The organism is Microbacterium testaceum (genome assembly GCF_001476285.1).
Classification (GTDB): domain Bacteria; phylum Actinomycetota; class Actinomycetes; order Actinomycetales; family Microbacteriaceae; genus Microbacterium; species Microbacterium testaceum_B.
The window spans coordinates 1-55462 of sequence record NZ_LDRU01000058.1; the positions used below are offsets into that span (position 1 = coordinate 1).

42 protein-coding genes and 1 pseudogene are annotated in these 55462 nt (G+C 70.5%); 19 read left to right on the forward strand and 24 right to left on the reverse strand.

Features of this window, described 5'->3' with window-relative positions:
* The 11 genes and pseudogenes from NS283_RS19240 to NS283_RS10435 form a co-directional block, all read right to left on the reverse strand.
* Positions 1–124, reverse strand: a pseudogene (locus NS283_RS19240) (ABC transporter ATP-binding protein); the annotation flags it as partial.
* Entirely contained in the window at positions 121–1134 is a 1014-nt protein-coding gene (locus NS283_RS10390; protein ID WP_058596794.1) for a metal ABC transporter solute-binding protein, Zn/Mn family, read from the reverse strand. The gene NS283_RS10390 and the pseudogene NS283_RS19240, both read right to left, overlap by 4 nt.
* Before the next feature lie 223 nt (positions 1135–1357).
* Positions 1358–2017: a methionine ABC transporter permease gene (locus tag NS283_RS10395; RefSeq protein ID WP_058596795.1), complete on the reverse strand. Its 660-nt coding sequence runs from the start codon at positions 2015–2017 to the stop codon at positions 1358–1360.
* Positions 2014–3042 carry a methionine ABC transporter ATP-binding protein gene (locus NS283_RS10400; RefSeq protein WP_058596796.1) on the reverse strand — a complete coding sequence of 343 codons (1029 nt, stop codon included), beginning with the start codon at positions 3040–3042 and terminating at the stop codon, positions 2014–2016. The genes NS283_RS10395 and NS283_RS10400 overlap by 4 nt, the downstream gene beginning before the upstream one ends.
* Entirely contained in the window at positions 3039–3941 is a 903-nt protein-coding gene (locus tag NS283_RS10405; protein WP_058596797.1) for a MetQ/NlpA family ABC transporter substrate-binding protein, read from the reverse strand. Before NS283_RS10405 ends, NS283_RS10400 begins: the two co-directional genes overlap by 4 nt.
* Positions 3942–4118: 177 nt before the next feature.
* Positions 4119–6470, reverse strand: a complete 2352-nt coding sequence (locus NS283_RS10410; RefSeq protein ID WP_058596798.1) for a GH39 family glycosyl hydrolase — start codon at positions 6468–6470, stop codon at positions 4119–4121.
* A 200-nt stretch (positions 6471–6670) separates the two neighbouring features.
* On the reverse strand, positions 6671–8095 hold the full coding sequence (locus NS283_RS10415) for a family 43 glycosylhydrolase (RefSeq protein ID WP_058596799.1): 1425 nt from the start codon (positions 8093–8095) through the stop codon (positions 6671–6673).
* 98 nt (positions 8096–8193) lie between these two features.
* Complete coding sequence (locus tag NS283_RS10420) at positions 8194–10470, reverse strand: alpha-L-rhamnosidase (protein ID WP_058596800.1); 2277 nt, start codon at positions 10468–10470, stop codon at positions 8194–8196.
* Positions 10467–11303 (reverse strand): carbohydrate ABC transporter permease, encoded by an 837-nt coding sequence (locus NS283_RS10425; protein ID WP_058596801.1) that lies wholly within the window; start codon positions 11301–11303, stop codon positions 10467–10469. The genes NS283_RS10420 and NS283_RS10425 overlap by 4 nt, the downstream gene beginning before the upstream one ends.
* Positions 11300–12241 carry a carbohydrate ABC transporter permease gene (locus tag NS283_RS10430; protein WP_058596802.1) on the reverse strand — a complete coding sequence of 314 codons (942 nt, stop codon included), beginning with the start codon at positions 12239–12241 and terminating at the stop codon, positions 11300–11302. The genes NS283_RS10425 and NS283_RS10430 overlap by 4 nt, the downstream gene beginning before the upstream one ends.
* Positions 12242–12337: 96 nt before the next feature.
* A complete protein-coding gene (locus NS283_RS10435) occupies positions 12338–13657 on the reverse strand; it encodes an ABC transporter substrate-binding protein (protein ID WP_058596803.1) in 1320 nt (439 codons plus the stop codon).
* Positions 13658–13810: 153 nt separating this feature from the next.
* Between NS283_RS10435 and NS283_RS10440 the strand changes: the two genes are divergently transcribed.
* Both NS283_RS10440 and NS283_RS10445 read left to right on the forward strand, forming a co-directional pair.
* Positions 13811–14899 carry a LacI family DNA-binding transcriptional regulator gene (locus tag NS283_RS10440; RefSeq protein WP_241490510.1) on the forward strand — a complete coding sequence of 363 codons (1089 nt, stop codon included), beginning with the start codon at positions 13811–13813 and terminating at the stop codon, positions 14897–14899.
* Between the two features lie 118 nt (positions 14900–15017).
* The gene (locus tag NS283_RS10445; protein ID WP_058596804.1) at positions 15018–16421 is read left to right on the forward strand and encodes an MFS transporter; all 1404 of its coding nucleotides are present in this window, start codon (positions 15018–15020) and stop codon (positions 16419–16421) included.
* Between the two features lie 92 nt (positions 16422–16513).
* Here the strand turns inward: NS283_RS10445 and NS283_RS10450 are convergent, their stop codons facing one another.
* The 4 genes from NS283_RS10450 to NS283_RS10465 form a co-directional block, all read right to left on the reverse strand.
* Complete coding sequence (locus NS283_RS10450; RefSeq protein WP_058596805.1) at positions 16514–17827, reverse strand: dihydrolipoamide acetyltransferase family protein; 1314 nt, start codon at positions 17825–17827, stop codon at positions 16514–16516.
* Between the two features lie 95 nt (positions 17828–17922).
* Positions 17923–18900: an alpha-ketoacid dehydrogenase subunit beta gene (locus NS283_RS10455; RefSeq protein WP_058596806.1), complete on the reverse strand. Its 978-nt coding sequence runs from the start codon at positions 18898–18900 to the stop codon at positions 17923–17925.
* The gene (locus NS283_RS10460; RefSeq protein WP_058596807.1) at positions 18897–20027 is read right to left on the reverse strand and encodes a thiamine pyrophosphate-dependent enzyme; all 1131 of its coding nucleotides are present in this window, start codon (positions 20025–20027) and stop codon (positions 18897–18899) included. The genes NS283_RS10455 and NS283_RS10460 overlap by 4 nt, the downstream gene beginning before the upstream one ends.
* Before the next feature lie 183 nt (positions 20028–20210).
* A complete protein-coding gene (locus NS283_RS10465; RefSeq protein WP_058596808.1) occupies positions 20211–21287 on the reverse strand; it encodes a histidinol-phosphate transaminase in 1077 nt (358 codons plus the stop codon).
* A gap of 101 nt (positions 21288–21388) precedes the next feature.
* Here NS283_RS10465 and NS283_RS10470 point away from each other — a divergent pair, with 101 nt between their 5' ends.
* From NS283_RS10470 to purB, 3 genes are all read left to right on the forward strand, one after another.
* Positions 21389–21793: a phage holin family protein gene (locus tag NS283_RS10470; RefSeq protein WP_058596809.1), complete on the forward strand. Its 405-nt coding sequence runs from the start codon at positions 21389–21391 to the stop codon at positions 21791–21793.
* Between the two features lie 111 nt (positions 21794–21904).
* Positions 21905–22411 carry a low molecular weight protein-tyrosine-phosphatase gene (locus NS283_RS10475; RefSeq protein ID WP_058596810.1) on the forward strand — a complete coding sequence of 169 codons (507 nt, stop codon included), beginning with the start codon at positions 21905–21907 and terminating at the stop codon, positions 22409–22411.
* A gap of 27 nt (positions 22412–22438) precedes the next feature.
* The gene (gene purB / locus NS283_RS10480) at positions 22439–23818 is read left to right on the forward strand and encodes an adenylosuccinate lyase (RefSeq protein ID WP_058596811.1); all 1380 of its coding nucleotides are present in this window, start codon (positions 22439–22441) and stop codon (positions 23816–23818) included.
* A 158-nt stretch (positions 23819–23976) separates the two neighbouring features.
* Here the strand turns inward: purB and NS283_RS10485 are convergent, their stop codons facing one another.
* The 3 genes from NS283_RS10485 to NS283_RS10495 form a co-directional block, all read right to left on the reverse strand.
* Positions 23977–25047, reverse strand: coding sequence for a WxL protein peptidoglycan domain-containing protein (locus tag NS283_RS10485; protein WP_058596812.1), 1071 nt, complete (start codon positions 25045–25047; stop codon positions 23977–23979).
* A gap of 59 nt (positions 25048–25106) precedes the next feature.
* A complete protein-coding gene (locus NS283_RS10490) occupies positions 25107–27098 on the reverse strand; it encodes a purple acid phosphatase family protein (RefSeq protein ID WP_058596813.1) in 1992 nt (663 codons plus the stop codon).
* A gap of 119 nt (positions 27099–27217) precedes the next feature.
* Positions 27218–28411 carry a HupE/UreJ family protein gene (locus NS283_RS10495; RefSeq protein ID WP_241492232.1) on the reverse strand — a complete coding sequence of 398 codons (1194 nt, stop codon included), beginning with the start codon at positions 28409–28411 and terminating at the stop codon, positions 27218–27220.
* Positions 28412–28575: 164 nt separating this feature from the next.
* On the opposite strand from NS283_RS10495, the gene NS283_RS10500 reads away from it, so the two are divergent.
* Both NS283_RS10500 and NS283_RS10505 read left to right on the forward strand, forming a co-directional pair.
* Positions 28576–29220: a hypothetical protein gene (locus NS283_RS10500; protein WP_058596815.1), complete on the forward strand. Its 645-nt coding sequence runs from the start codon at positions 28576–28578 to the stop codon at positions 29218–29220.
* A gap of 279 nt (positions 29221–29499) precedes the next feature.
* Entirely contained in the window at positions 29500–30540 is a 1041-nt protein-coding gene (locus tag NS283_RS10505) for an alcohol dehydrogenase catalytic domain-containing protein (protein ID WP_058596833.1), read from the forward strand.
* A gap of 59 nt (positions 30541–30599) precedes the next feature.
* Here NS283_RS10505 and NS283_RS10510 read toward each other — a convergent pair whose 3' ends face one another.
* Both NS283_RS10510 and NS283_RS10515 read right to left on the reverse strand, forming a co-directional pair.
* Complete coding sequence (locus tag NS283_RS10510; protein WP_241492233.1) at positions 30600–30974, reverse strand: amino acid transporter; 375 nt, start codon at positions 30972–30974, stop codon at positions 30600–30602.
* Positions 30971–31606 (reverse strand): hypothetical protein, encoded by a 636-nt coding sequence (locus NS283_RS10515; protein WP_058596816.1) that lies wholly within the window; start codon positions 31604–31606, stop codon positions 30971–30973. The genes NS283_RS10510 and NS283_RS10515 overlap by 4 nt, the downstream gene beginning before the upstream one ends.
* Before the next feature lie 252 nt (positions 31607–31858).
* Between NS283_RS10515 and NS283_RS10520 the strand changes: the two genes are divergently transcribed.
* The 6 genes from NS283_RS10520 (at position 31859) to ppsA (ending at position 42083) form a co-directional block, all read left to right on the forward strand.
* A complete protein-coding gene (locus NS283_RS10520; protein ID WP_058596817.1) occupies positions 31859–37309 on the forward strand; it encodes a DUF6531 domain-containing protein in 5451 nt (1816 codons plus the stop codon).
* On the forward strand, positions 37306–37698 hold the full coding sequence (locus NS283_RS10525) for a hypothetical protein (protein WP_153003337.1): 393 nt from the start codon (positions 37306–37308) through the stop codon (positions 37696–37698). Before NS283_RS10520 ends, NS283_RS10525 begins: the two co-directional genes overlap by 4 nt.
* A gap of 3 nt (positions 37699–37701) precedes the next feature.
* On the forward strand, positions 37702–38289 hold the full coding sequence (locus NS283_RS10530) for a hypothetical protein (RefSeq protein ID WP_058596819.1): 588 nt from the start codon (positions 37702–37704) through the stop codon (positions 38287–38289).
* A 13-nt stretch (positions 38290–38302) separates the two neighbouring features.
* Positions 38303–38701: a hypothetical protein gene (locus NS283_RS10535; protein ID WP_058596820.1), complete on the forward strand. Its 399-nt coding sequence runs from the start codon at positions 38303–38305 to the stop codon at positions 38699–38701.
* A 116-nt stretch (positions 38702–38817) separates the two neighbouring features.
* Positions 38818–39660 carry a pyruvate, water dikinase regulatory protein gene (locus tag NS283_RS10540; protein WP_058596821.1) on the forward strand — a complete coding sequence of 281 codons (843 nt, stop codon included), beginning with the start codon at positions 38818–38820 and terminating at the stop codon, positions 39658–39660.
* On the forward strand, positions 39657–42083 hold the full coding sequence (ppsA, locus tag NS283_RS10545) for a phosphoenolpyruvate synthase (protein ID WP_058596822.1): 2427 nt from the start codon (positions 39657–39659) through the stop codon (positions 42081–42083). The genes NS283_RS10540 and ppsA overlap by 4 nt, the downstream gene beginning before the upstream one ends.
* Before the next feature lie 9 nt (positions 42084–42092).
* Here ppsA and NS283_RS10550 read toward each other — a convergent pair whose 3' ends face one another.
* The 4 genes from NS283_RS10550 to NS283_RS10565 form a co-directional block, all read right to left on the reverse strand.
* Entirely contained in the window at positions 42093–43289 is a 1197-nt protein-coding gene (locus NS283_RS10550) for a YcaO-like family protein (protein ID WP_058596823.1), read from the reverse strand.
* A complete protein-coding gene (locus tag NS283_RS10555; protein ID WP_058596824.1) occupies positions 43282–45492 on the reverse strand; it encodes a YcaO-like family protein in 2211 nt (736 codons plus the stop codon). The genes NS283_RS10550 and NS283_RS10555 overlap by 8 nt, the downstream gene beginning before the upstream one ends.
* Positions 45493–45684: 192 nt before the next feature.
* Positions 45685–47442 (reverse strand): ATP-binding cassette domain-containing protein, encoded by a 1758-nt coding sequence (locus NS283_RS10560; protein WP_058596825.1) that lies wholly within the window; start codon positions 47440–47442, stop codon positions 45685–45687.
* Entirely contained in the window at positions 47439–49136 is a 1698-nt protein-coding gene (locus NS283_RS10565; RefSeq protein ID WP_058596826.1) for an ATP-binding cassette domain-containing protein, read from the reverse strand. Before NS283_RS10565 ends, NS283_RS10560 begins: the two co-directional genes overlap by 4 nt.
* 37 nt (positions 49137–49173) lie before the next feature.
* On the opposite strand from NS283_RS10565, the gene NS283_RS10570 reads away from it, so the two are divergent.
* The 6 genes from NS283_RS10570 to NS283_RS10595 all read left to right on the forward strand — a co-directional run bounded on the left by NS283_RS10570 (position 49174) and on the right by NS283_RS10595 (position 54819).
* Entirely contained in the window at positions 49174–50253 is a 1080-nt protein-coding gene (locus NS283_RS10570) for a FecCD family ABC transporter permease (RefSeq protein ID WP_058596827.1), read from the forward strand.
* A 23-nt stretch (positions 50254–50276) separates the two neighbouring features.
* On the forward strand, positions 50277–51248 hold the full coding sequence (locus tag NS283_RS10575) for an ABC transporter substrate-binding protein (protein ID WP_058596828.1): 972 nt from the start codon (positions 50277–50279) through the stop codon (positions 51246–51248).
* On the forward strand, positions 51241–52038 hold the full coding sequence (locus NS283_RS10580; protein ID WP_193752668.1) for an ABC transporter ATP-binding protein: 798 nt from the start codon (positions 51241–51243) through the stop codon (positions 52036–52038). The genes NS283_RS10575 and NS283_RS10580 overlap by 8 nt, the downstream gene beginning before the upstream one ends.
* A gap of 78 nt (positions 52039–52116) precedes the next feature.
* Entirely contained in the window at positions 52117–52821 is a 705-nt protein-coding gene (locus NS283_RS10585; RefSeq protein ID WP_058596829.1) for an ABC transporter ATP-binding protein, read from the forward strand.
* Positions 52818–54152 (forward strand): FtsX-like permease family protein, encoded by a 1335-nt coding sequence (locus NS283_RS10590; RefSeq protein ID WP_058596830.1) that lies wholly within the window; start codon positions 52818–52820, stop codon positions 54150–54152. Before NS283_RS10585 ends, NS283_RS10590 begins: the two co-directional genes overlap by 4 nt.
* A gap of 259 nt (positions 54153–54411) precedes the next feature.
* Positions 54412–54819, forward strand: a complete 408-nt coding sequence (locus NS283_RS10595) for an NUDIX hydrolase (RefSeq protein WP_058596831.1) — start codon at positions 54412–54414, stop codon at positions 54817–54819.
* Positions 54820–55462: the final 643 nt, after the last annotated feature.

Genomic DNA, 55462 nt, shown 5'->3' on the forward strand with positions numbered 1-55462 from the left:
CGCTCGGTCCGAGGACGGCGACGAGCTCGCCGGGCTCGACCTCGAGGTCGAGCCCGGCCCACAGCTCACGGCCCCCTCGTTCGAGGGCGGCGCCGCGGATGCGCAGCGGTGCCGCTGCGCTCACGCGGCGAGCGCGTCGCTCAGGGCCTTGATGTTGCTCTGCATCCACGAGATGTAAGTCTGACCCTCGGGGAGCGTTTCCGTGAACTCGATCACGGGGATGTTCTTGGTCTTGGCTTCGTCCTGCACCTTCGTGACCTCGGCACCGCCGGTCTGCGGGTTCACGATCATGACCTTGATCTGACCCGAGTCGAGGAGCTGCAGCGACTCGAGCAGGGTCGCGGGCGGCACGTCCTGTCCCTCCTCGACCGACTCGCTGAACTCGTTCGGGGTGGCGTTGTCGAGACCGGCCGCGGTGGTCAGGTACACGGGCACCGGCTCGGTCACGAAGATCTTCTGCCCGGCATCCTTCGCCTTGATCTGGTCGAGCGAGTCTTCGAGACCGGCGATCTGCTGGGTGAACGCCTCGGCGTTGGCGTTGAAGTCGGCGACGTGGTCGGGCGCGAGCTCGCCGAGCTTCGACGCAATCGCCGCGGTGAGGTCTTCGACCGTGTGCGGGTCGTACCAGACGTGCTCGTTGAAGCCCTCGATGTGGTCGTGGCCGTCGCCCTCGTCGTGCGCGTGGTCGTCAGCGCTCTCGCTCGGGGCGGGGCTCGCGTCGCTGCCGTGGGCGTCGTCGTGCGACTCGGCACCCGGGTAGTCGTGGTTGTATTCGACGGCCGTGAGCACGGGCGCCGCAGTGCCGCTCGCCTGGATGAGGCCCTCCATGAAGGAGTCGTAGCCCGCGCCGTTCTCGATCACGAGGCCGGCGTTCTTGAGCGTGAGCTGGTCTTGCGCGCTCGCCTCGTACTCGTGCGGGTCCTGCGTCGGCGAGGTGATGATCGAGGTCACGTCGACGAAGTCGCCGCCGACCGCCTCGGCGATCGAGCCGTAGACGTCGGTGGATGCCACGACGGTCACCTTGCCGTCGGCGCTCGCGGCCGAACCGGCCGAGGGAGACGCGCCAGCGCAGCCGGCGAGGGCGAGCACGGAGGCCGCACCGAGGGCGAGGGGGGCGAGGAGGCGTCGGGTCATGCGAGCCACTGTAACGGTAGTGATAACCGTTCTCAAACTCACGGCGAGAGCCATAGCGCCTTCCCAGGATGCCTGTTGGCGCGGTCGCCGGGGCGGCCTGCGGCGGCTCGCGCACGCGGCATAAACGCGATCCGCTCACATAAACGCGATGTCCCCGCGTTTATGTGCGTGGATCGCGTTTATGCCGGCGTCGGCCCCGGAACGACGATCTCGAGAGCGGGCCTCAGCGCCGCAGGATGCGGTGCGCGAGCGCGTTTCCCACGAGCTGACCGGCCTGCACGATCACCACGATGATCGCCACCGTGATCCACGTCGCCTGGGCGTTGAACTGCTGGTAGCCGTAGATGATCGCGAAGTTGCCGAGCCCGCCGCCGCCGATGTACCCCGCCATCGCCGACATGTCGACGACCGCGATGAACATGAACGTGTAGCCGAGGATGAGCGGCGCGAGCGCTTCGGGGATGACCACCCCGAACAGCACGCCGATGCGCCGCGCGCCCACCGCGCGAGCCGCCTCGACGGTTCCCGGATCCACGGCGACGAGGTTTTGTTCGACCACGCGGGCGATCACGACCGTGGCCATGATCGTGATGGGCACGATCGCGGCATCCGTCCCCAGCGTCGTCCCCGTCACCGCACGGGTGACCGGGGCCACCGCGGTGAGGAAGATGATGAACGGGATCGGGCGGATGAGGTTGATCACGAGGTTCGCGACGAAGAAGACGACGCGGTTCTCGAACAGATTGCCGGGGCGGGTGGCGTAGAGCAGGGCGCCGATGGCGAGTCCCGCGATGCCCGAGATGAGCAGCGACACCGCGACCATGTAGACGGTCTCGCCGATCGACTGCAGCAGCACCGGCGTCAGGGTGTGCCATTTGTTCATGCGCGGGCCTCCTCGACGTTCGGCACCACGACGTCGGTGTGGGAGCGGAGCTCGGCCACGACGGCATCCAGGTCGTCGGTGTGCACCCGATACGTGAGGGTGCCGAGCTGCTTGCCGAGCACGTCGGTCACTCCGCCGTAGACGACCGAGTGCCGTGCGCCGTGGCGGTGGAACACCTCGGACACGTCTTCGCTCGTGAACTCGTTGACCTCGACGCTCACCAGCGCGCCGCCGCCCGCGGCGAGCGCCGCCAGCGCCTCACCCGACGGCACGCCCTGCGTCACCGCGGCGACGAACCGCTTGGTCAGCTCCGCCCGCGGGTGCGCGAACACGCGATATGTGTCGCCGCTGTCGACGACGCGTCCGCCGTCCATCACGATGACCTGATCGCAGAGCTCGTGCACGATCGAGATCTGGTGCGTGATGACCACGATCGTGATGCCCAGGCGCCGATTGATCTCGCGGAGCAGGTCGAGAACCTCGGCGGTGGTCTGCGGGTCGAGGGCGCTCGTCGCCTCGTCGGCGAGGAGGATCCGCGGGTTCGTCGCGATCGCGCGCGCGATGCCGACGCGCTGCTTCTGTCCGCCCGACAGGCGCCGCGGGTACTGCTTCGCCTTGTCGCCGATGCCGACGAAATCGAGTAGCTCCGCCACCCGCTTGTCGCGATCGGACTTTTTCCACCCCGCGACCTTGAGCGGGTACGCGACGTTGGCCGCGACCGTGCGCGAGGAGAACAGGTTGAACTGCTGGAAGATCATGCCGACGCGGCGGCGCAGGTCGCGTAGCGTCGCCTCGCTGGCATCCCCCACGTCCACTCCCAGCACCTCGACGGTGCCCGAGGTGGGCTTCTCGAGGCCGTTCAGCAGCCGCACGAGCGTCGACTTGCCCGCGCCGGAGTACCCGATCACCCCGACGATCGACCCCTCCTCCACGCTCACCGTGACGTCGTCGACGGCCGTGGTGGTGGAACGGCGGTCGGTGCGGAAGCCCTTCGTGACGCCCCGCAGCTCGATGACCGCGGTCATCCCTTCTGGGCCTTGAGGGCGTCCTCGAGGCTGGTGAGCTCGTCCTGCAACTGCGCACCGGTCCACTCGGTCTTGAACTGCAGGTTGCCCTGGTTGAGCTCGGTGACCGCGGCCTCCACCTCGGGCGAGTGGTACGCGGCGACGAGCTTCTCCCAGCGCGGGTCGTCCTTCTTGTCGTCGCGGACGACGAAGGCATTGATGTACGGCGCGAGCTGCGGGTTGTTCAGGTCTTCCTTGAAGATGATGAGCTCGTCGCCGAGCCCGCCCTTCTGCGCCTGCGTGTTGTTGACGATCGCGGCCTGGGCGCTGCCGTCCTTGAGCGCGGTGACCGTCTGGTTGGTGTCGACCGGCAGCAGCTCGACCTTGGAGGTCACGATGTCGGCGGGCGTCGAGAGGGCGGTGCCGCCGTCCTTGAGGGTGAGCAGGCCGGCGGTCTGCAGGTTGAGCAGGCCACGCGCGAGGTTGGTGGGGTTGTTGGGGATCGCGACCTTCGCGCCCTCGGGCAGGTCTTTCACGTCCTGGTACTCCTCGGAGTACAGCGCGAGCGGGTACACCGCGGTCGCACCGACCGGCACGAGCGAGCCGTTGTTCTCGACATTGAACTGCGACAGGTAGATGAGGTGCTGGAAGAGGTTCACGTCGAGCTCGCCGTCTTGCACGCCCTGGTTGAGCTGCACGCCGTCGTTGATCGTGCGCACCTCGAGGTCGATGCCTTCGCCTGCGAGCTTCTGCTTCAGCACCGTCCAGTGCGCCTCGTTGCCGTCGTCGGCACCGAGGACGATGCGGGACGAGTCGTCTTCGGATGCCGCCCCTCCCGCGCACCCGGTGAGGGCGAGGAGGAGGGCTGCGGTGGAGGCGCCGAGGATCGTGGCCAGGCGTGCGGTGGTGCGTGAAGTCATGACTCCACGTGAACATGCGCACCGCGCGAGGCTCAACCGGACCGTCACGCGCGGTAACCGGTCGTCGCGCGGCGTCATCGATTCGACGGACCGCGTGCTCGATGGCATCCGGAATCGACGTGGACGCTCGTCAGCCCCTCCCCCGAACGTCCGTGGCGGAGGGGCTGACGTCGTCGATCACGGGGTCGTGAGGACCGCCCCGTCGACCCAGGCTTGGGCGGTGCCGCTGTTCTTGTAGAAGTACAGCAGCGCCGACGTCGCCGTGGATCCGGTGGTGAAGGTGACCGAGGCCTGCTTCCAGTGGCTGGCGGTCACCGGCGTCGAGACCTCGTAGCCTCCGAAGTTCTTGGCGCCGATGTACACGGGCTCACCGGCCGCCGACTTGGCGAATCCGCTGAACGTGTACGTCGTGTTCGGGGTCAGCCCCGACACCACCTGGTACACGCCCTTGCCCGCGCCCGTGAAGGTCGCGGCGTTGCGTCCGTCGTAGACGTTCGTCGACACGACGGATGCCGCGCCCTCGACCGACCAGGAGCTCAGGTCACCGCTCTCGAACCCGGGGTTGAGAACACCGGCGTTGGTGAGCTCCAGCTCCGCGAGCTGCAGACGGTAGACCTGCGACGACCCCTCGGTGACCGGCTGACCCTGCTTCGTCGCCGTGAGGCGGACGTACCGGTACGACGCCTTCCCGGTCGAGAACACCTGCGGTCCCGCGACCTTCTGGCCCGCTTTGTACCCCGTCTTCGTGACGAGCGATGTCCAGGTCGAGCCGTCGTTCGAGCCCGCGAGCGTGAAGTCGACCGGGAAGCTCGAGCCGTCGGCATCCTGATCATCCCGCGGCCAGAGAGTCGCGGTGTCGAAGGACTTTGCGCTGCCGAGGTCGAGCTGCACCCACTGGGTGGCCTGGGCCGTCGACGTGGAATCCGAGGTGAACCCCTGCGAGATCCCGCCGGTGTCGGAGGCGTCGTAGGTGTGGCGACGACCGTCGACGAGCTTTGCTCCACCCCAGCCGCCGCCGGTGTAGCTGCTCGAGCTCGTCACGATGCTCGCCCGCGCCACGTTCGTCGACGAGGTGGGCGTGCTCAGCGGAACGGCACCCGCGGCCTGCGTCGACGGGCTCAGCACGAACAGCGAGACCGATTTGGCGGGCATGGTCACCTGCGACGACCACGTGGATGCCGGCGCGGAGACGTTCACGCTGGACGGGCGCAGCAGTTCGTTGGGGCCCGTCGTGCGGTTGCGGGTTCCGGCGGACCAGTCGGCGTAATAGTTGCCCGACGTGGCGTTGACGTCGTACCGGGTGACCGAGAAGTTCGACGATGCGAACGGGAGCGCACTCGCCGACAGCGAGACGGTGGAGGCGTCGCTGCCGTCGTTCCAGGCGAGGAACGCGGTCGTCTTGCTGCCGGTGTCGCCGGTGGCGATGGCGCCGACCGACCGGTCGGTGGGCGCTCCGGAGGTGGTGGACGTCAGCACGGTGGACGGCATGAGGTCGACCATCTCGAACACGTTGCCGATGGCCTTGCGGTGTCCTTCCACGGTCAGCAGACCGAGGTCGGTGGAGAAGTCCGCGGTGGGGTTCCACCCCTCGACCGGGCTGAAGAAGAACACCCCGTTGAGGGTGGGCTGCAGCAACGCTGAGGTCAGGCGACGGGCCGTGTAGGAGGCGAGCACGTTCGTGTCCGCGTCCCCGCCGGGGGTGGAACCGAACGCCGCCGTGGTGTGCCACTCGGTGATGTACTGCTTCTTCGCCGGGATCTTGCGCGACGACAGCATCCCCGCCACGGTCGCCGACTCCGAGAAGTCGTTGCCGCCGTAGTCGTGCCAGCTGATGAAGTCGAACGGCACGCTCGGGTTGGCTGCGATGTAATCCAGGAACGACCCCATGATCGACGCGTTGATGTCGTAGACCGCGGGACCACCGATCTGCGCGGTGGAGTCGGTGTCCTTCACCGCCTTCGCCGAGGCCGCGTACAGATCGTTGAACGCGGATGCGCCCGACTTCCAGAACGAGAAGTCGGGCTCGTTCCAGACCTCCCAGTTGAGTCCGGTGTGCCCCAGATCGGAGTAGTGCTTCACGGTGGTCGAGACCACCGTCGACCAGTCCGCGTAACTGGAGGGGGCCGTGAACTTGTCCTTCGCCAGCGCCCCCGGCATGTAGCTGAGCGTGAACCACGGGACCATCCCCTGGTCGAACAGCGGCAGCACCACCGAGTCGAGCTTCGTGAAGTCGAACGTCAGTGCGCCGGCGGAGTTGCGGGCGACGAGCCCGTAGAAGTCGTCGTCGAAGATGTGGTCGATGCGCACGGAGCGCACGCCCGTGGAGTTGACCTGGCCGAGCGTCTCGGGCAGCAGGTGGAGGTTCTTGGTGACGGCGTAGCCGCCCTGTGAACCGTTGAGCAGTCGGGCGTCATCGAGTTGCTGGCCCGCATCGGTGCCGTACGTGGCGCTGAACGTGACGGTGCTCGCCGCCACCGCGGGCGGCGCGGATGCACCCGCCAGCACGAGGGCCCCGATCACGACCCCCACGGTCGCATTCCTTCTGATGGACACGTTCGTCCTCTCCTCTTCATCGAGAACCCGGCGGCGTCATCGCCGTCGGGGGTGGCAGGCCGGCCGCCGTCACGGTCGGCCTGCCACGGCCTCCACGGCAGAGCATCGCGCGGGCGCGGTCCTGCCGTCTCCGTGTGTGGGCGGCAGGGGCGGGATGCGCCCCTGCCGCCGTCTGCTCAGCCCTCGAGCCAGCGCTGGTTGTCGCCGCCGTTGCACCACCACAGGTTCGCGGCCGTGCCATTGCCGGTGTTGTTGCCGTACACCTCGAGGCAGAGTCCGCTCGCCGCGTTGGAGATCGCGTTGTATCCACCGGTGGCCGAGGCGATGTTCCACTTCTGCACGGCGACGTCGGCGCAGGTCACCTGCACCATGACCGCTCCCGCGGAGGTACTCGCATCCTTCGGAGCGAGGCATTTGCCGCTGTTGACGTTGATGATCTTGTACGACGAGCCCGTTGCCTGCAGCGTCCATCTCTGGTTCGCGCCCCCGTTGCACGAACCCTGGTTGACCGGCGCTGCCTCACTTGTGCTCAGACCCCATACGTCGAGGCACTGCGAGCTATGGGCGACCTGGAGCGCCAACTCGGTCTTTCCGAGAGGTGCGCCGAGGACGGGCCAGCCGTTGGCGTAGGAGAGGGGGCGGATGTCCAGGCTTTCTCGACCGTTGTTGGTGGCGGCGTAGTAGTGGTAGCCGAAGAAGGCTGACGAACCGTTGGTGAAGACGTCGCCGCCGCCCGCGGCGACACGCGGATAGGTGCCCTTCAGGACGACGGTGCCTCCGCCGTCGACCATGCTCTTCCCGCTCATGTCCGTGTACGGGCCGGTCACCGAGGTCGATCGCGCCACCGTGGTGTAGTACGTGCTGCTCGTCCCTGAACAGCACAGCCCCTTGGATCCGTACAGGTAGAAGTAGTCGCCGTCGCGGTGGATGGATACGCCCTCGACGCCCGTCGCGATCTTCCAGAGGTTGTTGTCGCTCGTCGAGAGCTTGCCGGTGGTCTCGTCCACGACGTGCATGTAGACGGCACCGCCGGTCCACGAGCCCCACGATACGTACAGACGGTTGTCACCGCCCCGGACGACATCGGGGTCGATCGGGTAGTTGACGTCCGTCACGATGCCCTCATCGGTCCACGGCCCGGCCGGGTCGGTCGCGGTGAGCAGGCCCATCACGGCGGAGGAGGTGCCCCAGACGGAAGCCCCGTAATAGAGGTAGTACTTCCCGTTGAAGAAGTTGATGTCGGGCGCCCAGATGTTCGGCGGGGTCTTGCCGAGCTTCTGGGTGATCCAGGCGGGCGTGCTCGCCCACGTGTTGCCGACCTTGACCCAGTTCGTCGTCGCGGGCGTATCGCAGGTGCGATAGACCATGACCGCTCCGGCGGCATTGTTCGGGTCGTTCTCGAAGCCGGTCGAGAAGGCGTAGGTGCACGAGCCGACCGTGATCAAGGACGGGTCGTGCAACCGTGTCTCGCCGCTGAGGGCATTCGCGGGTGGTGCGGCGATGAGCCCCGCGAGCACGAGCGCGAACGCTCCGAGAGCGACGACCGTGCGCAAGAGACGCACCGCCTCCCGGCCTTTCGTGATGGACGACGACGATGTCATTTCGACTCCTTTATCGATGTGCATGTTGTGTCTTGCGGGGCTCTCCGCCCGGCATCCACCGGACGGAGAACGCGCTGTCGTGTCTCCGGTTCGTCCGCCTATCGGAGAAGAGCAGAGGCCGTCGCGGGATAGGTCGCGTGGAAGAGATGAGTGCCCGCCCCGACCCTGATGTCGAGGTCTAACAGGTCCACTTGCGCCCTCGTGCCCTGCGGGACGACGACTTCGAGCCGGATGCCGTCCGCCTCGCGGTTCCACCTCACAGCGGCGCCTCCGTACGGCGTCATGACCTCGGTCTCGGCCCAGTCCACGCCGTCCACCGGACGAGGGGCGACGAGGATCTCGCCGTAGCCCGGCTCCGCAGGAGCGAGCCCTCCGAGGACACGATGCATCCAGTCCGCGACAGCACCCAAGGCGTAGTGGTTGAAGGAGGTCATCTCCCCCGGGTTCACGGTCCCGTCCGGGAGCATCGAGTCCCACCGCTCCCAGATCGTCGTCGCCCCCATCCGAACGGGATAGAGCCACGACGGACACTCCCTCTGCAGGAGCAGGCGTCCGGCCGTCGGCACTTGGCCCGTCGAGCTGAGAGCATCGAGAATGAACGGCGTGCCGGCGAAACCGGTGGAGATCCGGTAGTCGCTCTTGGCGACGAGCTCGGCCAGACGGGCACCCGCCCACTGCCGTTCCTCCTCATTCAGCAGACCGAAGACGATGCTCAAGGCGTACGCGGTCGTGCAGTCGTTCCGCAGACGCTTGAGCGCTGCATCGACGTAGGCGACGCGGTACGCCGCGCGGACGCGCCCGGCGAGTGCGTCGAGCACGTCCCGATCATCGAAGCGCTCGAGGACCTCAGCGCTTCGCGCCGTGAGAACGACCGTGCGGTAGAAACTGGCCGTGGCGACGAGACCGGTGTCGGCCTTCGCCTTCTCCGGCGACTCCGGTGGGGCATCCGGATCGAGCCAGTCTCCGAACTGGAACCCCTCGTCCCAGAGGCCCGAGGGCGATAGCAGGGACTCGACCCGCCGCACGTGGGCGAGCATCGAGTCGAAGGACTCCTCGAGGACCCGGAGATCGCCGTTCGCCTGCCACACCGCCCACGGCACCCAGACGGCCGCGTCGCTCCAGATGGCTGTCGAGTCCATGGGCGTGAACTCCGGCGGCATCCCGGCGTGCTTGAGCACATCGGGGACGACGTAGGGCACGAGACCGCCCTGCGCCTGCTGCTCCGCTCGGAGGTCGCGCAGCCAATCACGCAGGAAGTCTCCGACGTCGAAGAGGAACGCTGCGGTCGGTGCGAAGACGGCGATGTCACCGGTCCACCCCAGACGCTCATCGCGCTGGGGGCAGTCGGAGGGAATGTCGAGGAAGTTGCCGCGGGTGCTCCATACGACATTGCGGTGCAGCGTGTTGAGCGCTTCGTTGGAGCTGCGGAACGTCCCGATCCGCGGCATCTCCGAACTCACCACCACCGCGGTGAGCGCGGACGGGTCGAAGGCCTCGACCCCTCCGGGCCAGCCGTCGATCTGCACGTAGCGGAAGCCGTGGAAAGTAAAGGTGGGTTCGAAAACATCGCGACCGCCCGACAGCACGAATCGATCGGTCGCCGTCGCAGACCGTAGCGGGCGGAGTGCGAGTTCGCCGTCTTCCAGCACCTCGGCGTGGCGGAGAACGATCTCCGAACCGCGTTCGCCCGTCACCTCGCATCGCACCCAACCGACCAGATTCTGGCCGAAATCCACGATGAGAGCGCCGGATGGAGACGTCCATGTGGCCTTGGGCGACACCTCTCCCTGACGGCGAACGGGCGGACCGACGTATGGCTCGAAGCGAGACAAGTCATCCTCGAGGAGGCGCACGGGAACCGACGCCCCCGGGGTCTCGCGGAGCCGGGCGTCGATCGTCTGACCACGGTAGAGGTCGTCGCTGATCGTGGCGCTTCCGCGAGCGGCCCACGTGGCGTCCGTCCCGAAGAGGCGCACGCTGCCGTCCTCGTAGCGCACCTCGAGCTCGGCGATGCCGGCGAGGTCGTCACCGTAGACCGCCGAAGCCCCCATCCATGTGAGGTTGCCGCGGTACCACCCGTTGCCGAGCTCGAGTTCGATCTCCACGTCGGAACGGTCGCGCACCAGCTCGATCACGTCGGCTTCGGCGACGCGGATGCGCCACTCGTAACTCGACCACCCCGGCGTGAGGACGTCTTCGGACACCGCGGCTCCGTCGATACGAGCCTCCACGATGCCGAGTGCGGAATACCGAAGCACCGCCGATACGACGGGACTTGCCGAGGCGATGTCCACGCGCGCATGCAGGACGGGCGCGGAGTCGAGCGCTGCACCGGGTGTGATCAGAGAAGCGACGGAGAACGGCGACCCGGTCATCCCTTCACCGCCCCACTGGTCATTCCGGCGACGATCTGGCGGTTGAAGAAGATGTACATGATGAGGGGAGGGATCGTGATGAGGAGGATGTCGGCGAAGAGGAGGTTGTACTGGTTCGCCGCCATGCCGCCGGCGTAGTTGTAGAGGGTGAGCTGGACGGTCGCGTTCTGATCGCCGGGGAGGAAGTAGAGCGGGTTGGCGAAGTCGTTGAAGACAGCGACCGACTGCACGACGATCGACGTCACGATCACCGGCTTCAGCAACGGCAGCACGACACGGAAGAACAGACGGATGGGACCCGCGCCGTCGATCACCGCGGCCTCGTCCAACTCCCGCGGGATCGTGGCCACGAAGGCGCGGAACAGCAGGATGCAGAAGGACAGACCGAACGTCGCCTCGATGAGGACGAGTCCGGGCAGCGTCTTGAACAATCCCAGGCGCTGCAGCACCCAGATGGTGGGGACGACCGCCGGCGGGACGATGAGTCCGGCGAGCACGAAGAAGGTGATGACGCCGTTCCATCTCGACTGACGACGCGACAGGATGTAGCCGACCATCGCGGACAGCACGACCATGATCGTCACGCTCGCCACCGTCAAGACGATGCTGTTGACGAAGGCGCGCACGAGGAGGCCGTTGCGGTCCGACAGGACGGTGACGATGTTGTCCCAGAGCACCCACTTGTCCGGGAGCGAGAAACCGAGGAGCGAAGCGCCCTGCGTTGTCTTCGATGCCGTGATGAGAATGAAGGCGAACGGCACAAGGAAGACCAGTACCGAGACGGCGATGGCCACGGCGCCGACGATCCATCGGCGCAGCTGTGTCCGCCTCATGACTCCACCCCCCGACGGCCGATGTAGGAGGCGAGAGGGATCATGATCGCCGCCACGATGACGAAGAGGACGACGTTGCCCGCGGTCGAGAGTCCGTAGAAGCCCGCTTGGTACTGCTTGTAGATGACGGATGCCACCACATCGGAGCTGAAGCCCGGGCCTCCCTTGGTCATCGCCCAGATGAGGTCGAACGAGCGCAGACCGCCGATGAGGGAGAGGATGATGACGGTTCCGGTGGCGGGCCACGACAGCGGGAAGATGATGCTCCGGAAAACGGTCCACGCACCCGCCCCATCGACGCGGGCCGCCTCGAAGTACTCCTGCGGAATCGCCACGATGCCCGCGATGTAGATGAGCGTCGCGATACCGAGACCTTTCCAGACGTCGACCAGGGCGACCGACAGCAGAGCGAGGTTCGGGTCGGTCAGCCACCCGGGACCCGCGATACCCAAGGCCGCGAGTGCTTGGTTGACCACGCCGTCGAACGGGTCGAGGAGGACCTTGAAGGTTAGCCCGACGCCGATGGTGGAGACCAGGACGGGGAAGAAGGTGACGGCCCGGAGATATCCGCGGCCGATGAGGTTGCTGGTCAGCAACAGGGCCAGGGCGAACCCGAGCACCACTTTCGCGCCGCTGGTGACGACCGCGTAGATCAGGGTGTGGACGAGCGACTGCGAGAGCTGGGGGTCCTGGAAGAACTGGACGAAGTTGTCGAGACCGATGAACGTGACATCGAACAGCGTCCACCGCGTGAGACTGAAGTACAGCGACGCGAACGTCGGCACAGCGAACAGCACGACGTAGAGCAGGGATGCCGGCAGGTGGAACCAGAGCGGGTAGGTCCGTCGGGCGAAGGGATCGGTGCCGGTTCTCCGCTTGCGGCGGCGGCCGCGGCGGCGGTCGAGGTCGGGAAGGACCTGAGCCATCGTGCTTGCCATGGGTTTCTCCTAGGTGGGTGGGGAGCCGGCTGCGAGAGTTCAGGGGGAGAGCCGGCTCCCCGGTCGATCACGAGTGGATTGTGCGCGTGAGGCGCGTCACCACCCCTCGATGCCCAGCTGCTGCGCCTGCTTCTTCACGTCCTCGTCGTACGCGGCGGCGCCGTCGGCGGCCGATCGGATGCCCGATCCGACCTCGACGGAGATGTTCTCGAGGTTCGGTCCCTTGATCGGCGAGAGGAATTCGAGCGCGGAGGCGGACTTGCCCCCGTCGACGTACGACGCGATGTCGGAGACGAGCGGAGCGGCATCCGTCGGAACCTTGCAGGTGTCGATGACGTACGGGCCCGCGGCGTTGCCATTGGCGTTCTGGATGTCACAGCCCGCGGAGGAGTTCGCGAACGCGATGAACTTCTTCGCGGCGTCGAGCTGCGCACCCTCGGTGGTCTTGGGGATGTACAGGGCGGACGGCTGCCAGACCGTCAGCGTGGTGTCTGCGGCGGCGTCCGCTGGGAACGGGAAGACTCCGAGATCCGCGATCTGGTCGGGCGCGTCCTGCGCGAGCTGGCCGAGCACGACCTGAGTCAGCATCGGGTACATGGCCGCCTTGCCGCTGCCCAGCGCAGCGATTCCGTCTGCCGCTGTCGCGGAGGCGAAGTCTTGATTGAACATCCCGGCGTCGAACGCGTCCTGCAGGTGCTGGAAGCTGGTGAGCGCCGGCTGGTCGGCGTACTTCGCCTTGTTGGCGGTGTACTCCTCAGCCCACTGCGGGTCCTGCGCGAGGATGTTGCCGAAGTCGCCGAGCACGAAGAGCTGCGAGGTCCACGAGTCACCGTAGGTCTGCTCGACCGGAGTGATGCCGGCGGCCTTGATCTTCGCGGCGGCGGCCGTGAACGAGGCCCAGTCCTTGGGCACCTCGATGCCCAGGTCGGCGAAGACCTTCTTGTTGTAGACCACGGCCCCCGCGTACGACGTGCCGAGCGGAGCGCCGTAGAACCCGGCATCCGTGGAGACGACGGCCTTGAAGCCATCCGAGACGTCGGCGGCCCATGACTCGCCGGAGAGATCCGTCAGGGTCTGGTCGGGGTTCAGCGCCTGGAAGAGGGAGCCGCTGTTGTACAACAGAACGCTGTCCATCTCCCCGGTCGACAGTTGCGTCTTGACGAGGTTGTCGCCTTCGGTTCCCGTGGGACGCGGGTCCACCGTGACCGTGATGCCCGGGTTCTCCTTCTGAAAGGCTTCGGCGAGGGCCGTCACGGTCTTGACCACGGCGGCCTCGTTGTAGACGGAGACGGTCACCTCGGCATTGGCCCCGTCGCCGCCGTTTCCGGCGGAGGAGCAGGCGGCGAGGGATACCGCGACCAGGGCGGATGCGGTGAGGGCGGCGCTCGTACGAAGCGCGCTGCTGCGGGACAACATGGCTTACCTCTCTGTAAGGGTCAGGACGGCGGGCTGTGTAGATTGATCTACACACGGGTCGGAGTTACCCGCCGCGCTCAAGTTAGACGCACTTCCGTGAAAATGTCAACCGGTCTACACTGGACACGCCCAGTCATCGACGACGGAGACGCTTTGACCCCTGCCGCCCTTCCCACCCCCTCGCCCGACGCGACACCACCCGGAGGGATCGCCCCGACCCGGGCCACCATCGAAGACGTCGCGCGAGCCGCGGGCGTGTCGCGCGCCGCCGTGTCGAAGGTCATCCGGGACGCCTACGGGGTGAGTGATTCGATGCGCGAGCGCGTCAGCGCCGCGATCGCCGATCTCGGCTATCGCCCTCGCGTCGCGGCGCGTGCCATGCGCGGATCGAGCCGGACGGTGGGCGTGCAGCTACCGCGCGTCGACAACTCGTTCTTCGCGAGGATTCTCGTCGGCGTCTTCGATCATCTGGAGGGGACGGGGTACCAGACGATCCTGGCCCCCATGACGCACGCGGCCAACGGGAAGGCAGCCCTCGAGAGCCTGGTCGACCGGCAGGTGGATGCCATCATCGCGGTCGCCCCCGCGGTGAGTCAGACATGGCTGGAACAACTCGGCCTGCGCGTCCCGCTGGTGCAGATCGGCCAGCATGACGATCCGGAGCACTACGACGTCGTCACGGGTGACGACGAAGAGGGCAGCCGTCTGGTCATGGCCCACCTGTTCGAACTGGGCCACCGCCGGATCGCTCATTTCACCGTCGATCAGAGAGCGCTCTCGGACCCACCGGCCGACCCCCACCTCGCCCGCACCCGAATCTACGACGAGCTCATGACCGAGCGCGGGCTGCCCACCGATACTCGCGCCATCCCCCTGACGGAAGAGGCGGCCTACGCGGAGACGATCTCGCTCCTGTCCCTCGCCGACCCGCCCACGGCCCTGTTCGCCGGACACGATGAACTCGCGCTCGGCGCCCTGCGTGCAAGTGCCGAGCGGGGCCTCGGACCCGAGGAGTTCTCCGTCGTCGGTTACGACGACGTCCCCATCGCGTCGCATCCGCTGATCGGACTCACCACCATCGACCAGTTCGGCGAGGAGATGGGCTTCCTCGCGGCCTCGCTGGTGCTCGAGAGGATCTCGGGCCGCACGGGATCCGTCCTCCGGCAGACGGATCCCGTGCTGCGCGCGCGGCGGTCCAGCGCTCGGATCTCGTCGGCGACGCAGGCGGCAGGCGCCGACTGATCCGTTCTCACCGTGGGCGATGACCTCGTCAGCCACCGGCGCAGCCTTCGCCGTCCCCGAGCCGGATAGCCTGGAACCGATGCCACGGGATGAGAACGCGCGAAGAAGACTCACCCGGATGCCACCCCAGGGGGCGGTCGTTGCCGTCCTGGCCCTCGCGGGGTTGTGCTCGTCGTTCATGTTCACCCTCGTGGTGCCCATCCAGTCGCAGCTCCCGACGCTGCTGAACGCCTCGCGCGACGACACCGCCTGGGTCGTGACCTCGACGCTGCTGGCGGCCGCCGTGTTCACGCCGATCGCCGGGCGCCTGGGCGACATGTACGGCAAGCGCCGCATGGTGCTCGTGCTCCTCGCGGTGATGATCGCCGGGTCGGTGATCGCTGCTGTCTCGGGCGGCATCGTCGGTCTGATCGTCGGCCGCGCTCTGCAGGGCGCGGTGGTGGGCGTCGTGCCGCTCGGCATCTCGATCATGCGTGACGTGCTGCACGAGAACCGCGTCGACAGCGCGATCGCGCTGATGAGCGCGACTCTCGGCGTCGGGGGTGCGCTCGGACTCCCTATCAGCGCACTGGTCGCCGAGAACACCGACTGGCACTGGCTGTTCTGGATCGCGGGCGGACTCGGCGCCGTCGTCTTCGCGCTCGTCCTGTGGGTCGTCCCGGTGAGCGTGCTCCGCACGGCCGGACGCTTCGACTACCTCGGGGCCGTGGGCCTCGCGATCGGCCTGATCGGCGTGCTGCTCGCCGTCTCGCGCGGTAACGCCTGGGGCTGGACCTCGCCTCTCACTCTGGGGCTGGCGGCCGGAGGCATCCTGATCCTCCTTGTCTGGGGCTGGTACGAACTGCGCGTCGAGAACCCGCTCCTCGACCTGCGCGTCGCCGCGCGCCGTCCGGTCCTGCTCACCAACCTCGCCTCGATCGCGATGGGCTTCGCCCTGTTCACCTCGAACGTGGCGTACCCGCAGATGCTCGAGCTGCCACTCGCGACCGGCGTAGGCCTCGGCCTGTCGCTGCTCGCCGCGAGCCTGGTCGTGATGCCCTCGGGGCTCGTGATGATGGTGCTCTCCCCCATCTCGGGAACCCTCGCCCGCACGATCGGACCGCGGGTGCTGCTCGTCGCCGGATCGATCTCGCTGATCCTCGCGTACGGCTTCAGCCTCTTCTTCTCGACCGAGGTGTGGCACTTCGTCGTCGCCAACATCCTCATCGGCTTCGGGATCGGTTTCGGCTACGCGGCCATGCCGATGCTGATCATGCGCGCCGTCCCGCCGAGCGAGACCGGGGCTTCGAACGGGCTGAACGCCCTCGCGCGCTCGCTCGGGACGAGCACGGCCGCGGCGATCGTCGGCGTCGTCCTCGCGACCCTGTCGACGGGGAACGGCGACACCCGCGTCCCCACGGCTCAGGCGTTCCAGGTGTCGTTCCTCCTCGGGATCGGCGCGGCGGCCGTCGCCCTCGTCCTGGCCTTGTTCATCCCGACGCGCGAGAACCCGGCCGGCGAGCGGGCATCCCTGCCCGAGTGAGCGTCAAGCCCCGCGCCGGCCTTCGCCGAGAGGGACGAACGGGTCTAGCGACTGAGCGTCTCGGCATCCACGTGGCCGACCCGACTCGGATGTCAGTCCAGCAGCAGCGCCGGCTCCTCCAGAACGGATGCCACGTCCGCGATGAACCGCGAGATCCCGTCACCGTCGACCACGCGGTGATCGAACGAACCCGAGACCGTGGTCACCCAGCGGGGGCGCACCTCGCCGTCGACGACCCACGGCTTCTGGCGGATCGCTCCGAGCGCGATGATCCCGGCCTCGCCGGGGTTGATGATCGGGGTGCCCGCATCCACTCCGAAGACGCCGATGTTCGTGATCGTGAACGTGCCGCCGGTCTGGTCGGCCGGGCTCGTCTTCCCCTCGCGCGCGGTGAGCGTGAGGCTCTCGAGCGCCTTCGCGAGCTCGCGCGTGTTCATCGCCTGCGCGTCCTTGATGTTCGGCACGAGGAGGCCGCGGGGGGTGGCGGCGGCGATGCCGAGGTTGACGTAGTGGCGCACTGAGATCTGCGCACCGTCCTCGGTGTCGACCCAGGCGGCGTTGATCATCGGCGTGCGGCGCAGGGCCCAGATGACGGCGCGCGCCATGATCAGCAGCGGCGAGATCTTCACGTCGGCGAAGTCGGGCGAGGCCTTCAGGCGCTTGACGAGCTCCATCGTGCGCGACGCGTCGACGTCGACCCACACCGAGACGTGGGGGGCCGAGTAGGCGCTCGAGGTCATGGCGTTCGCGGTGGCCTTGCGGACGCCTCGGACGGGGATCGACTCCTCGCGGGCGTCGGCGACCGGCGCCGGGGCGGCCGGGGCGGGAACGGGGATCGTCTCTTCGCGCACCTCGCCCCATGCGGGCGTCTCGATGTTGCGGAAGACGCTCGCCTGTTCCGCGTGCTTCACGACGTCGTCGCGGGTGACCTCGCCGGCCGGGCCGCTGGGGGTGACCGCCGACAGGTCGACGCCGAGATCGCGAGCGAGCTTGCGGATCGGGGGCTTCGCGACCACACCGACGGATGCCTTTACGGGACGCTCCGCGGGCTTGCGGCGACGCGAAGACACCGCACCGCCCGTGCCGTAGCCGACGAGCACCGCTCCGCCCGGGTCGGTGGGCTCGGGAACCGTGACGGGTTCCGCGGGCGCCGGGGCAGCGGCATCCGAAGATCCGATCGTGATGATCGGCGCACCGACCTCGACGGTGGACCCCTCGGATGCCAGGAGCTCGCCGACCGTGCCCGAGTAGGGCGAGGGCAGCTCGACGAGCGACTTCGCCGTCTCGATCTCGACGATCACGTCGTTGACCGCGACGCTGTCGCCGGGGGCGACGCGCCACTGCACGATCTCGGCCTCGGTGAGGCCCTCTCCGACGTCGGGGAGAACGAAGGTCTGCTCGGTCACGGGGTGTCCTTTGCTCGCGAGACTGCATCGGGCTGACGAGACAGCGGCAGAATGTCGCGGTTTCGTCAGCGAAATGAAGTCTCGCGGATCATGGGTCAGTAGGCCAGCGAGCGGTCGACGGCCTCGAGGATGCGGTCGGCGTCAGGCAGGTAGGTGCCCTCGAGCTTCGCGGGCGGGAACGGCACGTCGAAGCCCGACACGCGCAGCACGGGCGCCTCGAGCGCGAAGAACGCCTTCTCCATCACGGTCGCGGCGATCTCGGAGCCGAGGGAGGTGAAGCCCGGCGCCTCCTGCGCGTAGACCATGCGGCCGGTGCGGCGGATCGAGTCGAGCAGCGGGCCGTAGTCGACGGGAGACAGCGAACGCAGGTCGATGACCTCGCAGCTCGTCCCCTCGCTCTCGGCGAGCGCGGCCGCCTGCAGCAGGGTCGTGACCATCGCGCCGTGACCCACGAGCGTCACATCGGTACCGCGGCGGACGATGCGGCTGGCGTGCAGCGGCAGGGCGGGGGCGTCGAGGTCGACCTCGCCCTTCTGCCAGTACTTCGCCTTGGGCTCGAGGAAGATGACGGGGTCGGGCGAGGCGATGGCCTGCTGCATCATCCAGTACGCGTCGTTGGCGTTCGAGGGGCTGACCACGCGCAGACCCGCGGTGTGCGTGAAGTACGCCTCGGGGCTCTCCTGGTGGTGCTCGACCGCGCCGATGTGCCCGCCGTACGGGATGCGGATCACGACGGGCATGCGCACGCCCCCCTCGTGGCGGTTCGTGATCTTCGCGAGCTGCGAGGTGATCTGGTCGAACGCGGGGAAGACGAAGCCGTCGAACTGGATCTCGAGAACGGGCTTGAAGCCGCCCATCGCGAGACCGATCGCGGTACCGACGATGCCGGATTCGGCGAGGGGCGAGTCGATGACGCGGCGCGGACCGAAGTCTTTCTGCAGGCCCTCGGTCACGCGGAAGACGCCGCCGAGCGGGCCGATGTCCTCGCCCATGAGCAGGACGCGGTCGTCGGTCTCGAGCGCGCGGCGGAGCCCGGCGTTCAGCGCGCGGCTGATCGGCATGTTCTCGGTCATTGCGCGCCCCCTTCCATCGACGCCTCGTAGTCGTCGAGCCAGCGCTGCTCCTCCTGGATCAGCGCGTGCGCCTCGGAGTAGACGCTCTCGAACATGTGCGCGCGCGGGATCGTGCCGAGCTCGTTCGTGCGCACGCGCACGTCGTCGGCGAGAGCGGCACCCTCGGCATCCGCGTCGTCGAAGAACTGCTGCGAGGCGCCGCGGGCCTCGAGGAACGCGCGCATGCGGGCGATCGGATCGCGACGGCCCCACGACTGCTCCTCGTCCGAGGTGCGGTACTTGGTGGGGTCGTCGCTCGTGGTGTGCGCACCCATCCGGTAGGTCATCGCTTCGATCGCGCGGGGTCCGCCGCCGGCACGCGCCTCGTCGAGGGCGGTCTTCGACACGGCGTAGCTGGCGAGCACGTCGTTTCCGTCGACCTGGACACTCGGGATGCCGTATCCCTCACCGCGCTTGTACAGCGGCGAGCGCGATTGCGTGGCGACGGGGACCGAGATGGCCCACTGGTTGTTCTGGAGGAAGAAGACCTCGGGGGTCTGGAAGCTCGCGGCGAAGACCATCGCCTCGTGCACGTCGCCCTGGCTGGACGCGCCGTCGCCGTAGTAGACGATGACCGCTTCGTCGCGCTCAGGGTCTCCGGTGCCGCACTTGCCGTCGAACACGAGCCCCATCCCGAGACCCGTGGCGTGCAGCGTCTGCGCGCCGAGCACGAGCGTGTAGATGTGCGTGTTGCCGTTCTTCGGGTCGCTCGGATCCCACCCGCCGTGGGTGAGCCCTCGCATGAGCCGGATGATGTCGAGCGGGTCGACGCCGCGGATGCGGGTGACCACGTGCTCGCGGTACGAGGGGAAGATGTGGTCCTGCGCGCGAGCGGCCCGGGCGGATCCGACCTGGGCGGCCTCCTGCCCGAAGGACGGCGGCCACAGGGCGAGCTGCCCCTGGCGCTGCAGGTTGGTGGCCTGCACGTCGAACGCGCGGATCGAGACCATGTCACGGTAGAACGTCTCGAGCTCGGCGTCGGTGAGGGCGTCGATGAGCGGCAGGTAGCGCTCGGCGGCGGGCGTGGGGGCCAGCGTGCCGTCGGCTGCCAGAACGCGCACGAGAGCGGGGTCGTCGAGCGGGGTCATGCTCCCACGCTAATGCTCGCCCCATGCCGAGGACTGCATGAGGTGAACAACGGATGCCGGGATTCGGCATACGTGATCGACAATCGACACCGTGGTCCAACTGCAGGACCGACGCGGTGGAACGCGCCCGGGCGAGGGCTTCGAGGCCTCATGCGCCCCACGGGTCATGCAGATGGACCGCGCTCAGCGCGGCGCCGTCGCGGCCGCGACCTCGACGATGCGGTCGAGCGACTCCTCCTCGCCGATCGAGATCCGCACGCCGTCGCCGGCGAAGGGGCGCACCACGAGGCCCGCTTCTTCGAAGGCCGCGGCGACCTCGAGCGCCCGGCCTCCCGCGGGGAGCCAGACGAAGTTCCCCTGGGCATCGGGGACGGGCCACCCGGCATCGCGGAGGCGGGCGACGAGACGGTCGCGGCGCTCGGCGATGACGCGGACGCGCTCCAGCAGCTCGGACTCGGCGGCGAGGCTCGCGAGCGCCGCCTCTTCGGCCGCGGCCGTGACCGACAGCGGGATCGCGGTACTGCGCGCGGCATCCAGGACCCGCGTGTGGCCGATCGCGTAGCCGACGCGTAGGCCCGCGAGACCGTAAGCCTTGCTGAAGGTGCGGAGCACGACGATGTTCGGGCGGGCGATGATCGCGCGCACGCGGTCGCCCTCGACCGAGGAGGGGTCGGTCACGAATTCGGCATACGCCTCGTCGAGCACGATCAGCAGGTCGGCGGGCACGGCCTCGACGAACGCTGCGAAGTCGTCGTGCGTGACGGTGGGGCCCGTCGGGTTGTTCGGGCTGCACACGATGACCAGGCTCGTGCGCTCGGTGATCGCGGCGGCCATCGCGGGGAGGTCGTGGCGGAAGTCGTCGGTCAGGGGCACCTGCACGCTGGTGGCTCCGGCGACGGCGACGAGCGAGGGGTAGGCCTCGAAGGAACGCCAGGCGTAGACGACCTCGTCGCCCGGCCCCGAAGTCGCGAGAAGCAGCTGCGCGAGCAGAGACACGCTGCCGGCACCGATGTGCACGTCGTCGGACGAGACGCCGTGTCGCGCGGCGAGTCGTTCGCGGAGGCGGGCGGCCGTGGCATCCGGGTACCGATTGATCCCGGACGCGCCCTGGATGGCCTCGAGAACACCGGGGAGCGGGTCGAAGGGGTTCTCGTTGCTCGACAGCTTGAACGCGTCGGCGCTGGCCTGTCGGCCCTGGCGGTACGCCGGCAGGGCGGCGATCTCGGGGCGGATTCGGGGGAGGACCGGCTCTTCACTCACCCCGCGAGCCTAACCGCGGGCGGCCGTCGCGCGTCAGTCCCTCCGTGGCATCCGTCGCAAGCCCCTGCCGGACCGTGGCACCGGCGTGCCAGGGTGGGGGCATGCGCTTCGTCGTCCGCGTCGCCGTCAACGCCTTCGCCATCTGGATCGTCACGCTGCTGCCCGCCCTGCAGGTGCGGCTGATCCCCTTCGAGCCCGGGGAGTGGCTGCAGGTCGCCCTCACCCTGCTGCTCGTGGGGCTCATCTTCGCCCTGGTGAACACGATCGTCGGGACCGTGGTCAAGATCGTGGCGATCCCGCTGTACATCCTCACGCTCGGGCTCATCTCGCTCGTGATCAACGGATTCCTGCTGTGGCTGACCGCCGTCATCACCGCGAACTGGGACTGGGGCCTGCGCACCGGCGAGTTCTGGTTGACGGTCGTGGCGGCGCTGCTGATCGGCATCATCAACGCCGTGCTCGGTGGCATCCTGCGTCCGCGTCGAGACGAGCGTTCACGGCGCTGACGCGCCGGTTCGCGTCGCCCGGGTCCCCGAGCCCGTCGAAGGGATACGAACCCACGGCGTCCGGAGGAATCGGCGCGTGCGGTCGCGGCGCTTCAGCGCCATGATGGAGGGATGACCGCGAGTGCCGACGCGCCCTTCCGCGTCGTGTTCGTGTGCAGCGGCAACATCTGCCGCTCCCCCATGGCCGATGTGGTGTTCCGTCATCTCGCGGATTCCTCGGGGCTGGGCTCGCGCGTCGCCTCGTCGTCGGCCGGTACCGGGGACTGGCACGTCGGAGAACGCGCCGACCACCGCACCCTCGCGGCTCTGGAGCGTCTGGGGTACGACGGTGCGGCGCATCGCGCGCGACAGTTCCAGTACGCCGACTTCGAGCGCAACGACCTGGTCGTGGCGCTGGACCGCAGCCACGAACGCGTCCTGCGCGGCTGGGCCCGCGACGACGACGCCGCCGACAAGATCACCCTGCTGCAGTCGTTCGTTCCGGATGCCGAGACCCTCGACGTCCCCGACCCGTACTACGCCGGCCCCCCGATGTTCGACGAGGTGCTCGGTATGATCGAGAGTGCCTGCCGCGCTCTGTTCCGGCAGCTCGAGCCCGCCATCCGTTCCGCGGGCTGACCCCTTCGCGCGACCCCCGGGAGACCCGTGTCCGCTCTGCCTCCGCAGCCCCTCAGCCCGCTCGACGGGCGGTACTTCGGCACTGTCGCAGAAATCGGCGACTATCTGTCGGAGGCGGGCCTGAACCGCGCCCGCGTCGAGGTCGAGGTCGAGTGGCTCCTCGCCCTGACCGACCGCTCGCTGTTCGGCACCTCGCCGGTGTCCGACGCCGACCGTGCGCGCCTGCGTGCGCTGTACGAGGAGTTCGGCGCCGACGAGATCGCCTGGCTGAAGGAGAAGGAGGCGGTCACCCGCCACGACGTCAAGGCCGTCGAGTACCTCGTGCGCGACCGGCTCGACAGCCTCGGGCTCACCTCCCTCGCCGAGCTCACGCACTTCGCGTGCACGAGCGAGGACATCAACTCCACCGCCTACGCCCTGACCGTGCAGCGCGCCGTCGAGCGCGTGTGGCTGCCGAAGCTCCGCGCCGTCACCGCCGCCCTCGCCGAGCTCGCGGTGAAGCACCGCGACGCCGCGATGCTCTCGCGCACGCACGGCCAGCCCGCGACGCCCACGACAATGGGCAAGGAGATCGGCGTGTTCGCGTGGCGCCTCGAGCGCGTCATCCGTCAGCTGGATGCCGGGGAGTACCTCGCGAAGTTCTCGGGTGCCACCGGCACCTGGTCGGCGCACGTCGCGGCCGAGCCCGACGTCGACTGGCCGCAGCTCACGCGCGAGTTCATCGAGTCGCTCGGCCTCGGCTTCAACCCCGTCACGACGCAGATCGAGTCGCACGACTGGCAGGTCGAGCTCTACGACCGCGCGCGCCACGCGGGTGGCATCCTGCACAACCTCGCCACCGACATCTGGACGTACATCTCGCTCGGGTACTTCACGCAGATCCCCGTCGCGGGAGCCACCGGCTCGTCGACGATGCCGCACAAGATCAACCCGATCCGCTTCGAGAACGCCGAGGCGAATCTCGAGATCGCCGGTGGACTGTTCGGCACCCTGGCATCCACCCTCGTCACCAGCCGGATGCAGCGCGACCTGACCGACTCGACGACGCAGCGCAACATCGGTGTCGCCTTCGGGCACTCGCTGCTCGCGCTCGACAACCTGCAGCGCGGCCTCACCGAGATCTCGCTCGCCGAGGACGTGCTGCTGGCCGACCTCGACGTGAACTGGGAGGTGCTCGCCGAGGCCATCCAGACCGTTGTGCGCGCCGAGATCGCCGCCGGTCGCTCGACGATCACCGACCCGTACGCGCTGCTGAAGGACCTCACGCGCGGTCGCCGCGTCGGCGCCCCCGAGCTGGCCGAGTTCGTGCGCGGCCTCGACATCGGGGATGCCGCGAAGGAACGCCTGCTCGCGCTCACCCCGGCGGCGTACGCGGGCCTGGCGTCGCGGGTGGTCGACTCGCTGTAGGGCGGCGTCGCCCGGGGCCTGCTCGGCGGCGTGCCGTCAGGCGGAGTCTGCAGACGACACGCCGCGCCGCGGCACCGGGTCGCGGCGTGTCGTCCAGGAACTCCGCCTGACGGCACGCGCGCGCCCCGCGCACCGCGCGGCCCCGACAACCCGAACGGTTACGACGACCGCCCCGCCGCAGCGGTCGGCACGGCGTTCTCGGCCAGCGAGCGCGCCACCGCCTCGGCGACGCGGGCGTCCTCGGCATCCTGTCGCCGACGACGACGAGTGCGCACCCACCGCGGACCGAGAACGGCCGCGCCGATGGCCAGCAGCAGAACGACGAGCAGCGGCCACGGCACCGCCCAGCCCATGGCCGAGCCGACGACCGGGTCGAGCACCGTGGTCGACCCCGAGGCGTCGGTGACCGTGGGCGATGCCGTCACCGACGCCCAGATCATCCCCATCGCGGCGACGGCGGGAACGCGCACGGCGCGCTGCCACGACTCCCCGGGGAGCAGGATGGGAGCGGCGTCACCGGGGGTCGCATCGACCTCTCCCCAGCCGAAGGGGCCGGCGACGGCGTCGGTGTCGTCCGCCGTGAGCGAGACGTTGCCGGCGTTGTGCAGGCGGTAGTGCACGGTGGCGTCGCCGAACAGGAAGGGGACGGCACCGCCGTCCCAGTCGACGCCGACATCGTCGAGGGCGAGGGCCGGAGCGAGATCGCCGCCCACCCGGATGCCGGCCCGGATGCCGAGACGACGGTCGACGTTGACGTTCGCCGTCTGGTCGGCCACGGTGAGCGAGGTGACGACGCCGCCGGCGTAATCGCCGGGGGTGGCATCCGCGGGAATGTCGATCGTGAAGGGCACCTCGACGGTCTGCCCGGCGGGCACCGACACGTGGTGCTGCGGAACGACGATCCACTTGCCGACGCCCACCGGCTCCTCGGCGGCGAGACGCAGATCGACGGCGCCCGTCGAGGTCGTGTACCCGTCTGCCGCGTAGACGTCGAGCTCGACAGCCTCGGTGCCGCGGTTTGCGACGACGAGGCCGTCGTCGAGATGGGCTCCGGGGTTGAGCGCGTAGGAGAAGTTCGTCCGGTCGGCGCCGAGGTCGTTGGACGCGGTGCGCACGGTCCAGGTCACGTCGTCGGTCGCGGCGAACGCCGCGGGGGCGGCGACCAGGGGGACGGCGGCCACGACGGACGTCGCCAGGAACAGCGCGAGGGGACGGGAGAGGTTCTTCATGAGGGATCCTTCGGGAGGGGCCGGCGGGGAGGGGACTCCCCGCCGGCCCGGTTCGCTGGTCAGCCGGCCAGCGCGGTGAGGGTCAGGGTCGCGCGGTAGCTCCCCTTGTCTATCGAGTTGGGCATCTTCAGGTCGAGGTCTGCCCCCACGACGCCGGTGCCACGGTCGTGGCCCATGGCGGCGGAGCCGAGGACCCGCGACGTCGACAGGCCGTCGCCGCCGTCGTAGCCGGAGCCGACGGCCGCACCCGCGACAGCGCCGGCACCCGGCGTGACGACCTTCGGCGTCCACCCGAGGTACTTGCCCTCGAACGTCTTCGTGCCGTCGGTGAAGGTGCCGACCGACGCCGAGACCGACCAGGCGGCCTTGCTGCGACGGGTGTCGGTCACGGCGATCGGGTTGATCTGACCGGTGGCCTCGAAGTACTGGAGGTTCTTCTCCTCGGCGGTGCCGAGGTCGACGAGACCGTTGTGGCCGTTGATCGTCCAGCCGAACTCGCCCGGCGCGCCCGAGGGCACGTCGACCTGGATGTCCTGGCCGTCACCGTGGTTGGGGTGGATTGTCACCTCGTCCTGGATCGACCCGACGGCCTGGGCCGGCTGGGTGCCGTTCTGGGGACCGCACCACAGCACGCGGTTCAGCTCGACGGCGGCGTTCGGGGCCGAGCAGTCGCCGGAGCGGATGTTCTGCACGACGAGCTGGTCCTTCTGCACCTGGACCTTGACGTACGAGCGCACGTGCTCCTGGTTCTCGACCGAGTTGTACCAGTAGTTGTTCGGGTTCAGCGGGTCGGCGCCGTTCCCCGCACCGCTCGTGCCGCTGTTGTCGGGCGCGGTGATGTCGTAGTACTTGGATCCGGATGCCGAGTTGGCGGTGACGTACACGACGCCGCCGGGGCCCTCGAAGACCTCGTCCTGACCGGGCTTCTCGTCGGCGTTCGCCTTCGCCCCGTTCTTGATCTCATAGGAGCGCGAGTAGCTGTGGTCGTGGCCCTGGAGCACCAGGTCGACGCCGAGCTTCGAGAACGCGGTCGGGAAGTCGACACGACGGACCTTGTTGTCGGCGTCCTTCGCGTGGTCGGCCGGCGAGTAGATCGCGTGGTGGTAGACGAGGACCGTGTACTTCGCCTCGGCGCCGTGCTTGTTCACGACGTCCGTGACGTAGGCCACGTGGGCGTCGTCTCCGCCGCCGCCCTGGGAGGTGGCGTAGCTGTTGCTGTTGAGGTCGATGAACAGCGTGTCCTTATAGATGAACCAGTAGTCACCGCCCGACTCGGTGCCGGTGCTCGCGGCGCCCTTGCGGTAGTACGCCCCCGAGCGGTCGGTGTTCGGGGTGTACAGGTGCTGCTCGTAGGCCTTGCCGCCCACGTCGTGGTTGCCGATCGTGGCGACCCACGGGTATTGGCGCAGCTCGTCGGGGGCGAGGAACGCGTTCCACTGGGTCTCGTTGTTGGCCGAGTCGACCTGGTCGCCACCCGAGACGAGCAGCTCGGCGTTCGGGTCGGCGCTCACGGCGACCTTCGTGGTGTCCTGCCACCCCGCCTGGTCCTTCGCGACGTCGCCGGACGACCCGATCTGCGGGTCACCGAAGAAGAGGAAGTCGTAGTCGCCCTCGAACGACTGCGTCTTGAACGCGTACGTCGACGACCAATTGCCGTCGGAGCCCACGCGGTACGAGTACCCGGTGTTCTCCGCGAGGCCCGCGATCGTCGCGTGGCGGTTGTACCCGCCGCTCGTGGCGACATTGGCGGTCCCGGATGCCGAGAACGTCGTGGCCGTGGCGGGGAACTCGCCGTTCACGAGCGTCGAGGTCGGCGCGACCTGCACCGTCTGCGCGGTGTCGGCCGAGGAGTACCAGGTGACGATGCGCTGTGCTTCGTCGGCCCCGACGCCGAGGATGACGCCGGAGAGGGTCGCCGGGGAGTCGGCCTGCGCGGCTGACGCCACCGCTGTGCCCGAGAGCACGAGCGAGACGCCGACGACGGCCGTTGCGATCCACGTGGCGCGGCGACGCGTGCGCGTCCCGTGCGACGTCGATGCGGAAAGGAGCATGGCTGTCCGTTTCTCTAGGTGAGGGGCCCGCGATCGGCGGGCTCCCCCACGCTCCGCCCGTCCGGTGACCATCGGATGAATGGTTGACTCAGTGCACCTATCGAGTCCGTCAACGCTCGTCACTCGATGCCCAGCACGCGCTGGACGAACCAGACGAGCCCCGCCACCGTGACGACGACGGCGAGCAGACCGCTCGCCCACATCCCGATGCGGGGGTAGTGGCGCCGCAGCAGCACGAGAAGCGGGAAGGCCACGACGATCAGGCCGATCTGCACCGCCTCGATGCCGACGTTGAACACGAGGAGCGACCAGAGCAGCGTCCACGACCACGGCTCGTCGATGCCCAGCGCCGAGGCGAAGCCGAGCCCGTGCACGAGACCGAAGAGGAAGACGACGCCCACCCGCAGCCATCCGGCCCGGTCGAGGCGAAGGAAGCCGTGGGCGTGCGAAAGGTCTTGATCGACCTTGCCGCCGCGCCACAGCCGCCACAGATACCACGCGCCGACGACGGCGATGGAGAGGGCGATCGTGGGTTCGACCAGCTCGGGCGGAGCGGCGACGACACCGGTCGCCGCCAGGATGAACGTCACCGAGTGGGCGAGCGTGAAGGTCGTCGCCGCGATCACGACCTCGCGCAGGCGTCGGGAGCCGACGATCAGCGCGAGGAGGAAGAGGATGTGGTCGATCCCTGTGAGCAGGTGCTCGGCGCCGAGCCGGAAGAACTCCCAGAAGCGTTCGAGGGGCGTCTGGGCAGTCGTGAACGACGGGTGCTCGGCATCCAGGACCGTACTCCCCTCGTGCAGGTCGAGGGAGTACGTGAGGATCGTCTTCGTGTCTGTGACGTAGCCCTCGGCGTCGGGGAAGAGCGACGAGAAGACCTCGTGCCCGTTCTCGGACGGCGGGCACGCGTAATCCAGCCCGAGCACGGCGTAGGGCACGCCGTCCTGTTGGGTCATGGTGATGTCGTCCGCGAGGGTGGGGGCGCACTCCTGTCCTGCGGCGTCGATGCGGAAGCGCTCGGTCACGTACGACGACACCGCGGGGCGGTGCGCCTGGAGGACGGCGACCTGCTGCTCGGCGTCTCCGGCGTCGAACGCGTCCATCCCCGCGCGATAGAGCGGGTCGTCTTTCGCCGCGTCGGCCGCGGAGACGACGAACAGGTCGTACTCGACCTGCAGCTGCGTATGGACGACACCCGGACCACCGCTGGACAGGTCGGCGTAGACCACCGACAGGATGCCGTGCGCCGAGGCGGGTGCCGCGACGGCGAGGAGCGCGGTGACGCCCGCCACGAAGAGAAGAGCGCGGGTCACGCGCCGAATCGCTGAAGACATGAAGACCTTTCCGCGATGAGGGTGCTCCGCCGTGCTGAACGGCGGGACGCGGTGAGGAGAACGGAAACGTAACGTGCGCCCGCCGTTCTCCCGCGGTCCACCCGGGCCGCGCACGGCGCGCGCAGAGTGGGACGGTGAGGCGGATGACGACCACGGTGGCGACGCTCGCCGCCCTGATCCTGCTGGCGGGGTGCTCCACGACCCCCGGGTGGAGCGAGATACGACCGGTACCTTCACCTGTCGGTTCGCCTGCGGCGGGGTTCTTCCCCGCGACCCCTCCCGCTCCGGAATCCACCCTCTCCCCCTCCCCGGGGTCGTGGAACGGGGTCCGCGCCCCCGAGGGCCTGCGGGTCGTGCTGCTGACCGTGGGTGACGACGCCCCGACGGCCGTGCTCGTTCGAGCGGTCCAGGGATGGGCGACCGAGACACGGGCCGACCTCGAGATCGTGCACGCGGACGACGACATGATCGACGGGATCGTCGCCGCGATGCAGATGAACCCCGACCTCATCATCAGCGCGGGCGACGCACTGGTCGATCCGCTGGCCACGGTGACCGCGAGCCACCTCGACCGGCAGTTCCTCATCGTCGGCGCCGAACTCGCCGAGCCGACCGAGAACGTGACCGCGGTCGACTGGACGGGGGCGGCGTACCGCGGCGAGGGGCTCGGGACGGCATCCGCGTACGACCCGGCGTCGTTCACCCCGGAACGCGCGGCCGCCGCCGTTCGTGCGGGCGTCGCCTCGGTGCTCACAGGCCAACGCGGCATCGTGCTCTGGATGGAGTGACGCGGCGTCGCTCGCGACCTCACGGGCCGTGGGCCGTCGGGCCGTCGGGCCGTGGGGCCGTGGGCCGTCGGGCCGTGGGCGGTGGGAGGTGGGGCCGTCGGCCGTGGGCCGTCAGGCCGTCGGGCCGAGCCGGCAGGCGGAGTTCGGCCCCGACACGCCCACCCACGACCGCCGGACACGGCGTGTCGGCCAAGAACTCCGCGCGACGGTACGGCTGCCACGTCCTTGCACGGCGGCCGGCGGCCGGCGACCCCGGCGGCGGGCGGAAGAATGGATGCCATGCGCGCGATGATCATGGACGCCCTGGCCGCACCCCTCGAGGTGCGCGACGTCGAGGCCCCGACCGCTCCGGACGGCGGGATCGTGGTCGAGGTGCACGCGACCGGGCTCTGCAAGAGCGACTGGCACGCGTGGGTCGGGCACGACGACGTCTCGCTCCCCCACGTTCCCGGCCACGAGCTGGCGGGCGTCATCGTCGAGGTCGGCGCGGGCGTTCAGCGGTGGAGCGTCGGCGACCGCGTCACGGTGCCGTTCGTGATGGGCTGCGGGGCGTGCGAGTGGTGCCTCGCGGGCGACGCGCAGGTGTGCCCGGACCAGCAGCAGCCCGGGTTCACGCAGTGGGGCTCGTTCGCCGAGCGCGTCGTGCTGCGCGCGGCCGACACGAACGTCGTGCGGATCCCCGACGGCGTCTCTTACGAGGCGGCCGCGGCGCTCGGATGCCGCTTCGCCACGGCGTACCGCGCCCTCACTGGCCGCGCGCGCGTGCAGGCGGGCGAGTGGGTCACCGTCGTCGGGGCCGGCGGGGTGGGCCTCAGCGCGGTGATGATCGGGGTCGCCCTCGGCGCGCGCGTGATCGTCGTCGACCGCACGCCCGCGGCTCTCGAGGCGGCTGCTCGCCTCGGCGCCGAGCACACCCTGCTCGCCGACGGGTCCGACATCGCGGCCGTGGTGCACGAGATCACCGGCGGCGGGAGCCACGTCGCCGTCGACGCGGTCGGCAGCGCCCAGACCTCGCGCGACGCCGTGCTGAGCTTGCGCCGCCGCGGGCGGCACGTGCAGATCGGTCTGCTCCCCACCGCCGACGGGATGACGTCGATGCCCATGGCGCGCGTGATCGCGTGGGAGCTCGACCTCCTGGGCAGCCACGGCATGGCCGCGGTCGACTACCCCGAGATGCTGTCGCTGATCGAGAGCGGCGCACTGCGGCCGCACGACCTGATCCAGCGCGTCATCGGTCTGAGCGAGGCGGCGACCCTTCTGCCCGGCATGGACACCGCGTCGCCGGCGGGCATGACGATGATCGATCCGCGGCGCGACTGATTCAGGCAGCGCCCGGCGGAGATCCGGCGGCGGGAGAGTGCGCAGGCCCCAGCGGGCGTCTAGCTCCGCGGCTTCTCGGGACCGCCGTCGGCCGGCGGAGCCTCGGGGGCGTCCGCGGCGTCGGGGGCGGCGGCATCCGGAGTCTCTTTCGGAAGCAGCAGCGGCCGGTCGACGGTCGCGGTCACCTTGGCGGGGTCGACGGCGAGCAGCATGAGCGCGACGCTCACGAGCACCACGATGAAGGTGACGCCGGCAGCGACGAGTCCGACGACGAGGGCGCGCTGGATCTGATCGGCGGGACGCGTCTGGAAGAAGCCCATCGACATGAGAGTGACGAAACCGGCGAACACGGCGGCACCGAAGGCGAGGCCCAGCAGCTGGACGGGCTTCATCAGATCGCGACGGGTCGGCTTTTCGGCGGGCTTGTCGGTCACGACACGGCCTCCTCGGTGGGTGCAGCCGGAATCGGCTCGGGGCGGCGCGGCGAGAATCCAGCGATCGCCAGGAAGACGGCGACGACCGCCGCGTAACCGCCGAAGAGTCCGACGGCGATGACGATGCCGGTCAGCGTGAACGAACCCGCTCCCTCGATCGCGTAGCCGAGGGCGAACTGCGGGTTGGTGACCAGGAGGCCGACACCGAGGACGAGAGTCAGGATGCCGATGAGCAGACCGTCGCGCGGGGCGGCGGCGGTGCGACCGGCCCGACGATCCAGGACCGCGGCGATCACCTCGACGAGGCCGCTCACGAACGCCCACGCGATCACGATGGCGAAGAAGGTGCCGGTCTCGCGCCACGACGGGACGCTCGCCGCCATGCCCGCGACCGCCGAGACGACCGCGAGGACGATGACCGTCGCGCGGGCGCCACGGGGGAAGACGAGCCAGGCCGACAGCGCGAACACGAGCGCCGTGGCGAGAGTGAATCCGCTGAAGACGGCGAGACCCACGGACGCGGAGTGGTCGGACGAGAAGGTGACCATGGCAGCGGCGACGGCGGCGAAGAAGGCGCGCGCGAGCTGCAGATGGCGCACGTCGAAGGTGCGCGCGGAAGAGGAAGTGGCCACGGAAGATCCCGGAAGAACGGTGTCGATGGCATCCAGTCTATTCCTCGGGGAGCCCGCGACCTCCGGGGAGCCTGGATGCCGACGGGCTCATCGGCAATCCCCAGGTGACGCCGCGCGCGAGCGGAACGGGCGTCTTCTTGCTGCAGACGCCGAGCAAAATCAAGTCTTCCGAGACGAAAAGGGGAGGCGAGTTATCCTTTCTGTCGCCGTGAGCGGTCGGTGGGTGACCGCGGGACGACTGGGGGGTTCTCTGTGGCTGATGTCGATCTCGAGGTGTATGGGGCACCTGATCTGACGTACGACTTCGGGCGGGCGGACGCTGTCGCGTCGGCGGCGAATGCGGCCGCGAACCACATCGAAGATCAGACCGGGTCGCGGATCTCGTACGCGGCGACAGCACGGACCGACTTCTCGGGCTACTTCTCCGAGCTGTTCAACGCGAACGCCGATATCGCGGCGAGCGACGCCCGCGAGCTGGTCTACCGGCTGCGCGACGTGGCGTCGTTCATGGGGCGGCTGAGCGATGCGGCGCGCGAGGAGAACGCTCGCCGCAAGCGGGCGCGGGAGTGGCGCGACCGCGTCGAGGCGCGTCGAGCGAACTGGCTGGAAGCGACGTGGGACGACATCTTCGGTGAGGAGGCGCCGCCGTCCGACGGCCCCATCGACCCGCCCGTCTTCCAGGCCACGACGCTGACCTCGTCGCCGCGCCAGACGCCGGCACCGGGCAGCGGAGGCGGGGGCGGCGGCACCTCTTCGGCGCGTCCCGAGAACCTCCGGTCGTTCGCCAACGGCACCGCGGAGTTGGACGCGGGCCTGTCGGCGCACCCGGGGCGCCTGTCGGAGTGGACCGGCGACTTCATGGCGACGTGCGATTTCGGTGGCATCGATGTCAGCCCGGTCGTTGCGGGGTTCCGCGCGTGGTTGGACGCGAATGCGAATGACACGGCGTGGGCGAACACGATCGCGCAGGCGTTCGAGGACGCGGGGACGAACGGGGGGATTGGGACGGTGTCGGATGCCGCGTTGGCGGCGTCGCTGGCGGCGGCGGGGGTGTCCGCGACCCGGCAGGACCTGACCATCGACCCCCCGACGGCATGGGGTGGGGCCCCGACGACGGGGTTCGTGAACGACCCCGTCAACTCCGCCACGGGCAACTTCCTCGAGCCGGAGAACGATCTCCCGTTCCCCGCGGCGACGGCACTGCTGTCGCTGACCCGCATGTACAACTCCCTCAACGACGGGGCCGGGGTGTTCGGCGTCGGGTGGTCGTCGATCCTCGACACCACCCTGCTGCTCGGTGAGGACGACGCCCGGTTCGTGATGGCGGACGGGCGGCAGATCGTCTTCGGCGTCGACGGGCGCGACTGGGCGCGAGGCACCGGGGAGAACTACTGGCTCAACCGCGCCAGCGCGGAAGACCTCGCCGCGCGCGGGTTGGCCCTGTCCGAGGGCCTGCTGGTCACGGACAACGCCGGGGCCTGGTGGGCGTTCACCACCGGCGGCGACTGGGTCGGCGCCGGCACCGGGGCAGGCAACGTCGTCACCGTCCACCGGGATGCCGCCGGCGCGATCGTCGCCCTGGAGCACTCCCGCAACCGCCGCATCGACGTCGACTACGTCGACGGGCTCGTGGCATCCGTCACCTCCTCCGACGGGCGCCGCGTCGAATACCTCTACGACGACGACCACCGCCTGACCGCGGTCACCGGCCCCGCCGGGACGCGCACGTACCGGTGGAACGACAACGACCTCATCGACCAGGTGGTCTCGGCTGCCGGTGTGATCGAGTGCACGAACGTGTACGACGCGCAGCGGCGCGTGCGGGAGCAGACCACGGAGTTCGGGCGTCACACCCGCTTCACCTACCTCTCCGGCCGCGTCACCGAAGTCGCCGACGCCGATGGGTCGAACGCGAACACGTGGATCGCCGACCGCAAGGGCCGCCTGGTCGGCATCATCGACACCGACGGCAACCGCCAGTCGATGGCGTATGACCCGGCCGGCAACCTCGTCTCGGTCACCGACCGCGAAGGACGCATCACCGTCCACGCCTACGACACCCGCGGACGCAAGACCCGCACCGTCACCCCCGACGGCGCCGACATCACCTACGGCTACGACGACCACGACCGCGTCACCACCGTCGTCACCGCCGACGGCGGCATCGTCACCTACGACTACCCCACCGACCACGAACGCAACCCCTCCCGCATCACCGACCCCGCCGGCAGCATCACCGAACTCGACTGGGAGAACGGACTCCTCCGCCGCGCCCGCGACCCCGAAGGCGTGATCCTCCGCTTCGACTACGACGCCCACGGGGAACTGGTCGCCACGCGCAACGCCGACGGTGCCACCGCGCGGCTGGTGCGTGACGGCGCGGGGCGCGTCACCCAGGCGATCACCCCGCTGGGCGCGATCACCCGGTACACCTACAGCTCCGAGGGTTCCCTGCTCAGCCGGGAGGATCCGGACGGGGCGATCTGGCGCTACGAACACGGCCCCGGCGGACAGATCACCGCGATCGTCGACCCGCTGGGTGGGCGCACGGAGCTGGAGTACGGCCCCCACGGCCGCCTGACCCGCACCATTGATCCCCTCGGCCGCGCGATTGACCGGTCCTTCGACGAGTTCGGCAACGTCACCGGCGTCACCCTCCCGGATGGTGCCGCCTGGGGCTTCACCCACGACGCTCTCTCCCGCCTGCGGGAGATCACCGACCCCGCCGGTGGGGTGTGGACCCGCGAGTACGACGCGGTCGGCGAACTCACCCGCACCACCGACCCGACCGGCGTGCACACCGACGTCACGCGCGCTGACGAAACCGTGACCGTCCACACCGCCTTCGCCGAGGCGTCGGTCCGGTACGACCAGTACGGACGCCCCGAACGAGTCGAGGATGCCGCGGGCGACGCGTCGCTCATCACCTACGACGCGTGCGGGCGCCCCGTCGAGCTCCTCGACGCCGACGGCGGCCTCACCCGCATCGAGCGCGACCTGGCCGGGCGTGTCACCGCGATCACGACGCCCGCCGGGCGAACGACCCGCTACGAGTACGACCACTGCGGCCGCCCCATCGCGGCCATCGACGCGAACGACGCCCGCACCACCCTCGAATACGACGCCGACTCCCGCATCGTTGCCCGCATCCTCCCCACCGGAGAACGCACCGAGACGACCTACGACGAAGCCGGACGCGTGGTTCGTCTCGACACCCCCGGCATGGGCGTCACGCGGCTCGGCTATGACAGAGCGGGGCGCCTGACCTTCGCGCAGGACGCGCGCTACGGCATCCGTCGCTTCTCGTACGACGCCGCCGGCCAGCTCGTCGCCGCGACCAACGGCATCGGCGGCGTCACCCGCTACGACTACGACGAGAGAGGACGGCTGACGTCGATCACCGACCCCCTCGGCGCGGTGACGAGGCGGACGTACACGCAGCTCGACAAGATCGCCTCGCAGACCGACCCGCTCGGGCGAACCACCACGGCCCGTTACGACGCGGCCGGTCGTCAGATCGCGCAGATCACCCCCGACGGGACGACCTTCGAGCTGCACTACGACGAAGCGGGGATGGCATCCGGTCTCTCCGTGGACGGCCGACGGCTCACCGACATCGACCGCGACTCGCGGTCGCGCACCATGACGATCGCCGACCACACCGGCGATGAGACCGTGACACACACCCTGCGGTTCACGCGCCTCGACCGGCTCGCGGAGCAGACGAGCGGCGACCGCTCACTGCGTTGGGAGTACGACGCCGACGGCGCTCGCACGCGCCTCATCACTCCCGACGGTGTGACGGTCGATTACACGCGGGATGCCGCCGGGCATCTCACCCGCATCGATCACTCCCGCCTCGGCGCGGTGCACTACACGCGCGACGCGTTCGGCCGGATCCTCGAGTCGCGCGCGGGCGACAGCCTCCAGGCGTGGGAGTACGACAACGGCTTCCCCGTGACCCACACGCGGACGGATGCCACGGGCGCCACCGTCACGCGCATCGAGCGCGACCACTCGGGCCGGATCCTCGCGATCACGGATGCCACGGGCACCACGCGTTACCTGCACGACGACGCGGCACAGCTGGTCTCGGCGGTGAACGCGGACGGCGAGACCCTCTGGCGGTACGACGGCGCCGGCCGCCTCGTGAGCGAGACGACCCGCCGCGGCGAGCGCGTGTCGGCGTACGACGAGGCCGGACAGCTCGTGTCGGTGACCGACGCGGACGGCGAGAAGACCTTCTCCTACGACCCCCGCGGGCGTCGTGTGCGCGAGGTCGCTCCCGGCCACGAGACGGCGTACGCGTGGGAGGAACGCGGCTGGCTGCGGAGCGTGACCGAACGCCTCACCGACGGCGAGGAGCGTCAGACCTCGCTCCACGTCGACGCGCTCGGCGATCTCGTCGAGGTCGACGGCGTCCGTCTGCTCTGGGACACCGCCGACGGTGTGCCCCGAGCGCTGCGGGTCGGATCCACCGACGTCTTCCGTGCGCCCGGCGCCCTCGCGGGGATCGACGGCGAGTGGGTCGTCGGCGGGTGGCGCGACGCGCGCTCCGCGGCGGCGGACGAGCCGTGGGCCGCTCTGCGCGCCGTCCAGTCGCTGGGCGGCGGCGCGGTCTCGATCACCCCGAGCGGAGACCTGGCGATCGCCGGGCTCGAGTGGATGGGGGCGCGCGCCTACGATCCGTCGACGCGCGGCTTCCTCACCACCGACCCGCTCGAGGCGCCCATCGGCGCGGTGTGGGGCACCAACCCCTACTCGTTCGCCGGCAACGACCCCTTGCACGCCACCGACCCGCTGGGCCTGCGGCCGGTGACGGATGCCGAGCTCACGGCGTACGCCGAGGCGCACCAGGGGGCGCTGGCCGATGCGGGCGCTGCTCTCGGCGACTGGTGGGACCAGTACGGCGACTGGGTGATCGGCGGCGTGATGCTCGCCGGCGGGATCGCGCTCATGGCGACCGGGTTCGGCGGCCCGATCGGAGCGGTACTGGCGGGTGCGGCCGTGTCGGGCGGCATCTCCGCCATCTCGCAGAAGACCACCACAGGCGAGGTCGACTGGGGCAAGGTTGGTCTGGACGCTGCAGTCGGCGGCATCGCCGGCGGGGCGGGATCCGTCGCCGCAACGGCGCTCGCCCGCGGTGCGCAAGTCGCGCGAGGAGCGGTCCTGACGGGGAACGCCTCCCGGGGCGCACAATTTGCCTACAATGCGCTGGGCAAAGGCATCCCGGGCAACGGTGGATTAGCTGCAAGCGTAGGTGAAGCGTTGGGGAACAACGGCATCCGCGCCGCCGTCAGCGGGTCGGTCAGCGGGGCTGCCGGGAACATAGCCGACTACTCGTTGAACGGGGAGAACCAGACGATCGAAGGCTACATACAGGCGACGGGAACGGGCCTTTTGATCGGCGGCGGCGGATCCGTCCTCACGCAGGGGCTCGGGAGAATCACGTCTAACCTCGTCGGCTCGGAACTCACGCCGAACCTGGTCGCGAGGGTGTCGGACAGCGCACACGCCGGCGCGCCGGTCAACTTCGGGCAGGTCATCACACAACATGGCATCAACCACGTCGGCGGAGGGCTTCTCAACCTGGCCAATACAGCGGTACAACCGGGAGGGGTCGGCGACAAGAGCCTGTCCGATAGCTTCTGGCAAGGATTCATCAACGGCGGAACTGGCCCGACGACGAGCCTGCGATCATGAGCGAGCTACACCCCAGAAAGCGGCCTTCCTTGAAGCTGGTCGCCTTGTTGACGGTCTTTGCCCTGATGATCCTCGCGGCGGTGGGCGTCATCCTCATCCCGCAATGGGACAACATCGGGATCGAAGGGCGCGAGTGCACGGTGACCGGTGCACAGGCGGCGTCTTCGGGAGGCGGACGCAGCCCGACCCTCCCGATCGTCCGCATCGAGACGAGCGACTGCGGGGCCCTGGCGTGGCAGGAGGGGGTCACTTTCGACAACAACGCCGAGGTCGCCGAGACGTTCAGCCCGGGGGTCTACGTGATCCGGATGGGATGGTTCTCCCGCGTCGTGATGCCGCTCCTGCCGGACGGCCTGCCGACGGTGAAAAGCTACGAAAAAGAAGGCTGAACCATGAACATCTCCATCACCCTGGTGAGCGTCGGCGTCGCCATCGCGGCGATGGTCATCGTCACCGTAGCGGTCTCGGCCGGAGTGCGTCGCTCGCCCTCGACGGCCACCTATCGGGCGACCAAAGCCGACGTCCTCTTCGTCGTCTCGACCCGGAAGTGGCAGCGGGTCATGGTGCGGACCCTCGGGATCGTCGTCTTCGTCCTCGGGCTGCTGCTGTCTCTGGTCGCCGCCACGCGCCCGTCGTCGCCGCTCTCCATGGGCATCGCCGGGGTCGCCATGGTCATCGGGGGCGGGGCCTTCATTCTGCTCGCCCGGGGGATGGCTCGGCTGCGACTCGAGGTGACCCCCGACACCATCTGGGCGTTCCCGATGGTCGCGGCGCCCCGCGAAGTACCTCTTGCCGAGCTCACCGCGCTCGCCCCGCACATCGGCAACAACTACGGCGGCGTCGTCGGCAAGAGCGGCTCGAAGACCCGCTTCGCGGCCAACCGGCTGATGCTCGGGTATCCCCAGCTGATCCAGCACCTCCGCCAGTACCGTCCCGACCTCACGATCCCCGACGCCTCCCGTCCGCTGCAAGAGGCGTGAGGAGGGCGAGCGGATGAGCACCCGGCGCACGAAGAAGCCGCCGGGCAGACTCGCGGTCCTCGCGTCCCTGCTCGTCGTCGCACTGGGTTTCGCGCTCACGGTGTTCACGCTCTTCATCGGGCCGCCCCTCGAGAACAACGTGCTGACCACGTGGCGGTGCACCGTCACCTCCGCGGAGCCACGAGAGTCCTCCGGCGGGTTCAAAGGATCGAGCAGCCTTCCCAGCGTGCTCCTCCACACCACGGAGTGCGGCGACGTCGTGCTCCAGAGGGGCGTCACCTTCGACAACTCCGCGCGCGTCGCCGCCGCCTTCGAGCCGGGCGTCTACGACTTCCAGGTGGGGTGGGTCTCGGCTCACATCATGCCGTTGATCGGTCTTGCCAGCGTGCAGACCTACGAAGCGGTGCCCTGAGAGCGCGGATTACGCATCGGATAAGAATCCGTTTTCTTACTTTCATTCGGCGCAAGAATTCTGATTGAAATTCCCTAGCGTCGTCGCATGGCCCACCCCACGACGCCGCGGACACCGTGCTGAGCGCCGCCACGCGCGCGGTGTTCTTCGTGTCCGACAGCACGGGGATCACCGCCGAGACCCTCGGCAACGCGCTCCTCGCCAACTTCCCCGCCGCCCACTTCGATCGCCACACCATCCCCTTCGTCGGGACGGTGACGCCCGTGTCGACGGTCGCCGCGGCGTTGCAGAGCGCGACGACGCCGGAGGCCGCACCGATCGTCTTCGCGACGGTGAAGAATGCCGGCATCCGGGCCGTGATCGCCGGCTCCGCGGCGGTGGTCATCGACCTCCTCGCGGGGCACCTGACCGAGCTCGAAGCCGAGCTCGACACGCCCGCCGAGCAGCGCTCGGGGCAGTACCACGGGCTCGGCGACCTCGAACGGTACTTCGCCCGCATGCGGGCGGTCGAGTTCGCGATAGAGCACGACGACGGCCAGAGCGGACGCGCGCTCGACACGGCGGACGTCATCATCGTCGCTCCCTCCCGGTGCGGGAAGACGCCGACCACGATGTACCTCGCCCTGCACTACGGGCTCCTCGTGGCGAACTACCCGCTCACCGACGACGACTTCCCCACCGACGGACTCCCGCGCATCGTCGCGCCGCACGCCGATCGCTGCTTCGGGCTGACCACGACCGCCCTTCGGCTCAGCCAGGTGCGACACGAGCGCCGCCCGAACTCGACCTACTCCAGCCTCGCCCAGTGCACCCTCGAGATCCGCCGGGCCGAAGACCTCTACCGCCGCACCCGTGTTCCGTTCCTCAGCTCCGCGACCCGGAGCGTCGAGGAGATGTCCGCCGTGATCCTGCAGTCGATGAAGCTGCGGGACCGACCCCACGAAAGGCCCACCCCATGACCAACATCCTTCGTTTCGACGAGATCGGCATGAGCGATCTCGCGCAGGTCGGCGGCAAGAACGCCTCCCTCGGCGAGATGGTGTCGCACCTGGCATCCGCCGACGTCCGCGTGCCGCCCGGGTTCGCGACCACCTCGGACGCGTTCGGACGCTTCCTCGCCGAGGGCGGACTCGACGAGCGCATCCGCGCGGCCGTCGAGGGCATCGACGTCGACGACGTCGCCGCGCTGAGCCAGCTGGGCGCCCGGGTGCGCGCCTGGATCGAGGAACAACCGTTCCCCGCCGACCTCGAGGCCGACATTCGCAGCGCCTACGCGGCGCTCGTCGGCAACGAAGCGGATCCGGATGCCGTCACCTGGGCCGTCCGCTCGAGCGCGACCGCCGAGGATCTCCCCGACGCCTCGTTCGCCGGGCAGCAGGAGACGTTCCTCAACATCGGCGGGATCGAGAACATCCTGCAGGCGATCCGCCGAGTGTTCGCCTCGCTCTACAACGACCGCGCGATCGCGTACCGCGCGCACCACGGCTTCGACCACCACGAGGTCGCGCTCTCGGCCGGGGTGCAGCGCATGGTGCGTTCCGACATCGGCGCCTCGGGGGTCATGTTCACCCTCGACACCGAGTCGGGGTTCGAGGACGCCGTGTTCGTCACGAGCTCCTACGGCCTCGGCGAAGCGGTCGTACAGGGCGCGGTGAACCCCGACGAGTTCTACGTGTACAAGCCCGCCATCCGCGCCGGGCGTCCGGCGATCCTCAAGCGGTCGGTCGGTGAGAAGGCCATCGCGATGCGCTACACCGACGGCATCCATGTCGACGGCAGCACGGCCTTCGTCGAAGTGGACGCCGCCGACCGGACGCGGTTCTCCCTCACCGATGCGGAGGTCGAGGAGCTCGGCCGCATCGCGCTGGTCATCGAGGAGCACTACGGGCGCCCGATGGACATCGAGTGGGGCAAGGACGGCGTCGACGGACGCCTGTACGTGCTGCAGGCCCGACCCGAGACGGTCGTCTCGCGCCAGTCGGCCAACGTGCTGCGCCGCTTCGTGCTCGCCGAGCGCGGACCGGTCCTGCTCGAGGGCCGGGCGATCGGTCAGCGCATCGGCGCGGGACGCGTGCGCGTACTCACCTCGATCGACCAGATGGCCGACTTCGCGCACGGCGATGTGCTCGTGGCCGACATGACCGATCCCGACTGGGAGCCGATCATGAAGCGCGCCTCGGCGATCGTGACCGACCGCGGCGGCCGGACGTGCCACGCGGCGATCATCGCCCGCGAGCTGGGCATCCCCGCCGTCGTCGGCACGGGTGTCGCCACTCGCGCGCTCACCGACGGGCAGGAGGTCACGGTGTCGTGCGCCGAGGGCGACGACGGCCTCGTGTACGGCGGCATCCTGCCCTTCGTCGAAGAGCAGACCGAACTGGACCGGATGCCGGAACCCCCGGCCAAGATCATGATGAACGTCGGCACCCCCGACCAGGCCTTTGCGTTCTCGCGCCTGCCGAACGCGGGCGTGGGGCTCGCGCGGCTCGAGTTCATCATCAACCGGCAGATCGGGATCCACCCGCGCGCGCTGCTGGAGCTCGACGCGCTGGACGGCGAGCTCGCCGACGACATCCGCGCGCGCGTGGCCGCCTACCCGTCGCCGGAGGAGTACTTCATCCAGCGCGTGGCCGAGGGCGTCTCGATGATCGCGGCGGCTTTCGCCCCCGAGCCGGTCATCGTGCGCCTGTCGGACTTCAAGTCGAACGAGTACGCCAACCTCATCGGCGGTCCCCTCTACGAGCCGCACGAGGAGAATCCGATGCTCGGCTACCGCGGGGCGGCGCGGTACGTCTCGCCGGAGTTCCGCGCGTGCTTCGACATGGAGTGCGAAGCCCTGCGGCGGGTCCGCGACGACATGGGTCTCACGAACGTGCAGATCATGGTGCCGTTCGTCCGCACGGTCGGTGAGGCCGCCGCGGTCATCGATCTGCTCGCGACCAACGGTCTGCGCCGCGGCCAGAACGGGCTGCGCGTCGTGATGATGTGCGAGCTCCCCGCGAACGCCATCCTCGCCGAGCAGTTCCTCGAGCACTTCGACGGTTTCTCGATCGGCTCGAACGACATGACGCAGCTGACCCTCGGGCTCGATCGCGACTCGGCGCTCATGGCATCCGCCTTCGACGAGCGCGACCCCGCGGTCCGCCACCTGCTCGGGATGGCGATCGACGCGTGCCGACGCCAGGGCAAGTACGTCGGGATCTGCGGGCAGGGGCCCAGCGACCACCCCGACTTCGCCGAGTGGCTCGTGGCCCGTGGCATCCAGTCCCTGTCGCTGAACCCCGACACCGTGGTCGAGACGTGGCTCGCGCTGGCCGCGAACGAACGCCCGAAGGGGCAGGTGCTGACGGAGGCGCAGCTGGGGGCGCCGCGGCGCGACTGAACGCCCGGCTCACCATCCCGGGTACGGGGTCTGCGCGGTGGCCGCCGCCGTCACGGAGTTCGCCCCGGGGCGGCGTGCGGCCGCCTCGACCGACGCGGGATCGAGCCGGAACGCCGCCAGCGGCAGGGGGATCGCGTCGGGGCGGAGCACCCTCACGACGCGGCCGTCGGGGGCGAGGTCGACCGTCCAGGTCTCGGCGGCGACGCTCACCGCGGGAGGACCCGGGCGGAGGTCGTCGAGGCGTCCGCGCAGGGCGGTCCGCACGCGCGGGTCGAGGGCGAGCTGCACGTGCGCGAGAGGGTCGAGCAGGCGTCGGCGTGCGCGCGGGTCGGCGGGGGCGTAGCGGCGGTCCGGGCGGTGGGGGACGACACCCGGCACCCCGAGCGCGTGCAGGTCGGAGCCCGGGTCGTCGAGCGACCGGGCCAAGACGAGCTGCCACAGCGCCCGGGCGATCGCGGCGCGCTGACCGGACGCGTCGAGTCCGTATCCGCCGCCGACGGTCAGAATGCGCCCGTCGTCGACCGCGGCCAGCGTGACCGGGCCGAGTACCCCGCGATCGAGGCGGCGGAGGGTCAGCTCGACGTCGGCGTCGGCCCACAGCTCCCGCACCCGCGCGACCGGATCGAGGGATGCCGCGGGCGCGAGGCCCGTCCACCAGCACCACAGCGCGTCCTCGACGACGACCGTCCTCCCCGCCTGGACCCGCGCATCGTCGGGGTCGGCCCCCGCGCCGAAGCCGCCCAACAGCGGTGGGTGCGTGAGCGGCTCGTCGGGCCGTGCGTCACCGGGACGGGCCACGGCGGCGGTGTACGGCATCCATCCCTCCACGCTCCCGCGGCGCGCGCGCACCCACCGGCGTTCGACGAGGTCGTCGTCGGGCGCGAGTGGGAAGCCCGGCATCGCGCGCTCGGTCGGATCGGCCCAGCCGAGATCCGATGCGCGGAGCACGGGCGCACCCTCGGCGGCGAGGTCGCGGGCCGAGGCGCGACGGACCTCGAGCTGTCCGTGATCGGCCGACCACCAGTGGCGGCGGACGGCGGCGTCGATCGCGTCGGGATCGGCCTCGGGGGCGAGGTCGACGACGACCGCGTGCGCGTCGACACCGGGTGCTCCGGGCATCGCGACCTGGAGGTGCTGGAAAGCCGAGGGGAACGGGGCGGGATGCCGGACCCGCACCGGCCGGGCGGTCAGCGCCGGCTCAGGCATGCGGCAGCGGGAAGAGGTTGATCTCGTCCTCCGGGAGGGGGGTCTCGCGCCAGCCCAGCTCGACCGCGATGCGCTGGACGCGTCCGTGACCGAGGAAGGGGAACGCCGCGGGCGCGTTGCCGATCGCGCCCGGGGCGACGACGCGCACGACCGTGAGCCCGGCGCTGCGGATGTCGGGGGTCGTGATGTCGACCACGATGGGCTCGACGTCGGCGCGTTCGAGGGCGGCGATCATCGCGACGCGGGAGCGCTCCGGCATCCGCGGCACGCTGTCGATCGATCTCCCGGAAGCGGGGCGCAGGAGACGCTCCATGCGCTTTCCGGCGCGGGGATCGAGGTACACCTGCTGCTGGACCATGAGGTCATCGCAGTCGTGCATGTCGGGACGGAAGTCGTCGAGGTAACGACGGTCGGCGCGCCAGGGTTTGAACGCGCGGCCGTTGAGCTCGCCCTCCGTCATGACGCGCCAGTGCAGGCCGTCGGCGTGCAGCAGATCGCGCGAGCCCTCCTGCAGGGTGTACGCCTCGGTCAGGGCCTTGGACGCCGCAGAGGCGAAGTCGGGGCGCGCGGAGAACCCGACGTTCACCAGCTGATCGTCGTCATCGTGCAGGATCGCGGCCGCCACCGGGACGGCGAACTCGTTGTCGAGCTGCACGAACGACACCCGCGAGCGCTCGGCGACCGCGGGGGCGCTCACCCCCTCGACGCGGGGCAGGGGCTGCGCGTTCAGCCACCACACCATCGTCGCGTGACGCTCGACGACCTCTTCGATCGCGCTCGTGACCGCGAACTCCTCGCTGGGACCGGCGGCGATGCCCGCGAAGGCGCAGAAGTTCGTCGGCGGCGCGGCGGCCACGTCGGCCGAATACCAGTTGACGTAGACGAGGGATGCCGGCACCCAGATCTCGCGGCCGGTCACCGCAGAGCGTCCCGGCACCCAGTGCACGGGGAGGTCGGCATCCAGAGGGACGAAGGGGAATCCGGGGGCGGCGTACTGCGCGTCACTGTAGAGGACGAGCCGGCGGGGATCGAGCGCGGGCACGCCCGCCCGACGCAGCTGCGCGAAGGAGCCGTGCCGCACGGGCAGGGTGTCGAGGATGTTGCCGCAGTACCGCTCCACCGACTCCCCGACCGCGGCCGCCTGGGCGGATGCCGCGTCGTCGAACGCCGACCCCTGGCACAGCACGTTGTTGGCCCACGACGTCACCGCACGGATGTCGGCGACGTCGGCCTGGCGAGTGACGAGACCGGCGGGAACCCGTGCGTGGTGGCGGACGTCCCGGACGCGGGTGATGACGCCGGCGCGCTCGTCGACGAGATCGAGCGCGGTGTGCCGGCGGTGTCGCGTGCGCCGGTGCGGCAGCGGGAGCACGGGGTGCGACACGTGGCGCACCTTCCCGTCCTCCAGCCACAGCTCGTGCAGGAGGTCGCCCGGCGCCTCGGTGAGCCCCTCGCGCGCGACCGTCTCCGCGGCGACGGCGACCAGTTCCCACATCGCGTCGAGCAGATCGGGCAGGTCCGCGGCATCCGGCCCCTGATCCCCACCGACGGCCGGACTCCGCAGCGCCCGGTGGACGGTGGCGTTGCGGGCGGATGCCAGACGGCGGGCTGCTGCGTCTTCGTACGACGCCCCGACCCCCGGCGTGACGAGGGGGCCGACCCACAGCCGACCGCGGGAGAGCTCGACGGCCAGCCACGGCACGCGGAGGTCGTGGCAGATGCGGTCCAGGTCGATGAACTCGCGCTCGCGGCCGCCGCGCAGGGCGACGACGAGGAGGCGGTCGGCCGAGAAGGCCGTCGTCGCGACGGTGCGCGGCGGGCCGACCGGCGCGGGGAGCACGTCGTCATCGGCGCGCAACCGCGCTCGGGCGGCGGCGACCACGTCATCGTCGCCGGCGAGCACGGCGCGGACCGCGGGACCCGCGTCGGGTCGCGGGGCCGGGGCGATCACGGCCGGCGAAGAGACCGCGGCGGCGGCGAGCAGCGGCCGCAGGGCAGCGGCTGCCTCGGCGAACTCGACGTCGATCAGATCGTCGCGCCTCTCGTGCCACGCCCAGAGGAGGACCTGCACGACGGCGGCGGGAACGTCGACGATGTGGTGCTGCTCACCGACGGTGACGAGGCTGCGGCGCTCGTCGAGCGGACGGATCTCGACACCGGTGCGCGCGGGGCGGGCGTCGAGCACGAGCGGGGTGGGCGTCATCGGGGGTCTCCTCACGAGAGCGGGTGGAAGCGGGCACGCGCGGGCCCGGCCGAAGCCGAGCCCGCGCGCGGAGAGGTCAGGACCAGGCGAACGAGGTCGCCACGTGACCGTGGTGGTTGGAATTGGGAGCGAGCACCGTTTCGGCGGCGCGCTGCTCCTCGACGGCGACGATCGTGATCTGCGACATGGACATCACCTCCTCTCGAGGTCGGGGGTTTCGGACAGGGCTTCGGGGGACGTGTCGGCGCCTTCGACGACCGCGCGATACCGGGCCGATCGCGCGACCAGCTCGTCGTGCGGGCCCGTGTCGACGACACGTCCGCTTTCGACGAAGACCACGCGGTCCATCGCGCGCATGAGGGTGGGGCGGTGGGTGATGGCCACGGTGGTGCGTCCCGCGCGCGCGGCGGTGAGCGCGGCGAGGAACTCCGCCTCCGTGCGGGTGTCGAGGCTCGCGGTCGGTTCATCGAGGACCAGGACGGACGGGTCGCGCAGGAGAGCGCGAGCGAGCCCCAGGCGCTGCCGCTCCCCGCCGGACCACGTCGTCCCGCGCTCGGCGAGCAGGGTGTCGATGCCGTCGGGAAGGGCGCGCACGTGCGCGGCGAGGCGCGCGCGCTCCAGCGCGGCCCAGACGGCCTCGTCAGCGGCATCCGGAGCCAGGAGGTTCTCGCGGACCGTGGCCCGGAAGACGTGCGGCTGCTGGGGTAGGAGCACGAGCCTCCGGCGCGTCTCGGCACCCGATTCGCTCGCGCAGTCCGCGCCGTCGACCGAGAGGTCGCCGTCGACGGCGAGGAGGCGGGCGAGGGCGAGAGCCAGGGTCGTCTTGCCCGCGCCGCTCGCGCCCACCACCGCGACGTGCTCGCCCGGGGCGATGTCGAGGTCGACACCATCGAGCGCGGCGGTCTCCCCTTCGGGGTAGACGGCGCGCAGGCCCCGCGCCGCGATCGCGCCGGGGCGCGGCGTCGAAGGCGCCCGTCCGCCCACCGGGTCGACGGGTCGCACCCCCGGGGCCCGCAGCACTGCGGCGACACGACGGGCCGCCTCCGCCGTCTCGCCGATGCGCCCGAGAGCGCCCGCGGCGATCGCGGCCGGCGACAGCGCAGCCGCGGCGAGCACCACGAGCGACGGTGCGAGCGTGGCATCCATTCCCGCCGAGACGGCCGCCGAAGCGAGAAGCAGCGTGGTGAGCAGCAAGACGACGGTCAGGGCATCGGTCAGTGCCTGCTCCAGCCCCGCGCGCAGCGAGAGCCCCCGCCGCGCGCGCTGGACGGCACTCGTCTCGTCGGCCACCGCACGGGCCTCGACCCCGACCCGGCCGAGCAGCACGACGTCGCGCGCACTGGATCGCGCCGCGAGGACCCGGGCCGACAGGCGCGCGAGTGCCGCCCGCAAGGTCCGGCCCTGCTCTGCCGCGCGGCCCGCGAGCAGCAGGGGCACGGCCACGAGGAGCGCCTGCGCGGGGAGGAGGAGAAGCCACAGCGGCCCGAGGAGCACGACGGCGGTGACGTCGATCACGAGGCAGGCGAGGGCGCCCGCCGAGACCTGGGCCACCGTGTGCGCGGCGAACCACTCCAACGACTCCACATCGCCCATCGCCGCCGCCACCGTGTCGCCCGAACGGCGGCGAGCCAAGCCCACCGGAGCGAGACCCGCGATCGCGCGGTGGACGTCGATGCGGAGGGCGTCGATCACCCGGTAGGCGAGGACGTGCGCGAACCACTGCTCGCCCCACGCGGCCAGACCCGCGGCCACGACCGCCGCGACGACCGCGAGGACGAGGGCGGGTGCCCCCGCCTCCACCGCGAGCGCGGACGCCGCCGAGACCGAGAGCACCGACACCGCGACGGAGGCGAGCATGCCGACGGTGACGACCGCGAACACGCCGAAGAACAGGCCACGCCGTCGCCGCAGGTACGGGACCAGGAGGCCGAGGGGCCTTAGAACGTTCACGCCCGACCTCCCGACACGGCGACGCGCCCCTCTGCCGCGAGCAACGCGGCATAGGCGCCGGCGCGCTCGCGCAGCTCCCCGGGCGTGCCGGTCTCGCTGATGCGTCCGCGCTCGACGACGAGGACCCGGTCGGCGCTCTCGGCCACCGCCAGACGGTGCGTGACCGCGATGAGCGCGTCGTCGGGATGAGCCGCGCGCAGTGCCGCGATCACCCGGGCCTCAGCCGCGGGGTCGAGAGCCGAGGTGGCCTCGTCGAGCACCAGCACGCGCCGGTGCTGCATGTCTCCGCGCGCGATCGCGACGCGCTGGCGCTGCCCGCCCGAGAGCACCGCTCCCCCGTCGCCGAGGGGCGTATCGAGAGCGACCCCCGCACGCGCGGCGACGTCCTCGGCGGCTTCCGCGTCGGCCGGAGCGCCCAGAAGGATCTCCGCGCGCACGTCGGCCGTGAACAGCGCCGGGTCCTGGGCGACGAGGCCCACTCGCGCGCGCAGCTCGTCGGCGCCCATCGCCCGTCCGCCGAGCGAGATCGTGCCGGCCTCGGGCTCGAGCAGTCCCGCCAGCGCGGCCGCGATCGACGACTTGCCCGCCCCCGTGGGTCCGACGACAGCGGTGAGTCCGGCATCCACCCGGAAGGATGCGTCGTCGACGACCGGGGACGGGGAGTTCGGATGCCGCAGCCGCAGGCCCGTGACCTCGAGCGGCAGCGCGACCTCGGCGCGGGCGACGGCCTCCGGATCCCGGCGTCCACGATCGGCCTCGACGAGGTCGAGGACGAGGGGGCCGGAGAAGGTCCCGAGGTAGCCCGCGTGCCAGGCGGCGGCGAGCTCGCGCAGGGGCCGCACGAGCTCGATCGACAGCAACACCGCGACGAACATCTCGAACGGGCTCAGCTCTCCCCCGCGCACGGCGACCAGGACGAGCACCAGAGCCGGAACCGCGAGCAGTGCGAACTGCGAGAGACCCGATTCCACGAGCGACACGCTGAGCTGGCGAAGCGTCCGCCGCAGGAGGGTGTCGGAGGCCGCGGCGAGCTCGCGTTCGCGACGTTCCTCCTCGCCGAACGCCACGAGGGTGGTCATCCCGTGCATCGAGTCGACGAACTCGGCGTGCAGGTGCTGGTAGGCGTCCCAGTGATCTCCGCCGCGCGCGGCGAGAACGCGATCCCACAGACGCGGGACCAGAGGCAGGAGCGCCGCCGCGGCGATCGCGACGACCCCGATGAGGGGGTCGACCAGCACGAGGCCCGTGCCCACGGCGACGAAGACGACGCCGGTCACCGCCAGTTGCGGCACGTAGGCCGAGAGGTAGGCGTCGAGATTCTCGACACCGTCCGTCACCGTCGCCTGATCCGCGCCGCTTCGCCCCTCGCCCGGCGTCCGGGCGGTGCGGTGGATCAGCGCGGCGACGGCGTGCTCGCGCAGATCGCGTTTGACGGCATCCATCGTCCGGTGTGCGATCACGGCCCGCACCAGGGTCAGTGCGGGCCGTACGAGCAGCACCGCGGCGACGGCGACCAGCATCGGGGCCAGCGAGGCGTCGACGAGGGAGCGCCCGCCGAGCAGGCCCGCGAACAGCTGTGACAGCAGCACCGCCTGGACCGCCCACGTGGCGGAGATCGCCACGCCGACGGCGACGAGCGCGAGAAGCGCCCCCGCGTGACCGCGCCACAGGCAGAGAAGACGGAGATGGGTCATGTCAGGGAACCTTATTGAGAATGGTTATCATTAGGCCATGACCGTAGAAGAGCGCGCCGACGACGTCAAGTCGCCGACGGTGCCGTGGCCCCGCCGGCGGGCCGCCGCCGCGATCGTGCTCCTGTGCGCGGCCGTGCCCGTGGTCGTCGTGCTCGGTATCGCTGCCGGCCAGGTCGCGCTCACCCCCGCGGACGTCGTCGACGCGACCTGGCGCACTCTCACCGGCACGACGGGGACCACGGATGCCGCGCGCCTGGCCGACACCGTCGTCGGGCAGCTGCGCGCCCCGCGCGTGCTGCTCGGGTTCTGCGTCGGCGCCATCCTCGCCGCCAGCGGCGCGGCCCTGCAGGCGGTCGTGCGCAACGACCTCGCCGACCCCTACCTGCTCGGCATCACCTCCGGCGCCTCGCTCGGCGCGGCCGCCGTGATCGCCCTCGGAATCGGAGCCTTCGCGGGCGCGCTCTCGACCTCGGGAGGCGCGTTCGTCGGGGCGCTGCTCGCGCTCGCGATCGTGCTGGTGCTCGTCGGGCCCCGCCGGCGTCTCGGATCGGGTCGGCTGGTGCTCGCCGGACTCGCCGTCGGCTACGCGCTGTCGGCCGTCACGAATCTCATCGTCGTCCTCTCCGACAACCGCGACGCGATCCGAGCGATCACGTTCTGGATGCTGGGGTCGCTCGGCCAGGCTTCGTGGGCCGACCTCCCGCTCGTCGCGCTCGCCCTCGTCGCCGCCGTCGGCGTCCTGACGGTGTGGGGCCGCCGGCTGGACGCCATCGGACTGGGTGACGACGTCGCCCGGAGCCTCGGGAGCGACCCCGACCGGCTCCGTCGCAACGTGGCCGTCGTCACCGCCGTCGCGATCGCGGCCGCGGTGGCGGTCAGCGGGTCCATCGGTTTCGTCGGCCTGGTCGTCCCCCACCTCGCCCGCGGGCTCGTGGGCGCCACGCACCGTGTGCTCCTGCCGACGAGCGCGCTGCTCGGCGGCATCCTCCTCGTCGCCGCGGACACCCTTGCGCGCACCGTGCTCGCTCCGCGCGAGATCCCCCTCGGCATCCTGACCGCCCTGCTCGGCACTCCCCTGCTCCTCCTGCTGATCGCCCGTCGCAGCCGCGACGCGTGACAGCCCCACCCGAAAGGAACCCGATGCGTTCGCGCCCCATCCTCGCCACCGCCCTCGTCCTGTCCGGAGCCGCGCTCCTCGCCGGCTGCTCGTCCTCAGCCGCCGCGCCGGCGTCGTCCGGCGCCGCCGGTGCGTACCCCGTCACCGTCACGGATTGCGGGACGGACGTACAGATCGACGCGCGCCCCGAACGGGTGCTCACCGTCGGCACCGCCGCGGTCGAGCTGCTCGACGCCGCGGGGGCCAGCAGCTCGATCACGGCCCGAACGGCCGAGTTCGGAGCGGCCCTGTCGGACTCGATCACCGACCCACCCTCGGACGACCTCATCATCGACCCCGCCGATCCCACGACGGAGACCATCGTGGGCGCCACCCCCGACCTGGTGTTCGGTTACGGGCTCTTCTCAGCAGACCCGGCGCAGGTGAAGGCTGCGGGGATCCCGATCCTGACGGTGCAGGGCGAGTGCGGACACGACGCCAGCACCGACAGCGAGGCGGTGGACCTGCACACCGTCACCGACGACGTGCGGCGCCTGGGCACGGTCTTCGGCACGAGCGACACCGCCGACGCCGCCGCCGACGCTCTCGACGCGCGGATCACCGCCGCCACGCGTCCCGCGACGGGCGACTCGGCCGCCTGGGTCTACTACTTCTCGTCGGAGGACCCGATCTCGGCCTACGGCGGAGCGGGTCTTCCGGCGGCCGTCCTCACCGCCGCCGGGCTCGACAACGTCTACGGCGACCAGAGCGACGCGTACCTCACGGTCTCGACCGAGAGCCTCCTCGCCGCGCAGCCGACCTGGATCGTCCTCACGCACGGCCTGTACGGCGAGACCGCGGAGCAGGCGCGCGAGAAGCTGCTCGCCGAGCCCGGGATCGGAGAACTGGATGCCGTCAAGGCCGGTCGTATCGTCATGGTGGGCGCCGACACGTCGAGCCCGTCGCCGGCGGCCGTCGCCGGCCTCGAGGCCATCGCCTCGGGGACACGTGACTGACGGCCCCGTGGCGGACGGCCCCGTGGCGGACGGACCAGCCCTGCTGGAGGCCGAGGACGTCGTCGTCGCGCACGGACGGCGCAGGGTGATCGAGGACCTCTCGTTCACCCTGCGCCGTGGCGAACGCGTCGCTGTCGTCGGCCCCAACGGCGCGGGGAAGACGTCGCTGCTGCGCGCGCTGGCCGGGCTCAGCCGCCCGGCCGGCGGGCGGGTTCGCCTGCACGGGCGCGACCTGCACCGACTGCGGGAGCGGGAGCGCGCGCGACACCTCGCCTTCGTCGCCCAGGACGAGCACACCGACCTGCCGTATCGCGCGCGCGATGTGCTCCTTCTGGGACGGTCGGCGGGCCGCGGCGACTGGCACCGCTACGACGGCGACGATCACGCCGTCATCGCCGAGGTCGCGGAGCGGTGGGAGCTCACGGGGCTGCTCGACCGCACGCTCGACGCCCTGTCGGGCGGGGAGCGGCGCCGCGTGCTGCTCGCCCGTGCCTTCGCGCAGGACGCCGAAGCGGTGCTGCTCGACGAACCCACGAACCATCTCGACCTCCGACACCAGCACGCGCTGCTCGCTCACCTGCGCGACACCGGCGCCACCGCTGTGCTGACCCTGCACGACCTCGACCTCGCAGCGGCGTACTGCACGCGCGTCCTGCTCCTGCAGCACGGGCGGGTCCTCGCCGACGGGGAGCCCGAGGCAGCCCTGTCGGCCACGCGCGTGTCGGAGGTGTACGGGGTGCCCGTCACGGCCGTGCACGTCGGCGGACGCGCCCGCATCCTCGTGGGGTAGCCACGATCCCTCTCGCGGCGGATGCGGATACGCTCCGGGGCGGACGACACCACAATCCCGCGCGGCTGGGATGGAGGCATGACCTCTTCTCCCGTCCTCACCGCCACCGGGCTCGTCAAGCGTTACGGCGAGCTGTCGGCGCTCGACTCCGTGTCCCTGACCATCCGCGCCGGCGAGTCCGTCGCCGTCATGGGGGCGTCGGGGTCGGGCAAGACCACCCTGCTGCACACCCTCGCCGCCGTGATCGCGCCCGACTCCGGCTCCGTCGTCCTCTCGCCCCCGGGCGCTCAGCCGATCGAGCTCGTCGGTCTCACCGAGGGAGAACGCGCGCGCGTCCGCCGCACGCTCCTGGGCTTCGTCTTCCAGGAGCACCTGCTGCTGCCCGAGCTGACCGCCGTCGAGAACGCGGCCCTGCCGCTGCTGCTCACCGGGATGAGGAGACCGGATGCCGAGCGCCACGCCGCCGGCTGGCTCGCCGCCCTGGGGCTCGCGGGAATGGAGTCCCGCCGCATCGGTCAGCTCTCGGGCGGGCAGGCGCAACGCGTCGCGATCGCCCGCGCGCAGGTGACCGGGGCACCGGTCGTCTTCGCCGACGAGCCCACCGGTGCCCTGGATTCGGCCACCTCGACCGACGTGCTGAGCGCGCTCCTGCACGCCACCACCGGCCAAGGCCGGACGCTCGTCATGGTCACGCACGACGCCGAGGTCGCCCGCCGCTGCTCGCGCATCGTGCGCCTGCGCGACGGCCAGGTCGTCGACGACACCGCGGGGGTCCTGCGATGAGCACCGTCCTCCCCCTGGCCCGTCTGCTGTCGCGGCCCAGCCGCCAGGGTCGCGCGGCGCTCGTCCTCCCCGCGGTCGCCTTCGCGGTGACCACGGCTCTGCTGCTCACCGTCGCCGGTGGCGCGCACATGTTCCTCGTGGATCCTCGAACGCAGGACGGCGCGGGGGTCTACGGCATCCTGGCCTCGCTCGCCGTGCTGCTGCTGGCCGTCCCGCTCGTGACGCTCGGAGCGGCGGCCGCGCGCCTGTCGAGCCGCCGCCGCAACGACCGTCTCGCGACGCTGCGTCTGCTGGGCGCGAGCGGACGCGAGATCTGGGCCCTCACCGTGCTCGAGGCCACGCTCGTCGCCGCCGCGGGCGCCGTCGCGGGCGTGGCGCTGTACGCCGCGCTGCTGCCCCTCGTCGGCCTGCTCCCGTTCTTCGGCGGGCCGGTCGGGGTCGCGGCCGTCGCGATCACCCCTCTCCTGGGGGCGGGCGTGCTGGTGGGCGTGGTCGTCATCGCCGCGATCAGCGCCGCCGCGAGCCTGCGCAAGGTCAGCGTGACCCCTCTGGGTGTGCGCACGCGCAGCGCCGCGCCGCCGTCGCGTCGCGCGGTGCTCATCGTGGGGCTCGTCCTGCTCGTGGCGGTGGGCCTTGCGGTCGCGAACTTCAGTGTCGTCGGCAGCCTCGTCGGGCCTGCCCTCGCCACGGGCGTGCTGCTCGGGCTGTTCGTGGGAGGCATGGCCCTGCTCAACCTCGTGGGCGCCCCGATCATCGCCGCCCGCGGCCGCGCCATGGCCCGCACCGCGAAGAGCGCGGCGCAGCTCGTCGCGGGTCGTGAACTCGCGGCGCACGCGGGGCCGTCGTGGCGCCGGGTGTCGGGCATGGCGATCGTGTCGTTCATCGCGGTAGTCGCCGGGTGCGGCCTGGCCGTCGTCAACGCGGCCGAGGGTGCCGAGGGCGTGACGCTCCTGACCGACATCCGCACCGGCGTGCTCCTGACGCTCGGGATCGCCTTCGTCCTCCTCGCGTGCGCGGTGGGGGTCACGCAGGCGGCGTCGGCGCTCGAGGAGCGCGACCTAATCGTGGGCCTGGACAGGCTCGGCATCCCGGATGCCGAACTCCGCCGCGCCCGCCGGCTCACGGTCATGGTGCCCCTGCGCTGGGCAGCGGTGGGCGGCGCCGCCCTGGGCGGGGCGCTGTCGTTCCCGATCGTGGGGATCGGCCTCGTGACGGCCCCGTTGTCGGTCGCCACGATCGCCGTGACCTTCGTCGCGGGCTTCGCGCTGGTCGCCGCGGCCCTCGCGTCGACGCGTCCGATCGTGACGGGCATCCGCCGCGGCACGGTGTGAGGCGGGCGGGCGGTGCCGGATCCGGGGCGGCACCGCCCGCGAAGAGGGTTGAGTGTCCCGGACACCCGGATGGATGGGGGCACTCGTCCGGGTGTCTGGGACACTCAACCCTCTGCGGGCCGGGGTCGCGTGCCGCGAACGGCCCGCGCCACCCCTGATGAGTGTCCGAGACACGCCGTTTCTGCCCAAGCGGTTGCGGCGTGTCCTGGACACTCGACGCTGTTACGGGGCGGCCCCGCGCGGGTGTTAGCGTGCGGGGGTGCGACAGGATGCCACGGAACCCCGCCGAATCCGCGTTTCGGCCGCGGTCATCACCGATGCCGCGGGCCGCCTGCTGCTCGTGCGCAAGGCTGGGACCACCGCGTTCATGCAGCCCGGCGGCAAGCCCGAGCCGGGCGAAACGGCGGCGGAGACTTTGGCCCGCGAGCTCGCCGAGGAAATCCGTCTCGACGTCGATCCCGCCGCCCTCGAGCCGCTCGGCGAATTCGCCGCCGTGGCCGCGAACGAACCCGGCTTCGAGGTGGTCGCCGACGTGTTCCGTGTCGACATCGGCGACCAGGAGCCGGTCCTGGATGCCGAGATCGTGGAACTTCGCTGGGTCACCGCCGCGACGGCATCCGGAATCGAGATCGCCCCGCTGGCCCGGGAGTTCTTCCTGCCGGAGTGACGGGCCGGGAGTTCCTGCCGGGCGGACGGGCCCGGGCCCGGGCCGTCAGGCGGAGTCGAGGCCCAACACGCCGCCGCCCACGGCCACCACACGGCGCGTCGCCCACGAACTCCGCACGACGGCACAGGATGCCACCGGCACCGGCCGCCCCGGACCGCGTACCGTCAGGCGGAGTCCAGGCCCGACACGCCGCCACCCATCCCCACCACACGGCGTGTCGCCCACGAACTCCGCACGACGGCACAGGATGCCACGGCCCCGGCGGTACCGCCCCGCGTACCCTCACGCGGACTCCACACCCACACACCGCCACCCACGCCCCCCACACGGCGCGTCGCCCACGAACTCCGCACGACGGCACAGGATGCCACGGCCCCGGCGACACCCTCAAGGACCTGCGCACCGCGACCTCCGGCCCACACGCCCACGTACCCTCAGGCGGACTCCAGGCCCGACACGCCGCCACTCACGGCCCCCACACGGCGTGTCGCCGACGAACTCCGCACGACGGCACAGGATGCCACCGGCACCGGGGCCGCACGCCCGCGTACCGTCAGGCGGACTCCAGGCCCGACACGCCGCCACTCACGGCCCCCACACGGCGCGTCGCCCACGGACTCCGCACGACGGCACAGGATGCCAC

Coding starts and splice junctions, on each gene's coding strand:
- NS283_RS10390 (WP_058596794.1), bottom strand. CDS start 1,134: ATGACCCGACGCCTCCTCGCCCCCCTCGCCCTCGGTGCGGCCTCCGTG.
- NS283_RS10395 (WP_058596795.1), bottom strand. CDS start 2,017: ATGAACAAATGGCACACCCTGACGCCGGTGCTGCTGCAGTCGATCGGC.
- NS283_RS10400 (WP_058596796.1), bottom strand. CDS start 3,042: ATGACCGCGGTCATCGAGCTGCGGGGCGTCACGAAGGGCTTCCGCACC.
- NS283_RS10405 (WP_058596797.1), bottom strand. CDS start 3,941: ATGACTTCACGCACCACCGCACGCCTGGCCACGATCCTCGGCGCCTCC.
- NS283_RS10415 (WP_058596799.1), bottom strand. CDS start 8,095: ATGACATCGTCGTCGTCCATCACGAAAGGCCGGGAGGCGGTGCGTCTC.
- NS283_RS10420 (WP_058596800.1), bottom strand. CDS start 10,470: ATGACCGGGTCGCCGTTCTCCGTCGCTTCTCTGATCACACCCGGTGCA.
- NS283_RS10425 (WP_058596801.1), bottom strand. CDS start 11,303: ATGAGGCGGACACAGCTGCGCCGATGGATCGTCGGCGCCGTGGCCATC.
- NS283_RS10430 (WP_058596802.1), bottom strand. CDS start 12,241: ATGGCAAGCACGATGGCTCAGGTCCTTCCCGACCTCGACCGCCGCCGC.
- NS283_RS10435 (WP_058596803.1), bottom strand. CDS start 13,657: ATGTTGTCCCGCAGCAGCGCGCTTCGTACGAGCGCCGCCCTCACCGCA.
- NS283_RS10445 (WP_058596804.1), top strand. CDS start 15,018: ATGCCACCCCAGGGGGCGGTCGTTGCCGTCCTGGCCCTCGCGGGGTTG.
- NS283_RS10455 (WP_058596806.1), bottom strand. CDS start 18,900: ATGACCGAGAACATGCCGATCAGCCGCGCGCTGAACGCCGGGCTCCGC.
- NS283_RS10460 (WP_058596807.1), bottom strand. CDS start 20,027: ATGACCCCGCTCGACGACCCCGCTCTCGTGCGCGTTCTGGCAGCCGAC.
- NS283_RS10470 (WP_058596809.1), top strand. CDS start 21,389: ATGCGCTTCGTCGTCCGCGTCGCCGTCAACGCCTTCGCCATCTGGATC.
- NS283_RS10475 (WP_058596810.1), top strand. CDS start 21,905: ATGACCGCGAGTGCCGACGCGCCCTTCCGCGTCGTGTTCGTGTGCAGC.
- NS283_RS10485 (WP_058596812.1), bottom strand. CDS start 25,047: ATGAAGAACCTCTCCCGTCCCCTCGCGCTGTTCCTGGCGACGTCCGTC.
- NS283_RS10490 (WP_058596813.1), bottom strand. CDS start 27,098: ATGCTCCTTTCCGCATCGACGTCGCACGGGACGCGCACGCGTCGCCGC.
- NS283_RS10500 (WP_058596815.1), top strand. CDS start 28,576: ATGACGACCACGGTGGCGACGCTCGCCGCCCTGATCCTGCTGGCGGGG.
- NS283_RS10505 (WP_058596833.1), top strand. CDS start 29,500: ATGCGCGCGATGATCATGGACGCCCTGGCCGCACCCCTCGAGGTGCGC.
- NS283_RS10525 (WP_153003337.1), top strand. CDS start 37,306: ATGAGCGAGCTACACCCCAGAAAGCGGCCTTCCTTGAAGCTGGTCGCC.
- NS283_RS10530 (WP_058596819.1), top strand. CDS start 37,702: ATGAACATCTCCATCACCCTGGTGAGCGTCGGCGTCGCCATCGCGGCG.
- NS283_RS10535 (WP_058596820.1), top strand. CDS start 38,303: ATGAGCACCCGGCGCACGAAGAAGCCGCCGGGCAGACTCGCGGTCCTC.
- ppsA (WP_058596822.1), top strand. CDS start 39,657: ATGACCAACATCCTTCGTTTCGACGAGATCGGCATGAGCGATCTCGCG.
- NS283_RS10550 (WP_058596823.1), bottom strand. CDS start 43,289: ATGCCTGAGCCGGCGCTGACCGCCCGGCCGGTGCGGGTCCGGCATCCC.
- NS283_RS10555 (WP_058596824.1), bottom strand. CDS start 45,492: ATGACGCCCACCCCGCTCGTGCTCGACGCCCGCCCCGCGCGCACCGGT.
- NS283_RS10565 (WP_058596826.1), bottom strand. CDS start 49,136: ATGACCCATCTCCGTCTTCTCTGCCTGTGGCGCGGTCACGCGGGGGCG.
- NS283_RS10570 (WP_058596827.1), top strand. CDS start 49,174: ATGACCGTAGAAGAGCGCGCCGACGACGTCAAGTCGCCGACGGTGCCG.
- NS283_RS10575 (WP_058596828.1), top strand. CDS start 50,277: ATGCGTTCGCGCCCCATCCTCGCCACCGCCCTCGTCCTGTCCGGAGCC.
- NS283_RS10585 (WP_058596829.1), top strand. CDS start 52,117: ATGACCTCTTCTCCCGTCCTCACCGCCACCGGGCTCGTCAAGCGTTAC.
- NS283_RS10590 (WP_058596830.1), top strand. CDS start 52,818: ATGAGCACCGTCCTCCCCCTGGCCCGTCTGCTGTCGCGGCCCAGCCGC.